Genomic DNA, 41,230 nt, shown 5'->3' with positions numbered 1-41,230 from the left:
GCCGCGGGCCGCGCGGGGCCGGGCGACGGTCGCCCGCGCGGCACAGCGTCGGCGTCGGGGCGGTCAGTCCTTGACCGCCTGCTCGGCGCCCGCGCCGGTGAGGGAGCGGACTTCGATCTCGGCGTACTTCTGGGCGTTGTACTCCTTGCTGAGGATCGTCCCGAGCCAGCCGCACAGGAAGCCGATCGGGATGGAGACGATGCCCGGGTTCTCCAGCGGGAACCAGTGGAAGTCCACGTCGGTGAACAGGGCCTTCGGAGAACCGGAGACGACCGGGGAGAAGGTGACGAAGAAGATCGCGGAGCCGAGGCCGCCGTAGATGGCGGAGACGGCGCCCGCTGTGTTGAACCTCTTCCAGAACAGGCTGTAGAGGATCGCGGGCAGGTTCCCGGACGCGGCCACCGCGAACGCCAGCGCCACGAGGAACGCGACGTTGAGGCGCTGCGCGTAGATCCCGAGGACGATCGCGACCGCGCCGATGACGAACGCGGAGATCCGGGCGACGCGGACCTCGTCCCGCTCGGTGGCCTTGCCCTTGCGGAACACGTGGGCGTACAGGTCGTGCGAGAAGGACGACGACGAGGCGAGGGTGAGGCCCGCCACGACCGCGAGGATCGTCGCGAACGCGACCGCGGCGATGATCGCGAGGAGGATGGTGCCGCCCGCCTCGCCGAACACGATGTCGCCGATGCGTTCGGCGAGCTGCGGCGCCGCGGTGTTGCCCGCCGGGTTCGCTTTGGCGATCTCCTTGCTGCCGACGAGGGCCGCGGCGCCGAAGCCGAGGACGAGGGTCAGCAGGTAGAAGGCGCCGATGATGCCGATGCCCCACAGCACCGACTTGCGGGCGTCGCGGGAGGTCGGGACGGTGTAGAAGCGGATCAGGATGTGCGGCAGCCCGGCGGTGCCGAGGACGAGCGCCAGCCCGAGGCTGATCAGGTCGAGCTTGCCCTCCAGGCCCTGCGCCTCGGTGCCGTAGCGGAGGCCCGGCTCCAGGAAGCTCTTGCCCTTGCCGCTCTCGTTGGCCGCGTCGTTCAGCAGCGACGACAGGTTGAAGCCGAACTCGCTCAGCACGAGGACCGTGATGAGGGTCGCGCCGGTCATCAGCAGGACGGCCTTGACGATCTGCACCCAGGTGGTGCCCTTCATGCCGCCGAACACGACGTACACGATCATCAGGATGCCGACCAGCGCGATCGTCGCGCCCTTCGCGAACTCGCTGGTGAAGCCGAAGAGCAGGGAGACCAGCGCGCCCGCGCCGACCATCTGCGCCAGCAGGTAGAAGATCGACACGACGATGGTGGAGACGCCGGCGGCGGTGCGGACGGGACGGGGGCTCATCCGGAACGACAGCACGTCCGCCATCGTGAACCGGCCCGAGTTCCGCAGCAGCTCCGCGACCAGCAGGAGGGCGACGAGCCACGCGACGAGGAACCCGATCGAGTACAGGAAGCCGTCGTAGCCGTAGAGGGCGATGAGCCCGGCGATCCCGAGGAAGGACGCGGCGGACATGTAGTCGCCGCCGATCGCGAGGCCGTTCTGGACACCGGAGAAGGAACGTCCGCCGGCGTAGAAGTCGGTGGCGTTCTTGGTGTTCCGGCTCGCCCAGACGGTGATCGCCAGCGTTCCGGCGACGAACGTCAGGAACAGGATGATCGACAGGGTCTCGTGGCTCATCAGGCGTCTCCCGACTTCCCGGCCGCCTCGGCCTCGATGTCACCGCGGATCTTGTCGGCGATCGGGTCGAGGCTGCGGTCGGCGTGCCGCGCGTACAGCCACGCGATGAGGAACGTCGACACGAACTGGAGGAGGCCGAACACCAGCGCGACGTTGATGGAGCCGACCAGTTCGGTGCCCATGAAGCCGCGCGCCCATCCGGACAGGACGACGTAGAGCAGGTACCAGCTGAGGAAAGCCGCGGTCATCGGGAAGGCGAATCTGCGGAATCTGCGCCGGAGTTCCTGGAACTCCGTGCTGCTCTGGAACCGTTCGTAGACGGTGCCGGAGGCACTCTTATCGACGGACACGACCGTCCCTCCTCTGTAGTGACGCCGGTCACGCGCCACCGTAAGGAGAGTGTCAGCGCAGGCGAAGGGGACCGGCGGGAGGGTGCGTTCAGCTGCCGCTCATCGTCGCTGGTCTGCGTGCCGTGTCGGTGAACGGTCCGTTTGGCGCGACGAACGGTCGGGCCGGTTGCGGTCGCCGGGCCGCCTTGGCGGTCACCCTCGTTTCGGTCGTCGGGCGCGGGGATGGTCACACGCGTTTCGGTCGCCAGGTGCCCCGGTCGACGTCGAGCGACTCGGGGGTGTGCAGGCGGACCATCATGCGGGCGACGCCGGGCGGGACGCGTCCCGGCGTGCACCACGACACGGCGATCATGACGGCGAACGCGATGGGGACCGTCCAGGCGGCGGGCTCGGCGAGCATCGCGCCGACGAAGCCGTCCGGCGGGCCGGCCGCGATCGTCACGATGACGGCGGTGCCCGCGAGCAGGCCGCCCGCGACGAGGCCGGCGAGCGCGCCCGGGACGGTCAGCCGCCGCCACCACACCCCGAGGACGAGCAGCGGGCAGAACGTGGACGCGGCGACCGCGAACGCGAGCCCGACGACGTCGGCGACGGCGAGGGAACGCGCCGCGATCGCCAGGCCCAGCGGGACGACGAGCGCGAGCAGCGTCGCGGCGCGGAACGAGCGGACCCCGCCGCGCAGGATGTCCTGCGCCAGGACCCCGGCGACCGACACGGTGATCCCGGACGACGTCGACAGGAACGCCGCGACCGCGCCGCCCGTGACCAGCGCGCCGAGGAGGTCGCCGCCGACGCCGCCGATGAGCCGCCCGGGGAGGGTGAGGACGACGGCGTCCGCGCGTCCGGTCATGAGGAGTTCCGGGGTGTAGAGGCGTCCGAGGACCCCGTACAGGGCGGGGAACAGGTAGAACGCGCCGAGCAGCGACAGGACCATGACGGTCGTACGGCGCGCGGCCCGCCCGTCGGGGTTGGTGTAGAAGCGGACGAGCACGTGCGGCAGGCCCATCGTCCCGAGGAACGTGGCGAGGATCAGCGAGTACGTGGCGTAGAGGGAGTGTTCGCGGCCGTGCAGGGGCAGGGCCCATTCGCGGTCGGTGGTGACGGGTTCGCCGGTGACGTGCGGGACGGCGGCGCCCGCAGGGAAGGTGACGGACGCGTCCTTGTCGATGCGGTGCCTTCCGGGGTTCAGGGTCAGCGGGACGTCCTCGTAGGCGCGGCCGTCGAGCCGTCCGTCGACGACGACCTGGACGGGCGCGGTGACGTCCACGGTGACGGCCGTCCCGACCGACACGGTGGTGCGGTCGTCGAAGCGCGGCGGCGCCTCCGACGACAGTCCGGGCGCGCCGTCGTACCGCCACGCCAGCAGCAGGAAGATGAGCGGGACGCTGAGCGCCGTGAGCTTCATCCAGTACTGGAACGCCTGGACGAGCGTGACGCTGCGCATGCCGCCGACCCACACGTTCACGGCGACGACGACCGCGACGAGGACGCCGCCCGTCCAGACGGGGGCGCCGGTGACCGTCCGCAGCACGAGCCCGGCGCTCTGGAACTGCGGCAGCAGATAGAGCCAGCTGATCAGCACGACGAGGACGCTCGCGACGCGCCGCACCGCCATGGACTCCAGCCGCGCCTCCGCGAAGTCCGGCAGCGTGTACGCGCCGGAGCGGCGCAGCGGCGCCGACACCAGGACGAGGAGCACCAGGTAGCCGCCCGTCCAGCCGACGGGGAGCCACAGCATGTCGGCGCCGTAGGCGAGGATCAGGCCCGCGATGCCGAGGAACGACGCGGCCGACAGGTACTCGCCGCCGATCGCGGACGCGTTCCGCAGGGGCGTGACCGTCCGGGACGCGACGTAGAAGTCCGACGTCGTGCGGGAGATGCGGACCCCGAGCACGCCGATGAGGACGGTGGCGACGACGACCAGCAGCACGCCCGCCATCCCGTACGCGGCGCTCACGGTCCTTCCGCCCGCTCTCCGTCGGCGAGGGAGCGGTCGACGAGTTCGGCGAAGTCGTCCTCGTTGCGTTCCGCCTGCCGGACGTACCACCAGCCGCAGGCGACGAACCACGGGTAGATCAGGCCGCCGAGGACCACCCACGGCAGCGGCGCGCCCAGCACCTCCTGCTCGCGGACCTCGGGGAACACCGCGAACAGCAGCGGCAGCCCGGCCACGACGGCGGCGAGGACGAGGCACAGCCGCATCGCGAGCCTGAGCTGGGTGCGGACCAGCGAGCGCATGTACGCCTCGCCGAGCCCGGTCTGCTCGTCGATCTCGCGCGTGACCGGGTAGCGGGGACGGCGGACGGCGCGCGTCCGCGGGCCCGTCACCAGCACCCGTCCCTTCGCCGGAGGCGCGGCCTCGGGCGGGCGGTCGCCGGGGCTCAGGGGGACCGCCTCGCCCTGCGCACCAGCAGGTCGCGCAGCTCCCGGACGTGCCGGCGGCTCACCGGGAGCTCCGCGCCGCCGACCATGACGGTGCAGCGGCCCGAGTCCAGCCGCAGCTCCTTGATCGCCGACAGCGCGACCAGGTGGCTGCGGTGCACCCGGACGAATCCTGCACCGCTCCATCGCTCGCTCAGCGCCGCCAGCGGGATGCGGACCAGGTGGCTCCCGCCGGACGTGTGCAGCCGCGCGTAGTCGCCCTGCGCCTCCACGTACAGCACCTCGGCGGGCGTGACGAACCGGGTGACGCCGCCGAGCTCGACGGGCATCGGCTCCGGCTCGGACGGTGCCGGCGAGCCCGTCCCGTCGTCCTCCACCATCCAGTCCTCGGTCGACTCGGTCACCCGCCTGATCGCCTCGTTGAGCCGTTCGGGGCGCACCGGCTTGAGGATGTAGTCCGTCGCCTTGATCTCGAACGCGTCGACGGCGTGCCCCTCGTACGCGGTGACATAGACGATCTGCGGCGCGCGGGCGAACTGCGCGAGGACGCGGCCGAGGACGGTGCCGTCCAGGCCGGGCATGCGGATGTCGAGGAACACGGCGGCGATGGGGCGTCCGTCCGCGAGGGCGCGGTCGAGCTTGCGGAGCGCGGCGGCGCCGTCCCGCGCGGTGTGGATCTCGCCGATGCGCGGATCGGCGCGCAGGAGGTGGACGAGATCGTCCAATGCGGGTGCCTCGTCATCCACCGCAAGGACACGAAGGCCCACGACAAACCCCGCCCTTCCTGTGCCGCCCGCCACATTCCAGTAAAAGGACGTCCGCGAGTCAAGGGGGCAGGACGCGCCTCACCTGGCCGATTCACCAGGAAGCGGTCACAGCGGACCCGAGGACGCGGTCACGCCGGGGCGGTACTTCGGGACGCGGACGGTCACCTTCGTCCCGGCGCCTGGGCCTGTTTCGACGGCGAGACCGTACTCGTCGCCGTACACCTGGCGCAGCCGCCCGTCGACGTTCGCGAGGCCGATTCCGGCCGCCTCGCCGTCGTCGCCGAGCGGGCGCGCCTCCCCGGACAGCAGCCGCCGGACGTCGTCGGGCTCCATGCCGATCCCATCGTCGTCCACGCTGATCACACAGTCGGAGCCGGCGTCCTCCGCGACGATCGTGATCAGGCCGGGCTCCGACCTGTCCTGCAGCCCGTGCCGGACGGCGTTCTCCACGAGCGGCTGCAGGCACAGGAACGGCACCGCGACCGGCAGCACCTCGGGCGCGATCCGCAGCGTCACCCGCAGCTGCTCCCCGAACCGGGCGCGCTGCAGCAGCAGGTACCGGTCGATGGACCGCAGCTCCTCGGCGAGCGTGGTGAAGTCGCCGTGCCGCCGGAACGAGTAGCGGGTGAACCCGGCGAACTCCAGCAGCAGCTCCCGCGCCCGCTCCGGGTCGGACCGGACGAACGACGCGATCGTGGTCAGCGAGTTGTAGATGAAATGCGGTGAGATCTGGGCCCGCAGCGCCCGCATCTCCGCCTCCATCAGCAGCGTCCGGGAATGGTCGAGTTCGGCGAGTTCGAGCTGCGCGTCCACCCACTGGGCGACCTCTTCGGCGGCGCGGATCAGCCCCGCGGGGACCTCCTCGCCGTAGGCGGCGAGCGTCCCGACGACGCGGTCGTCGGTGGCGAGCGGCACCACGACGACACGGCGGATCGGGCAGTCGAGCTGGTCGCAGACCACGTCGTGGACCTGGGTGCGTCCGCTCGCCAGCGTGTCCCCGGCGTGCTTGGGGCCCTCCTCGATGTGGTGGTCGTGCTCGCCGTCCCAGGCGAGGAGGCGCTCCCCGTCCGTGATCGCCAGCGCGGCGCAGCCGAGCAGCGTCCGCAGGTGCCGGGCGGCCTTCTGCGCGCCCTGCTCGGTCAGCCCGGCCCGGAACGCGGGCGCGGCCCGCGAGGCGGTGTGCAGCGTCTCGAACGTCGCGCGCCGCGCGGGCCCGCCGAGATCGCCGCCGCGCCCGCGGCGCCGCAGCCACACCAGCGCCGGAACCCACGTCACCAGCAGCGTCGCGACGACCGCTATGCCCACGTTCATACGGCGAAGTTAGCGGTGGCGGGCCTCTCCCGGGAGGGGTCCGCGGCGTCTTCCGGGAGGGGTCCCGCGGCGGCCCTGTCACCGTGACGGCGGACCAGGCACCCGGCGGGCCGATCGGACGGCCGCCGCGGGCCCGATGGGGAGGACTCACGGACATGGGGCGTGTCTTTGCACGGGCCGGGGGCGCGCTCCGGCAGTGGCGGCACCCGCCGGAATTCAGGATCAGCGCGTCCGCGTGGCCCGCGGACGCGCTCGACGAGCTCGCCCGCGCCATCGCCGACCACCCGGCGGACGGCGTCCAGGCGGGGGTCCCGGAGCTGCCGGATCGGCTGCTCGCCGAGCTGGCGACGAACCTGTGGCGGCTGCGCACCCGGATCGAGCGGATGGACGACCCGCCGCGCCCGGTCGTCCGCCATCTGGAGGCGGCCTGGGACGTCCTCGCCGGCACCGGAATCACGATCAAGGACCACGTGGGCGAGCCGTTCGACCCCGGGCTGGCGATGTCCGTGGTGGCGTACGAGCCCATGCCGGGCCTGGCGCGCGAGCAGATCACCGAGGCCCTGCGCCCCGGTGTGTACCTGGAGGGACGGGCCGTCCAGATGGCCGAGGTGATCGTCGGCACCCCGGGCTCCGCCGGGACGCCGCCGACCGGAGCGACGAAGGAAGCACGCGAGCGATGAACAGGACCACGATCGACTTCGGCATCGACCTCGGCACCACCAACAGCGCCATCGCGCGGCTGGACGGCGTCGAGACCGAGATCATCAAGAACAACGACGGCGCCGAGACCACGCCCTCCGCGGTGCTGGTCGACCGGCGCGGACGGCTCACCGTCGGCCGGGCCGCCAAGGACCGCAGCGAGCACGACCCCGAGAACACCTGCGTGGAGTTCAAGCTGCGGATGGGGACGACCGGCCAGCCCAAGCACTTCGCGGCCGCCGACCGGTCGATGGAGCCCGAGGAGCTGTCGGCGGAGGTGCTGCGGTCGCTGCGCCGCGACGTCGGACAGCGGACCGGCGAGGAGATCAAGGCGGCGGTCATCACCGTCCCGGCGGCGTTCGAACTCAGCGCCTGCGACGCGACCCGCCGCGCGGCCGAGATGGCGGGCATCGTCCACGCGCCGCTGCTGCAGGAGCCGACCGCGGCGGCGCTCGCGCACGGCTTCCAGGAGGACGCCGACAACGCGTTCTGGCTGGTGTACGACTTCGGCGGCGGCACCTTCGACGCCGCCGTGATCCAGATGCGGGACGGCGAGTTCACCGTCGTCAACCACCGGGGCGACAACTTCCTCGGCGGCAAGCTGCTGGACTGGGCGATCGTCGAGGAGCTGCTGATCCCGGCGGTCGTCCGCGACCACGGGCTGGCGGACCTGCGCCGCGGCAACCCGCGCTGGCGCAAGAACATCAACAAGCTGAAGGTCGCCGCCGAGGCCGCGAAGATCCAGGCGTCCCGCGCGGAGTCCGCCGAGCTGTTCCTCGACCTGGAGGACGAGTCCGGCCGGTCGGTGGAGTTCGAGTACGAGCTGGCCAGGGCGGACGTGGAGCGGCTCACCGAGCCGTTCATCGTCCGGTCGGTCAACCTGTGCCGCAAGGCGCTGGAGGAGAGCGGCCTCGGCCCCGGCGACGTCGAGCGGGCGCTGCTCGTCGGCGGGCCGACGCTCTCGCCGTACCTGCGGGAGCGGCTCGGCGACCCCCGCGAGGGCCTCGGCATCCCCCTGGACTACTCCCAGGACCCGATCACCACCGTCGCCCGCGGCGCCGCCGTCTTCGCGGGCGGGCAGCGGCTCGATCCGTCCCTTGCGGGCCCGCCGCCGCCCAGCGGCGAGTACGCGGTCGAGCTGGAGTACCGTCCGCTCGGTCCCGACATCGAGCCGTTCGTCGGCGGACGGGTGACCGGCGCCGACACGGCCGGATGCTCGATCGAGTTCGTCAACCCGCACACCCTGCCGGTCTGGCGCAGCGGGCTGATCCCGCTGCCCGCCGACGGGACGTTCACCACGACGCTGTGGGCGGAGAAGGGCCGCGCCAACACGTTCCAGATCGAGCTGACCGACGCGACCGGCGCGGGCCGTCCCATCACCCCGGACACGCTGACGTACACGGTCGGCGCCGTCGACACCCAGCCGCCGCTCACCCACTCCATCGGGGTCGGGCTGGAGGGCAACGAGGTCGAGTGGCTGTTCAAGCGCGGCACCCCGCTCCCGGCCAGGCGGCGGATCCTGCTGAGCACGACGGTGGGCGTCCTCCGCGGCGCCGGCGAGGGCATGATCCGGATCCCGGTGCTGGAGGGCGAGCACCACCGCGCCGACCGCAACCGCAGGATCGGCCGGCTGGAGATCAACCCCGAGCAGGTCAGGCGGGACGTGCCGGAGGGCAGCGAGGTCGATTTCACCATCCTGATCGACGAGTCCCGGATGGTGGTCGCCCGCGCCTACGTCCCGATCCTGGACGAGGAGTTCCAGAGCGCCGTCAACCTGCAGACCGAGACCGTCCCCGACCACGCTCAGCTGGCGAAGGACGCCGCCGCGGAGAAGCGGAGGCTGGAGTCCGCGCGGCGGCAGGCCGGGGAGCTGGGCGACTCGCGCGCCGCCGAGGTGCTGGCCCGGATCGACGCGGAGGGCATCGTCGCGAACCTGGACGCCGAGGTGAACGCCGCCGAGGTCGACCCGGACGCCGCCGTCGCGGGCGGCAAGCGGCTGCTGGACCTGCGCGCCGCCGCCGACGAGGTCGAGGACGAGCTCGAATGGCCCGGCCTGGTCAGCGAGGCGCGGGAGGTCCTGCCGCTGGTCCGCGAGGTCGTCGAGGACCGCGGCCGGGCGGCCGACGTCCCGGCGCTGGAGGCCGCCGAGGCGGCGGTGCAGGAGGCCATCGCCGCGCACGACGCCGACCTGCTGCGGCAGCGCGTCACCGAGCTGCGGCGGCTCGCGACCCGGGTGCTGGACGCGTCCGGCGACCTGCCGTTCATCGCCTTCCGGGAGCTGTGCTCGCTGCAGCCGGAGATGCGCGACCAGCGGGAGGCGTCCGCGCTGATCGCCACCGGCCGCCGCGCCGCCGACGCGGGCGACGCGAACACGCTCCGCGACGTCAACTCGGCGCTCGCGGACCTGCTGCCCTCCGCGCCGCCCCCGCCCGACCCGTTCAGCACGGTGAGGGTCGGCCGATGACCGCCCCGGCACAGGCCGTCCGGGAGGTGACGGTCGCGCAGGCCCGCGCGCTGGCCCGCGCCGGCCGCTACGCGGAGGCAGAAGAACTGCTGGAGGGCGAGCACGGCGCGGTCGTGCTCGACCTGAAGGCGCGCATGTACGCGCAGCAGGGCCGGCTGGACGAGGCCGACCGCTGCTGGGCCGAGGTCGCCGCCATCTCCCCCGGCGACCCCGGCGCCGCGGAGGGACGCCGCCGCATCGCCCAGATCCGGGCGGCGGCGGCGTCTCCCCGGCGCTTCGTCCTCGCACGCTCCGCTTTCCGCCTGGGGACGGCGGCCGTGGTGCTGCTCGCGTTCGTCATGCTGGCGGACGTCTGGCTGGACCGGGACGAGCCCGGCGCCCCCGCACCCGTCCCGTCGACCCCTGTCACCTCGCCGAGCCCCGCGCCAGACCCGATCGCCGCACTGAGGCTCAAGGGCTCGGGCCTGCATGTCGAACGCCGGGCCGGCGAGATCGAGGTGACGTTCGAGCGCGGCCTCTTCCGCCGCGACGCGGCGCTGACCCCACGCGGCCGGGCCGTCCTGGCGAACCTCGGCAGGCAACTCCGCCCCTACGCCGACCAGGTCTCCGTCACCGTGATCGGCCACACCGACCGCAGGGCCGTCCACCCGGGCGGCGGGTACGCGAGCAACGCCGAGCTGGGCATGCTGCGGGCCACGGTCGTCCGGGAGGTGCTGCGCTCGTCCGCGCGGATCCCGACCGCCCAGTTCTCGATCTCGACGCTGGCCGGTCTCCTGCCCCCGTATCCGGGCGATGGGGCGTCCGGCGACCCCCGCAACCGGACGGTCAGCGTCCGCATCTCCGCGGCAGGTGGACGATGAACACCACGAAGACGTCCTTCCTCGACCAGACCGGCCCGGACCTCTACCGGGAGAACCCCTTCCGGGTCACCGGCCTCGCGGTGGACGCCACCGCCCGCGACATCCGCCGCCGCTCGGAGGAACTCCAGGTCCAGGCCAAACTCGGCAAAGCACCCGGCACCGACTCACTCCTGCCGCTCGAGCCGCCGCCCGATGCCGACGCCGCCCAGCGGGCGATCCAGCGGCTGCGCGACCCGGTCCGCCGCCTGGAGGACGAGCTGTTCTGGTTCTGGCCCTCCCACAACAACGACGAGGCCCTCAAGGCCCTGCGCGACGGCCGCGTCGAGGACGCCGAGCGGCTCTGGACGAACCCCGGCCCCGGACGCCCGTCCGCCGTCGCCGCGCACAACCTCGCCGTCCTGGCCCACGCCCGAGCCCTGGACGACAACGACCCCGAGCTCTGGAAACAAGCACTGCGCCACTGGCGGACCACCCTGAACACCGACGCGTTCTGGGACCTCGTCGCCGGGCGCGCCCGCACCGCCGACGACCCCCGGATCGGCCCCGGCGCCGCCGCCGAGCTGCGCGAACGCCTCCCCGCCGCGCTCCTGTCGATCAGCGCGCGGCTCGCCGTCCAGGAATCCCGGGCCGGGGAGCACGAGAAGGCGTCCGCCCACATCGACCTGATGCGCGGCTCCGGCTTCCGCGCCGACCTGGTCGACACCGCGCTCCGCGACGCCGTCGCCCCCGACGCGTCCCGGCTCAGATCGCAGAGCCGGACCGCCCTCGAACGCGCCGACGCCGCCCCCGATACCGGCCACGCCGAGGCGATCCGCCTGCTCGAACGGGCCGAACCCGTCCTCGCAGGTCTCGGCGCGGTCCTGCCCGGCGACCACTCCATCCTGGAGGGGCTGCGGGACGAGATCGCCGACTCCGCCATGCGCTGCGTCATCCTGTACGGCAACGAGACCGACGACTGGCGCCCGGCGGAGGGCGTCCTGGAGCGCACCGAGGCCACCGCCGTCTCGGCGAACATCAGGACGCGCATCGCGGAGAACCTGGAGACCGTCCGCGAGAACCAGGTCTACGCCACCTGCTGGTTCTGCAAGGAGCACCCGAGCCACGACGGCTCCGGTTTCAAGGTGAAGATGCACGGCGAGGTCAACGAGGAGATCACCGAGTACTACGCCCGGCGGATCACCTGGCGGAAGCTGACGATCTCGGTGCCCCGCTGCACCGGCTGCGCGTCCGCCCACCGGTCGCGCCGCGCCAAAGTCTGGGCCTACGGCCTCGGCTCCAACGTCGCGCTGTTCATGCTCGGCCTCGTCCTGACCTCGACCAGCGCGTTCGGCGCGGGCGTCGTCCTGATGATCCTGACCTTCGCCGGCTTCGCCTTCGCCGCCGGTTTCGCCGCCACCACTCCCCTCTCCCGCGACGCACAGGACGTCCTGCACGCCTTCCCCGCCATCCAGGAAAAGTTCAAATCCGGCTGGTCCTTCGGCCACAAACCCCCGGGCGTCCAGTGAGGTCGGTTCCCGCAGGGCATGACGACGCGACGCCCAGCCGGAGAATTCACCGGCCGTGGCGTCGCGTCGCGGGTTCCTAGGGGAGGTTGAGGTTGGTGGCCAGGGATTCGTAGTGGGCGTCGCCGTCGCCGAAGGCCAGGGACGCTGACATGGCGTGTTGGGAGAACCAGTGCAGGTCGTGTTCTTGGGTGAAGCCGATCGCGCCGTGTACCTGGTGGCCTAGGGCGCAGACTCGTTCGTACGCTTCGCTGACCCATGCTTTGGCCATTGACACTTCTTGCTTTGCGTCACGGTTCGCTGAGAGGCGCCAGATGGCTTCGTAGGCGATGAAACGGGAGCCCAGGACGTCGATGGCCATGTCGGCGCAATGGTGCTGGACGGCCTGGAACGACCCGATGGGACGGCCGAACTGCTCCCGTTCCGTCGCGTACTGCACCGTCATGTCCAGGACGCGCTGCGCCGCACCCACCATCTCGGCGCAGGTCGCCGCCGCGCCGAACAGGGAGATCGCGGTGGCGGCGTCCGGGCCTAGGGCGTCGGGGGCGGGCACGTGGACGTCCGACAGCTCGACGTGGCAGGGACGGTCCAGGCCGACGGTTTCCAACGGACGGAGCGCTACGCCTGGGGACGACGCGTCCACCCAGAACGCGCGTGGTTCGTCGCCGACGCGGGCCGCGATGAGGAGGCTCTCGGCGGATGCGGCGAACGGGACGAATGTGACCGTTCCGGTGAGGACGAAGTCCGTGCCGTTAGGGGAAGCCACTGGGCCTTCGTCCGGACGGTCCCAAGGGAGAGGTGCGGCGGTCGCTATCTGGCCCTCTGAGATGGCCGTGAGCCATCGTTGCTGCTGGTCGGGCGTGCCGTGGCGGGTTATGGGCATGCCGCAGGACGCCACTGAGGTGAGTAGCGGGCTCGGGACTTGGGCGTAGCCGAGTTGCTCGAACAGCAGGCACACGTCCAGGAAGTCGCCGCCTACGCCGCCGTGCTCCTCTGGGAAGGCCAAGCCCGTCCAGCCGAGTTCGACCATCTCCTTCCACAGGGCGGCGGAATGGCCGGACGGGTCGCCGTCCATCGCCCGGGCTCCGGCCGTCGCGGCGCGGGACTCCAGGAGTTCGCGGGCGGTGGAGGCGATCAGCTCCTGGTCCTCGGTGAGGCTCAGGTCCATGGCGGCGGGACCTTGTCGGAGCGGACCCACACGCCGGGGCGCTCTTCCCAGAACAGCTGGACCAGGACGCCGCCGGTGTGCTTGGGGTGAATGAACGTGTGCTTCCAGGCGGCGCCGTCGGTGACGCCCTCCTCGTCGTCGAAGGTCGGCGTGTCGTGGTGTTCGCAGGCGGCCAGCGCCTTGTCCCAGTCGTCCACCTCGAACGTGACGTGGTGGGCGGCGGCGCCGTTGCGGTCCCAGAACCGTTCGATGAACGAGTCCTCGCCGCGCGGCATGATCACTTCCCAGCAGATGGTGGAGCCGGGGATGTTCAGGACGAGGTCGGCCATATCGGGATGCTCGTCGTCCGGGGTGCGCCACACCTGCGTGAACCCGGCGAGGCCGTGGTACCAGCCCGCGAGGAGGTCGCGGTCGGGGAACGCCTGGCAGATGTGGTCCAGCGCCACGATGCCGAGGGACGGCCCGGACGCGGGCGACGACTCCTCGACGGAGTCCGACGAGTCGCCGCACATGTCGAGGTTGCCGGGGCCGCGCAGCCGGAACAGGACGCCGGGGCCGTGCTCGGGCGGGCTCAGCGACGCCTCCAGCCAGCGTCCTCGTGCGCCGTCCGTCGGCTTGATGCCGCGTACTTCGAGTTCCGCGCGGACGGCCTCAAGGTCGGGTACCTCAGCGCCTACGTGGTGCAGGCCGGGGCGTCCGCCGTGGTCGTCCAGGAAGGTCTGGAGCGCGGAGCCTTTCCCGGCGGGCGCGACCACCTCCCACGCCTGGCCGTGGCTGCCGGGGATCTCCAGCCGGGTGCCGCGGGCCCCCTCGGCCGGGTTGTCCCAGCTCCGGACGCGCCGGAACCCGAACAGCCCCTCCAGCAGCGCGACCTGCGCGTCGAGGTCGCCGGTCACCTGGGCGACGTGATCGATGCGATAGATCTGCACGGGTCCTCCTAGCTCGGGTGCGGCTCGATCCAGTCGTAGCCGTAGCTGACCAGTTCCTTGACGAGGCGCAGGTTATAGCGGTTCATCGCCGCGATCCGCTCGGCCAGCTCGCCGACCCGCTTGTCGAACTCGTCCGCCGGATACACGTCGTTGACCAGCCCCAGCTTGAACGCGCGGTCGGCGTCGATGCGGGCGCCGGTGAACAGGAGCTCCTTCGCGCGGGCCTTGCCGATGCGCTCCGGCAGCCGCTTCACGCCGCCCCAGCCGGGCGCGGAGCCGCCGAACTCGGGCTGGTCGGGGTCGCCGTCCTCGGTCATCTTCGGCCGGTACGGCGGGCGGGCCGAGAGTGTGATCTCCACCAGGCCGACCTTCGCGTTGTCGGACGCGACGATGAAGTCGGCCGCGAGCGCCAGTTCCAGGCCGCCGCCGACCGCGTAGCCGTGCACGGCCGCGATCACCGGGACCGACAGGCGCTCCATCATCGCGAACGTCTTCTCGCCGAGCCGTCCCTGCTCGATCCGTTCGCGCGGCGTGAGCTTCTCCGACCAGCCGAGGTCCATCCCGGCGCAGAACGCGCGTTCGCCGGCGCCGCGCAGCACCACCACGCAGACGTCCTCGTCATCGTCGACGCGGGTGAAGATGTCGCGCAGCTCGGTCATCGTCGTCGGCGTCAGCGCGTTGAGCTTCTCCGGCCGGTTCAGCGTCAGCCAGGCCACTCGTTCTTCGATCCGCAGATCGACGGTTTCGTAGGCGTTCTCGTCGGGCATGCGTGCTCGCTCCTCCTGGTGATCAGCTGCGGGGCAGGTTCAGGCCCCGGGTGGCGATGACATTCCGCTGGATCTCGGTGGTGCCGCCTAGGAAGGTGGACGCCACCGAGTCTCGGCGCATGTGGGTGAACGCGGCGTTCATGGGTGCGCCTTCGCGTTCCCAGAGCGCGGCGGACCTTCCGAACGCGCGTGCGCCAGTCCGGGCCAGGCGCTGGTGCAGTTCGGCGCCGAAAAGCTGGTTGATGGACGCCTCGAAGTCTGGCTCGTCGCCCGCGGCCTGGCGCGACACGGTGTAGCGGGCCAGGTTGTAGAGCACGCGGATCTCCGTCTGGCGGCGGGCTATCTCCTGGCGGAGGGCGGGGCTTCGGCGGGCGAAGCGTTGCCCGTCCGGGGAGCGCAGGTAGGCGACCAGCTCGGCGAGGGCCTGCTCGTACTTGATCGTCGCGCCGATCCCGGCCCGCTCGAAGCCGAGCGCCGACATCGCCACGTACCAGCCGCGGTTCTCCTCCCCGACCCGGTTCGCCACCGGCACCCGGACGCCCTCGAAGAAGATCTCGCAGAACGGCACCGCGCCGCGGATGTCGGTGATGGGACGGATCGTCACGCCGGGCGCATTCGCCTCGATGAGGAGGAATGTGATGCCGCGATGCGGGCGGTCTGCGTCGGGGTCGGTGCGGACGAGCACGAACAGCCAGTCGGCGTATTGGCCTAGGGACGTCCATACCTTCTGGCCGTCGACTATGTAGTCGTCGCCGTCGCGGACGGCTCGGGTGCGCAGGGACGCCAGGTCGGAGCCGGAGCCCGGTTCGGAGAACCCTTGCGCCCAGGTCGCCTCGCCCTTTGCGATGGGCGGGAGATGCGCGGCCTTCTGCTCGTCCGTGCCATGCACCAGGAGGGTGGGGCCCAGGAGGAACGCGCCGATGCCGTTCACGGTCGGCACCCGCGCCCGCATCATCTCCTCGTGCAGGACGAACTCCTCCAGCGCCGACAGGCCCGCGCCGCCGTACTCCTTCGGCCAATGCGGTGCGATCCATCCGCGTTCGGCTAGGGCTTCGGCCCAGACGCGGGCGCCCTCGCGGCGGCCCTCGTCGTCGGCGACGCGGTCGACGGGCCAGTTGTAGCCCGCGACGTCCTCCGGCTCCAGGCTCTGCTCCTCGTCCCCGGCCGGACGGTACGACTCGGGAAACCGCTCCTGGACGAAGGCTCGCACCTCCTCGCGGAACGCGGCCTCCTCTGGCGTGTCGTCCCAGTTCACCGTCCGTCCGCCTCCCGGTCCCAGGTCGTGTCGGTGATGCCGCGCTCGCCCTCGGCCCGCAGCTTGTACTTGGCGACCTTGTCGGTCGGGGTGCGCGGCAGCGCCTCCACGAACTCGACGTAGCGGGGCACCATCGAGCGCGGCAGCCGCTCCTCGCAGTAGGCGATCAGCTCGGCCGGGTCCATGCCGGTATCGGGTTGCACCACGATCGACACCTTGATGTCCTCGTCCTCCAGTTCCGAGGGCACGCCGATCGCGGCGCACTCCAGGACCGCCGGATGCTGGTTGATCTCCGTCTCCAGGTCGAAGGCGGAGATGTTCTCACCCCGCCGGCGGATGGCGTCCTTCATCCGATCGAGGAAGAAGAAATACCCGTCGTCATCGCGCCATACCCGATCTCCAGTGTGGAACCACATGTTCCGGAAGCAGTGCGTGGTCGCTTCCCAGTTCCCGTAGTAGCCGGTCGTGAGGACGAACGGCTGCTTCGGCCGCAGCACCAGCTCGCCCGGCTCCCCCGGGCCGAGCTCGCGGTCGTGCTCGTCCACCACGGCGACCTGGAAGCGCTCCTCGTGGGCCTGCCCGCACGACCCGACCCGCCACTCCCCGTACGGGCTGCCCGTCGCGATCCCGGCCTCGGTGCTGGTGTAGGTCTCCACCGACCGGACGCCGAACCGCTCCCGCATCGGCTCGTCCAGGTTCGACTTGCCCATGTAGAACGTCTCCAGCCGGTGGTCCTTGTCGCGGGACGTCGGCGGCCGGTTCAGCAGGATCGGGATCATGGAGAACACGCTCATGCAGACCTGGGCGTCGAAGCGGCGCACGTCGTCCCAGAACTTCGACGCGCTGAACCGCTCCACGATCGCGATCGAGCCGCCGCCGAGCAGCGCGGACAGCATGCCGTCCCACAGCGCCGCCGCGTGGAACAGCGGCAGCGGGCAGTAGATCGTCTTGCCCCAGCGGTCGAGGAAGTCGAGCGAGTCGTAGGCGCAGGTCAGCGCCAGGGCGTGGGGCACCATCGCGCCCTTGGATGGGCCCGTCGTCCCGGACGTGTACATGATCGCCTGCATGTCCGCGAACCCGACCGGGACCTCGACGCGCCCGTCGCCGCGGCCGTCGTCCGGCAGGCTCGCCAGGTCCCGCGCGGGCTTGCCCAGGTGTTCGAGCAGCACCCCGCTCGCGGCGGCGTCCCGCACGATCACGCCGCCCAGCTTCGGCAGCCGCTCCGCCACCTCGGTGATCCGCTCCGCGTACGGCCCGTCGATGATCAGCCACTGGGAGTCGGAGCTGTCCAGCACGTGCCGCAGCAGCTCGCCCCGGTACGCGATGTTGATCGGCACGGCCACCGCGCCGAGCCGCGCCAGGGCGAAGATCAGCTGGACGAAGTCGGCGCAGTTGGGCAGCATCAGCCCGACGTGGTCGCCGCGCCCGATCCCGGCACCGGCGAGCGCGCGAGCCATCCGGTCGGCGGCGGCGTCCACCTCGCCGTAGGTGATCTCGCCGTCCCGGAACTTGAGAAACGTCTGTCGTCGGTGGATCTGCGCCTGTGACCGGAGAACGTCCCCGAGGACGAAACTCTCCAGCGTCTCCTTCCGCATCTGACCTCCGCTGTCGCCGCGTGCTCTCGTCGTGGGCGGTGTGTGCGTCGTGGGCGGTGTGCGTCGTGGTGGTGTGCGTCGTGGGTGGCAGGGGGCTGGCTGGTGGCTGGCCGCAACCGGACATCGCCCTCAATAGATGAACACGAAACGTCATACCCGGCAACAGCGGCGAAAGTTAACAAGGGCGTTCTGCAGGGAATCTACTGGGACAGCAGTCGATCACTGTGACAAGAACCACACCCCGCCGGGGCCCTTATTTCGGACGGCTGACCCTCGTCCGCCACCCCGGCCGTTAATGGGTGGCAGCACCGTCATCATCGCGGTCATCGTTGGGGTCATGCAGGTCGATTCGTTCATCGAGGACGGCTTCGTCCACCTCAAGGAAGCGTTCCCCCGGAGGCTCGCGGACGGCTGCCGCGCGATCATCTGGCGCGACCTGAGCGCCGACCTCGGCGCCGAGCCCGACGACCCGTCCACCTGGCCGCGCCCGGTCGCCGCCCGCCCCGACTACGCGGACGCGCCCTTCGCGGCCGCCGCCAACACCCCGCGCCTGCACGCCGCGTTCGACGCTCTCGTCGGGAAGGGCCGCTGGACGCCGCGCCGCAGCCTCGGCGGTTTCGTGATCCGCTTCCCCGCCGACGAGCCGTCGGTCGTCGACGGATGGCACGTCGACGTCAGCTTTCCCGGCCCCGGCTCGTCCCCGGACGACTACCTGACCTGGCGCGCGAACGTCGCGTCCAGAGACCGCGCCCTGCTGATGTTCTTCCTGCTCTCCGACGTCGGCCCTGATGACGCCCCGACCCGGCTCCGCGTCGGCTCCCATCGGCACGTGGCCCGCGTCCTCGAACCCGAGGGCGAGGACGGCCTGGACGCACGAGAACTGGCCCGGCGCGCGGACGCCGCCACCGGGCATCTCCCGACCGCTCTCGCCACCGGCCGCGCAGGCGACGTCTACCTATGCCACCCATTCCTGGTGCACGCCGGCCAGCCCAACCGCGGGACGACTCCGCGCTTTCTCGCCCAACCGAAACTCAGCCCGTCCGAGCCATTCCGCGTTAACCTCCCGGCCGAGGCGTCAACCCCGGTGGAAACCGCGATCATCCAAGCGCTCGAACACCGCCGAGATGGCCTCTGACCAGGGCTCGGATCCGGCACGCCGTGGCTAAACGACGTTTCGCTCCAGGCCGTCGAGGAGGGCTTGGAGGCCGAATTCAAAGGTTTCTGCGGGGGCGGCGGCGTAGTCGGCCGCCGCTGCGGTGTCCAAGCGCGCGCGCAGGCGTGGGTAATTCATGGCGATCTCCTGCGCTTTTGTCATGGCGTCGTTGAGTTGCTCTTCGGCTTTGGCGCCGTCGCGGGCGAGTCTCCGGGCGTGTGAAGCGGACGCGGCGGCCCCGGCCGCGTTGCCCAGCACGTAGGTGAACACGGCGGCGGCGGCCTGGTCGGCCCGGGCCCCGGTGAAGCCCGCGGCCTCGTAGACGGCCAGATGGTGATCGTCGTGCCGGGCCTTGCCCTCCCCGTAGACGACGTGCGCCGCGAACGCCTGGACCAGCCAGGGGTGCCGGGTGAACATCCCGTACAGGTCGGCGGCCATGGCGGTGGCGGCGGCGCGCCAGCCGACCGCCGCCGGATCCGGAAGGGCCAGCTCGCCCCACACCCGGTCGGTGGCCAGCAGGACGGCTCGACCGAGCACTTGAACTATGTACAAGTCAGGAGAGACCATGAACGCCCTCGCCGCCGCCATGCAGCTGCTCGTCGCCGTCGCCTTCGTCAGCATCCCGGTCGTCCGGCACCGCTTCGGGCCCGCCGCGAAGGCCGCCGCCGTGGCCGAGCTCCGGCGCCAGAACGTCCGTCCGGAGGTCCTGGACGAGAACGGGCTCCGCTTCGACGCGGGCGGCCACGAGACCGCCGCGCCCGCGGCCGTCGCCGCGATCATGACCGCCGTCGCCGCCCTCAACCTCGCCGGCGCCGACCTGGCCCGGCCGCTGACCTGGATCTTCTCGTCCATGGTCATCCTCATGAACCTCGGGATCGTCTACAGCAACCTGACCGCCGTGAAGTCGGTGGAGGCCGCCTTCCGCCGCAAGGACGACCCGGAGCTGGCCCGCGTCGAGGTCGCACCCTTCCTCAAGGCCGCCGAGAACGCCTTCCCCGGCTGGGTGCGCGCGCAGACGTACGTCCGCAACACGACGGTCTTCGCCGGATCCGCCGTCGCCCTCCTCGCCGTGACCCTCGGTTGAGAAATCCCATGTGACCTATTGCACGCTCAGAGAGCCACATGTATACATACTGAGCTATGAGCACACGAAATGAAGCGGATGTGGACTGGTTCGCGCTCGCCTCGTACCGTTCCGGGGCGGACAGCACGGTCCGTCCCGCGCTGGTCCTCGACCACGGGCGGATCTACGACCTGGCCGCAACGCGGGACGCCCTCGGCCACGGCCGCGACTCCCTCGCCGGCTCCGTGGCCGACCTGCTGGCCGACTGGCCGCGGACCCTCGACGCGCTCCGCTCCCTGGCCGCCGCCGCCCACGCCCGTCCGGACGCGCTGACCGAGGTCCCCGGCGGCGCGGACGTGCTGGCCGAGCCCTACCGTCCGGCCCGGATCTTCGCCGCGACCTCCAACTACGTCGACCATGCCGACGAGATGGGCACGGTGCTGGCGGCGAAGGCCAACAGCCAGCCGTACGTGTTCATGAAGGCCGACTCCAGCGTCATCGGCCCCGGCGAGACCGTGGTGATGCCGGAAGCGTCCGAGCAGGTCGACTGGGAGGTCGAGCTCGCCGCCGTGATCGGCGGGGGCGGCCGGAACATCCCGGTGGACGAGGCCCTCGACCACGTCGTCGCGTACACGATCATCAACGACGTCTCGGCCCGCGACCTCAACATGCGGGACGACTTCCCCTTCAAGTTCGACTGGTTCCGCGGCAAGTGCTTCGACACCTTCGCGCCCCTCGGCCCCTGGCTGGTGCCCGCCGGCTGCATGCCGGACCCGCAGTCGCTGGCCCTGCGGCTGGCCGTCAACGGCGAGGTCATGCAGGACGCCAAGGCCAGCGAAATGATCTTCACCATCGCGGAGCAGATCGCGTACCTGTCCGGGATCCTCACGCTGCGGCCGGGCGACCTCATCGCCACCGGCACCCCCGACGGCGTGGGCATGGGACGGGGCGTCTACCTCAAGAGCGGCGACGTGATGCGCGCCGAGATCGAGGCCATCGGGGCCCTGGAGAACCCGGTCCGCTGACCGGTCATCGGGGGGTGGTGCTTTCTTCCTTCGTCCATTCCTGTGGGAGTCCCCATGAAAAAAGCAGACCGGCGTCCGGCCGGCTCGCGCCGCATCGCGATCGCGGTACCGCTCATCGCGGCGCTGATCGCGACGCTGGCCGGGTGCGGCTCGAACGGCGAGGCGGGGTCCGGCAAGCCGCTCCGCAAGATCACCTTCAATCTGGCGTACTTCCCGCAGGGCAGCACCGGCGGCGTGTTCGCCGCTATCGACCAGGGCTTCTACGAGGCCGAGGGGCTCAAGGTCGAGCCCGTCCGCGGGTACGGGGGCACCCGCACGGTCAACGAGATCGACCAGGGCAAGTGGGACTTCGGCTACGGCGACCCGGTCAGCGTCATCCTCAACCGGGCGGCCGGCGGGAAGGCCACCATGGTCGGCGCGCTCAACACCGTGTGGCCGGGCGGGCTGTGCTACGACGCCGGCAAGCACCAGATCAACACCCTGCAGGACCTCAAGGGCCTCGTGCTCGGCGGCGGCGCGACGTCCCCGATCCAGAGCCTTCTGCCGGTGTGGCTGGAGGCGAACGGCCTCCCCCGCGACCACATCAAGCTGCTCAAGATGGACCCGGCCGTCGTGGACACCTCGTTCATCCAGGGCAAGACCGACCTGGACGACTGCTGGGCCGCCAGCAACCGCGCCAACGTCCTGAAGCTGGCCGAGCAGGCCGGCAAGAACATCAAGTGGATCGAGTACCGCGACCACAAGCTCGACATGTACGGCAACGGGATCGTCACGTCCGCCCAGCGGATCCAGCAGGACCCGGCGCTGGTGAAGGCGTTCCTGCGCGCCACGTACAAGGGCTACGCGTACATGCGCGAGAACCCCGACAAGGTCGCCGAGTACATCGCGTCGAAGAACCCGCAGCTCGACCCGAAGGTCCTGACGCAGCAGGCCACCGACATGAACAAGCTGATCAACGACCCGCGCACCGCGTCCCAGGGCCCCGGCTGGTTCGACGCGGCCCGGATGAAGTCGACCGTCGAGACCATCCGGCGCGCCTTCGGGGTGGAGCGGGAGATCGCGCCCTCCGACGTCTACACCAACGACCACCTCAAGTGAGCCCGTCAGACCCTGCCCATCAGACCCTGCCCCGTCAGACCCCGCGAGGAAGGTGACCGCGATGCCGGCCGCACGTCCAAGAAAGCTCGGCCACCTGGTGCTCCAGGTGCGCGACATCCACAAGTCCGTCGAGTTCTACACCGAGATCGTCGGGCTCACCGTGTCCGACTGGATCGCCGACCAGATGGTGTTCCTGCGCTGCGGGCCCGACCACCACGACCTGGGCCTCGCCCAGCTTCCCCCGGAAGAGGCCGCGCTGGCGCCGCGGCAGGTCGGTGAGCGCGCCGGGCTGGAGCACTTCTCCTACGAGGTCGGCGGGCTGGAGGAGCTGGAGGCCGCCGCCGACTTCCTCGCCGAGCGGGACGTGGAGATCGTCCGCGGCATCGGCAAGCACGGGCCCGGCGAGAACCTGTTCCTCGTCTTCCTCGACCCGGACGGCAACTACGTCGAGTTCTACGCCGACATGGTGAAGGTCGACGCCGACCACCCGCACACGGCGCAGGTGTGGGACGACACGGTCGAGGCGTACGACCAGTGGCGCTTCGAGCGCTTCCGCGTCCCGGCCCCGGCCCTCTATGAGGAGAAGGCGGAGGGCCGCCCATGATCCGCCGCGCGCTCAGGGTGGCGGAGCCGCTGCTGCTGGTGGCCGTCATCCTGGCCGCATGGGAGTTCCTCCCTGGCGCGCTGAACATCAAGGCCTACCTGCTGCCCGCATTCAGCGACGTGCTGTCGGCCGGGTGGACGGCCCGGTCCAGCCTGACCGACTACCTGTGGATCACGTCCAGGGAGGTGCTGCTCGGCTTCCTGCTCGCGGCGGCCGGCGGGCTGCTCCTGGCGGTGCTGATCTACGGGTCGGGCTTCCTGCGCCGCACGCTCTACCCGCTCCTGGTCGCCCTCCAGGGGCTGCCCAAGGTGGCGCTGGCGCCGCTGTTCGTCATCTGGTTCGGGTACGGGCTCGGCTCGAAGGTGCTGATGGCCTTCCTGTTCGCGCTGTTCCCGGTGGCCATCTCCACGCTCGGCGGGCTGGCGGGAACCCCGGCCCACCTGGAGGAGCACTTCCGGGCGCTGCGCGCGTCCCGGTGGGCGACGTTCGCGCAGCTGCGCGTCCCGTACGCGCTGCCCGCGGTGATCGACGGCTGCAAGGTCGCGATGCCGCTCGCGGTGATCGGGGCGATCGTCGGCGAGTTCGTCGGCGCGGACGAGGGGCTCGGGATGCTGATCCAGTCGGCCGCGTCCAGCAACCGCACCGACCTGGTGTTCGCCTCCCTGCTGCTGGTCACCGTCCTTTCCTTCGTCCTGTACGGCGTCATCGAGCTGCTCGGCCGCCTGGTGTGGTGGCGGGGCCGAGCGGCCGCCTGAAATCTGATTGGAGCTGATCCCCGTGGCCAAGCTGCGGCACATCGCGATCGCGGTCAACGACCTGGAGTCCGCGTCGAAGTTCTACCAAGAGACGTTCGAGATGGAAGTCGCCGGCGAGACCGAGTCGCCGATCGCGTCCGGCGTCTACCTGACCGACGGCACGGTCTGCCTGGCGCTGCTGAACTACAAGACCGACGAGGCCGCCGGGCTGGAGCGCGGCAAGGAGTACGTCGGCGTCCACCACTTCGGCTTCTGGTGCGACGACCTCGACGAGCAGGGGAAGCTGATCGAGGCCAACGGCGGACGGTTCTTCATGGACCTCCCGCTGGCCAAGGACTCCCTCTACTACGAGGCCAAGTACCGCGACCCGGACGGCGTGATCTTCGACATCTCCGAGAACGGCTGGGTGGGAGCGGCCAAATGACCCGGTCCACCCGGCGGGTCATGGAGCCCCCAGGCGCGGAGGCGGCGGACGGCGCGTCGGCCGCCGTCCGGCTGGCGGGGGCGTCCAAGACCTTCCGGGGCCGCGAGGACGTGCGCGCCCTCGACCCGATCGACCTGACCGTCCCGGCCGGGGAGTTCGTCGCGATCGTCGGGCCGAGCGGCTGCGGCAAGAGCACGCTGCTGCGCATCGTGGCCGGGCTGGTCGACGCCGACGCGGGCGGACGGGTCGAGGTGCAGGGCCGTCCGGTCGACGGCACGACCCCGCCCGACCTCGGCGTCGTCTTCCAGACGCACAACCTCCTCCCGTGGCGGACGGTCGAGGCGAACGTCGGGCTGGGTGCCCGGCTCGCCGGGATCCCCAAGGCGGAGATCGCCCGCCGGGTGCCGCCCATGCTGGAGATGCTCGGCCTGTCCGGGTTCGCCGGCAAGCACCCGCACGAGCTGTCGGGCGGCATGCGCCAGCGTGCCGCGCTGGGCCAGGCGCTGGTCTGCCGCCCGGACATCCTGCTGCTGGACGAGCCGTTCGGCGCCCTCGACGCGCTGACCCGCGACCGGCTCAACGTCGAGCTGCTGAAGATCTGGCAGGAGCTGCGGCAGACCGTGCTGCTGGTCACGCACAGCATCGCCGAGGCGGTGTTCCTGGCCGACCGGATCATCGTCATGTCCCAGCGTCCCGGGACCGTGGTCGAGGACCTGCGGGTGAACATCCCGCGGCCCCGCGACCCGGCGACCACCCGGGCGCTCCCCGAATTCACCGAGACCGCTCAACGGCTGAGCCGCCTGATGGGCGTCACGTAGCCGTGCAGGAGGAACGACCTTTGAAGCAACAGGCGCGCGAGAAGTTCCACGGCGTGGTCACCGCCACGCCGACCACCTTCGACAAGGGCGGCGACCTCGACGAGGGCCGATTCCGCGAGCTCGTGGAGGGCTATGTCGCGGCGGGCGTGCACGGCATCTCCGTGGCCGGAAGCCAGGGCGAGTTCTACGTCCTGGACACGGCCGAGCGGCTGCGGCTGATGGAGATCACCGTCGAGACGGTCGCCGGACGGGTCCCGGTGTACGCGGGCACCGGGACGGTCTCCACGCGGGAGTCGATCGCGCTGACCCGGGCGGCCGAGTCCATCGGCGTGGACGTGGCGATGGTGATCACCCCGTACTTCCTGTCGCCGTCCGGCCGGGAGCTGTCGGAGCACTTCCGGACGGTCGCCGCCGCCACCGCGCTGCCCGTGCTGCTCTACAACAATCCGCCGCGCACCGGCGTCAACGTGACCCCCGACGTCTACGCGGACTGCGCCCGCTCCGGCAACATCATCGGGGTCAAGGACAGCAGCGGCGACCTCAGCCAGGCCGTGGAGTACCTGCTCGCCGATTCGGGCTGCCGGCTCTTCTCCGGCCGCGACACCATCACCATGGCGCTGCTCGCGCACGGCGGAGCGGGCGCGATCTCACCTGCGGCGAACGTGTTCCCGCAGCTCGTGTGCCGGATGTACGACGCCGTCCGCGCGGACGACCTGGCCACCGCGCGCCGGATCAACGACGCGCTGGCCCCGCTGCGCCGGGCCTGGGGACTGGGCTCGTTCCCGGTGGTCATCAAGGAGGCAATGGCGGCGGTGGGCCTGGACCCTGGTCCGGCACGCGCCCCGATCTCACCACTGCCGCCCGAGCGGCGGGCACAGCTCAACGCCGTGGTGGAGGAGATCAGGGAATTCGAGCGCGGCGCCGTCCCGGCGATAAGCGGGGCGTGAATGGCGGAGGTGATGAACGCGTCCTCGCCGAGCGCTCTCGCGGATCATGTGCTGGAGCGCCTGTTCACCGGGGCCAGGACGGCGAACCGGTTCGTGGCGCGTCCCGTCCCCGACCGCCTGCTGCGCGAACTGTACGACCTGGTGAAATTCGGCCCGACCGCAAGCAATCTATGTCCGGCCCGATTCACCTTTGTGCGGGGACCCGAGGCCAAGGAACGGTTGCTTCGCGCGCTCGATCCGGGGAACGTGGAGCGCACGAAGGAGGCGCCGGTCACCGTGATCGTCGGCTGGGCCGAGGACTTTCATCTCCGGGGTCCCGAACTCTTCCCCGGACGGCCCGATCTCGTCGCCGTCCACGCCGGGGACGAGCGGAAGGAGGCCCGGCGGGAGGTCGCATTCCGGAACTCCAGCCTGCAGGGAGCGTATATGATCATTGCCGCCCGGGCGCTGGGCCTTGATTGCGGGCCGATGTCGGGTTTCGACCCAGAAGTAATCGAAAGGGATTTCTTTCCCGACCGGAAGACGCGGGTCAACTTCCTGTGCAACCTCGGCTATGCCGATCGCGCCGCGCAGTTCCCGAGGCTTCCCCGGCTGCCGTTCGACGAAGCCTGCGCGCTTCTGTAGCCCGGGAATTCGACATCGATATGGAGGATGGTCCACATCGCTGGGACTAGGTCGGAGGAAATCCGGCAGCGGATCGCGGAGGACATCGTCTCCGGCCGGCTCAGACCGGGGCAGCGGCTGGAGGAACTGCAGCTCGCCGATCAGTTCAACGTGTCCCGCACGCCGGTGCGCGACGCGCTGCGCGAGCTCAGCGGCACTGGGCTGGTCGAGATCCGCCCCAACCGGGGCACCTGGGTCGCCGAGATCGACTCCGACCAGCTGGAGGAGCTCTTCGAGGCGTTCGCCGAGATCGAGGCGCTGTGCGCGCGGCTGTGCGCGGTACGGCTCACGGTGATCGACCGGCGGCGGCTGGAGCTGCTCCACGAGGAGTCGGAGTCGTACGTCACCGCGGGCGACCACGAAGGCTACGCGCGGCTGAACGAGCAGATCCACAACGCGATCTACCAGGGCAGCCGCAACCACGCCCTGTACGAGATCGTGCGCGGGCTGCGGCACCGCACGGCGCCGTTCCGGGTGCCGCAGTTCTACATCACGAACGACCGGATGAAGAACTCCTACGCCGAGCACGGGGCGCTGCTGGCGGCCATCGTCCAGGAGGACGCGCAGGCCGCCTACGCCGCCATGTACTCGCACATCGCCAACTCGTCGGTCAACGTCATCGGCTTCCTGCGCGAAAGCCTCCACAAGTGAGCGACGAGCCGTTCACGTACGTCCGGACGGGGCCTCCCGGTGCCCCTGCCGTGGTGTGCCTGCACGGCATCGGCTCCAACGCGGACGCGTTCCGCGACGTCCTCGACCTGCTGGCCCCCACCCACCAGGGGATCGCCCCGAACCTGCCCGGCTACGGCGGCTCGGCCCCACTAACCACCGCCCACCCGACAGTCACCGACTACGCCACCGCCCTGGTCGCCTTCCTAGACCGCCTAGCCCTCCCGAGCTGGCACTTGGTGGGCAGTTCCCTGGGCGCTCTGATAGTCGCCGCAATGGCCGCCGCCCACCCCGCCCGGGTCGAGTCCCTACTCCTGGCCGCCCCGGCTACCGGCGCGGGCCGAACACCACAAACCCGCCAAGCGGAACTGACCGCCCGCGCCGACCTGATAGCCCTGGGCCCCGAACGCATGGCGGAGACCCGAGCCCCCCACCTGATCGCAGGCAACGCGCCGGGCCCCCTCAATGCGGCCAAGGAGGCAACCCGAGCCCTGGACCCGGCCGCCTACATGCAAGCCGCCCACGCCCTGGCTAGCGGCGACATCCTCACCTACACCCCCCACATCCAAGCCCGCACCCTGGTCGTCTGCGGCACAGCCGACAAGGTGGCCCCAGCCGAACACCACGCCCGCCCAATCTCCGAATCCCTACCCCGTTCGGAACTAGTCCTGCTCCCAGACCTGGGCCACGTGATCGAGCTGGAGTCCCCCAAGGCCCTGGCCAACCTGATAACCCGCCACACCGGGCCGTCTTAGTCGTCTCGTTCAGGCAGGTCGCCGTCAGTATTGCTCTGCTCAGCGACCTTTTCGTTGTGGGCTACGTCGGCCGGCTCCTCAGTCTCGCCGTCGCCGTCGGCGTCTTCATCGTCATCGAGCAGGCTGCGAAGACCCCGTAGGAGGCGGGCGGCGAGGAGGACGGCAATGGCCGGCACCCATCCGAGAAGAGCCGCGTACGCGGCGGCGCCGGGCAGCTCCGCGACGAATTCTCTCGCCAGGATATTGATCCCTCGTTCCCCACCGGGGGCCACGGGCGTCACGATGCTGATCAGTGTGTTCATCTCCGCGGTGGCCACTGCGGCGAGGATCGCCGCCCAGATGGCCGCGTGCCAGCCCTTGGCGAAAGCGATCAACCCGGGCGAGGCGGCAACCGTATCGGGACTTGTCAGCGGCAGCGCCGGAGGATACTGAGCTGACGACGGCCGCTTTTTGTCACCGTATTCTCCGAGTCTCGTCATCAGCAGCCCGAAAACCATCACCAGGTACATCGTCAACGCGACGGTGGGCACCGTCGCTTGAAGCCCGGTAGAGCCGTCGTCCTGATTATGGGTCGGCCAGTGCAGATGAGAGACGAGCACCGCGAGGCGCCCATGCGCGGTCGGATAGTGTGATTCCTTGGAGTCACCTGCCTCGTCGATCGCGGCCGATCCTGCCACGAAGGCGACTGCGGCGGCAGCGAACATCGCGAAGGCCGGAACGAGGAGAACGGGCAGGCACCCGGTAAGGCGGGGCACCGGACGGTCACCGTTCGCGGCACCCGGGCTCACGACCTCCCCGCGGCGGTAAGCGAACCACGAAAAGATCGTCAGGACGATCCAGCATATGGCGCCGGAGAAAAGCCCCCAGTACGCTCCGCGTTCGACGGAGTAGACGGCGGCGAGTCGTAACAGCCCCCGTTCCTCGTCGGTGACGGACCCGTCGAATGCATCCGGTATGACCACGGCGAGTCCGGCGAGGGCTCCGACGGCCGGTCCGAATACCCACACCGCGGAGCGTTCGAATACCCAGCTGGGGCGGGAACCGAAAGCGGCCCTCCTTGCGAACCAGCGCACGACCCACAGGTGAAGAATCAAGAAGGCGAGGAGGCGGAGCAGTATCCCGATGCGCCAGTGCTCTGACGGCTGAGCCAGCTCCCAGTTCTCCTCCGCCCCCCAGGCCGAGAAAAGGAACACCTGGGCGGCCTGTTCGGCGAGCGACCCTCCGCCCTCGAAGTGCCACGTCAGCGCCCATTTCGCCGTCCACGGGTTGCCGAACGTCACGGCGAGGAGCAGGTCCGTAACCGCCACCACGACCAGTGGACGCGTGTATCGGCTCGTCGACATCGCTAGTTCTTCCCCGCGGCCGGCTTTTTCGCGGCGCCGATGGTCCGAAAGGGCTTGCCGTGATCGTCTATCACTTTGACGAGTTCCTTGTCGCCGTCGACGTACACCAGCTCAAGCGTCCAGCGACAGTCGTAGCCGTCCGTCGAGGCCACCACCCGGATGACCTCCGGATCGGCGTTCGTCACCTTGTACGGAAACGGCGCGGCCGGGGCCCCATGGAGATCCCCGCCGTCTGGGACGGGCCGAGCGACGGGCCGGGCGGCATCGAGATCCACCTCGTAAAGGCGCGGCGGCAGTGGATCGCCCCCGCATCCGTTATTGATCGCCATGGCCGGTACGGGTGCCCGCCGCTCCACGATTCTGACTCGTATCTCTTTGAGCACGAGCGCGGTGCCCGACCTGCCCCGGAGGGTCAATTCGACCGTGGTCTCGCCCGCGTCCACGGCTTTGTTGCGGCGGAGCCAGGTCTCCATCGTCTCTTGCGACCGCAGCGCCGAGGAAGGCATCTTCGATGGCTCCGGAGTGGGTTTCCGATCCGGGATCACCCAACTGCTACCACAGGGAGTGATGTACGGTTTCGAATGAACCGACAATGACTTTCCACCGGTCAGGCGCTCCGTCACGGATCGAAGTCCCGTCGAGAAGACGCCGGTGAGAGAGTTGGTGGTGACGGCCAACAGCACCGCCACGACCACTCCCCAGGCCGCCCTGCGAAAACGTTTGGGCATACCCGGACGGTCATGGGCACGAGCACTGGAACCCATTGTCTGACGGGCACTGCGCCCGACACGAGATCTTGGTCTCATCATATTCGCGCCAAACCCGCTGCTTGGTCAGGACCGGGCCACCACTCGACGCGCACCACGAGCCGGCGCGAGCGGGTGACATGCGTGGGCGAGCATCCCATATCCGCCACGACACCGAACCCGAAAAAGCGGGATTCGACTACGGACAGGCCATGACCCCAATCAAGGTCGACTGAAAAGACAGATCCGAAAAGCCGGCCGAGCAGATCATTTAGCACCGGACAATGGACGCGTTCTACACATTTCGCCGGAGCGTCGCGCCGGCCATGTCGGCGACGGTTGAAGGCGCGGCAGCCTGGACGATCCGGGCCAGCACCCTGCGCAGGAGGTTCGTCGTACGGGTCGAGCCCACCTCGTCCATCATGCTCGCGACCTCCGTCAGGACCGGCTCGGCCTCGCGCCAGTCGCCTACATGCGCGAGCGCGTTGAGAAGGTGCACGAGGTCGTTGTAGCGGCCCCGTCGACCCGACCGCAGCTCGGCCGAACGGCGCAGCAGGGGCACCGCCGCCGTCCAGTCGCCGAGCTCGGCGCGGGCCATGCCGGTGTGCCAGAGCACCTCGGCGTCATCGATCCACCACGTCCAGGACGGGTCCCGCGCGGTGACACCGTCCGACAGCGACGACCGCGCCTTCGCCAGCGCGGCGAGCGCGCTGTTCGCCTGGCCGAGTTGGGCGAGCGCGCGACCCTCGCGGATGGTGAGCAGAGCCGCGACCCTGGGCGGCATTTCGGCGTCCAAAAGACCTTGGGTGATCCGCAGCGCCTCGACGGGCCGGTGCAGATGGACCGACTGCATCGCCTGATGCGACAACTCGAACAGCTCCATGTCGCGGTCACCAGCTTGCCGGGACATCATCAGGGCCGCGTGGATGACCTGCCGCGAGACGTCCTGCCGGTCGGCGTCGTAAGCCAGCCACGCGGCGACCTCACCCGCCTCCCCCGTCGCCGCGATCAGGTCGCGCTCGACGGCAGGCAGGTAGGCACCGCTGCCGAGCCTGCGACCGGCGGCGCGGAAGGCGCGCAGCGCCATCGGAAGGATGTCCCTTCCGCCATGCTCGATGTCGAGCCTGACGAGCGCCTGACTGGTCTCGCGGACCGATGCGACGAAGGCGGCGTCGGCAGGCCGGCCATCGACGTCCGGCAGATGGGCACCGATCACTGATGTCACCCGTTTCGCCCCGGGTCGACCCGCAGACTGCCCGCTCCGAGGGTCAGCGGGCAGTGCCTCAAACGCTACTGCGGCGGCCTGATTACGGGCGGACGAGGATGACGTTGCCGAGGGAGCGTTGGCCCGTCGCGTCGGACGGGCGGTTCACGATGCCGCCGCTCCGGGTGACCAGGACGCTGGAGCCGCCGCCGTCGAGGTTCATCGCCTCGCGGGCGCCGAGCAGCTTCATGAGCTCGGCGGTCTGGGCGATACCGAGCCCTTCGCTGTAGCCGTCCTGGCGGCCGTCCACCACGACCAGCATGAGCCGTCCGCGCCCGTCCATGCCGATCATCGAGCGCGGGTTGCCGCGCAGGGCCCAGTTGTAGGTGAACGTCTGGTCGCTGCCCTCGCGGATCAGCCCGTCGGCCTTGGCGTTCACCGACACGCTCCCGTTCCTGACCAGGGTGGGGCCGACCTGAAGGATGGTGGTGTCGCGCGTCAGCGCCACGGGGCGGCCCCGGCTGTCCTCGACGCGCTCGCTGACCCGCAGCCGGTCGCCCGGCTTGACGTGGTCGAGCAGCCAGGCGGCGCTCTGGCCGGTGGCCTGGACGGTGGAACCCCCGGCAGGGACGGCCGCGCCGCGCGAGGCGTTCACCGCCGTCACCCTGTCGCGGGCGTCCAGGACGATCTCGGCGCCCGCGCCGGTGGGCGGGACACCCCATTCGGGGGTGAACAGCACCAGTTCGCTGTCGTCAGTGCATTTCAGGTCGTGCTGCGCGTTCTCTGTCGGCTGGTCGCCGCCCACGCCGCCGCAGTTCCAGATCTCGCCCGGGACCCGGTTGACGCCGTCGATCTCGACGGTGCTCCGGCCCGCGCGCAACGTCACGTGGGCGGTGTAGGCGTCCACGTCCACGGAGCGTCCGCCCCTGGTGATCTTGATGGCGCCGCGGCCCTGGGTGGCGCCGCCGATCAGCTTGCCGTCCTTGACGTAGAGGCCGCCGGGCGCGCTGTTGTAGAACCACTGCGCGTTGATCCCCGCGATCGCGCCCGTCGCGGCGGCGAGGTCGGTCAGCTTCTCGGTGCCGTTCAGGGCCGGGCCGAAGTCAGTGCCGACCGTGCCGCGGAACTCGCCGAAGTCCACGCGGACCATGTGCACCTTCTGAGGTGCCCGCCGGTCGGTGCCGTCCTGGGCGGTGTAGCGCGTCCCGCCCGCGAACCCCGCGGTCCGGATCGCGGAGAGCTCGGCCGACGCCTCGGCGCCGGTCGCGTACCGGCCGACGCGGACCGTCCAGCCGAGGGTCCCGGCGGGACGATCGGCGAACGCGGGCGCGGAGACCCGCTCCAGCCTCGGCTCGAACCCCTTGTCCCGCACCGCGCCGGCCACCCGGCGGGCGATCTCTTCCGAGCCCAGCGCCGTGTTGGCCTTGTTCAGCGGCCCGTCGATCGTGGCCGGAAGGTACACGTGGACGGTCCAGTAGTCGTCGGCGTCCTTGGCCCCGAGCGACATCGAGGTCAGCGTCACCCCGGGCGCCACCGTGGTCGTCACCGGCCGGGCACTCAGCGGGAGCCCGCCGCCGAAGAAGGACTCCGGAGCGGTCTGAGCGGTCGCCGCGACGGGGATGTTCACGGCCAGTGCGGTCACGACCGCCGCCAGGGCCGGGACGGGCTTGGGACGCATGGAGGTCCTCTCTGAGCAGGCAAAAAGCGAACAGCGTGATCATCAAAGGGTTCGCACCTTGCCCGGAAACGACCTCAAAGCGGCTTATGCGTAACAGCAAGGGGGACACCTGACCCGCCGACCGGGCGAAACCGGAGGTCCGCGCGGTGGTCAGCGTCGGGGGGCGCCGGAGAAGGTGCGGCGGTAGGCGGTCGGGGGGACGCCGACGACGCGGGTGAAGTGGTGGCGGAGGTTGGCCGGGCTGCCCAGGCCGGAGCGTTGGGCGATCTGGTCGACGGGAAGGGACGTCGTCTCCAGGAGCTCGCGGGCGTGGTCGATCCGGATGCCGCGGAGCCAGGCCATCGGGGTCGTGCCGGTCGTGGCGTGGAAGCGGCGGATCAGGGTGCGGGGGGTGACGTTGGCGCGGCGGGCGAGGGCGGGGACGGTCAGGGGCTCATGGAGGCGTCGCCGGGCCCAGTCGAGGAGAGGGCCCAGGTCGGCCGCGTCGTCGACGGATACGCGCGCGTCGATGTACTGGGCCTGGCCGCCGGGGCGGTGCGCGGGCATGACGAGTCGTTTGGCGAGGGCGCTGGCGACGGCGGCGCCGTGGTCGGCGCGGACGACGTGCAGGCACAGGTCGAGCCCGGCGGCGGTGCCCGCGCTGGTCAGGATGTCGCCGTCGTCGATGTAGAGGACGGACGCGTCCACCCGCACCTTCGGGTAGCGGCGACGGAGCTGGTCGGCGTGCAACCAGTGGGTGGTGGCGGGACGTCCGTCCAGGAGGCCGGCGGCGGCGAGGACGAAGGCGCCCGTGCACAGCGACACGATGCGGGCCCCGTTGCCGTGCGCGGCCCGGATCGCCTCGACCAGGTCGGACGGCTGGTCGTCCAGGACGTTCGCGCACGCGGGGATCACGACCGTGTCCGCCTCGGCCAGCGCGTCGAGCCCGTGCTCGGCGTCGGCGGCGAATCCGGCGGCCGTGCGGGTCCCGGCGGGGGCGCAGAGGCGGAAGTCGTACCACCCGTCGGCGAGGCCCGGCCGCTCGTACCCGAACACCTCGCACGGGATGGCCAGCTCGAAGATCGGCACGCCTTCGGTCACGGCGACGGCGAGTTTGTGCATGTCACTAATTTAGCGATGATGGTCGTTCGTGCCACTTGGGGTGCTGCTCGGGTGGGGTGAAAGTGAGGGTATGGACGATTTCCCTGTGGGGCGGGGGTCCTTCGACCCGGCCCCGGCCGCTGCCGAACGGGTGTGGCGGCATGTCGTTGAGCTGCTGGAACGCGAGCGCGAGGAGATCGCCGGACGGGACGTGAGCGCGCCGGTCGACGTCCGGCGGTTGCGGGACGCGGTCGGCGCGTACGACTTCGGACGCCCGGCGTCGCCCGAAGACGTGATCGACGACGTCGCGGAGTTGCTGCGCGCGACGACCGTCCACACGACGCATCCGCGCTATTTCGGCCTGTTCAACCCGACTCCGACGCTGATGGGCGTCGTCGGGGACACGCTGGCCGCCGCGTTCAACCCGCAGCTCGCGGCGTGGTCGCACGCTCCGGCGGCCGCCGAGATCGAGGCCCATCTGCTGCGCTTCCTGGGCGGACGGCTGGGATACCCGTCCGGGAAGGTGGCCGGGTCGTTCACCAGCGGCGGCGCGGAGGCGAACCTGACCGGCGTGCTGCTGGCGCTGACCAGGACGTGGCCCCGGTACGGCGAGGACGGTCTGCGGGGGCTGCCCGGCCGTCCGGTGATGTACGCGTCCGCGGAGAGCCACCTGGCCTGGCTCAAGATCGCGCACGGCACGGGGCTGGGGCGGGACGCCGTCCACCTCGTCCCGACCGGGCCTGACTTGCGGCTGGACGTCCGGCGTCTGGCCGAGCGGGTGGCCGCCGACCGGGCGGACGGCGACCTGCCGTTCCTCGTCGTCGCGACCGCCGGGACCACGGGCGCCGGAGCGATCGACCCGCTGCCCGAGCTGGCCGACCTCTGCGCAGACCTCGGGCTCCGCCTCCACGTCGACGCCGCGTACGGTGGCGCGGCCGCGCTCTCCGACACGCTGCGCCCGGCCCTGTCCGGCATCGAGCGCGCCGACTCGATCACCGTGGACGCGCACAAATGGCTGAGCGTCCCGATGGGAGCGGGCGCGCTGCTGACCACCGACCCCGAGGGGCTGGCGGAGACGTTCCGGGTGACGACGTCCTATATGCCGGACGACGTCCCCGACACCGTCGACCCGTACACGTCCAGCCACCAGTGGTCGCGGAGGTTCATGGGCCTGAAGCTGTTCCTCAGCCTCGCCGTCGCGGGCCGCGCCGGATACGCCGAGCAGCTCGACCGCGACGCCGCCCTGGCGGACGACCTCCGCGAGCGCCTCAAGAGCACGGGCTGGACGATCGTCAACGACACCCCGCTCCCCGTGATCTGCTTCGCCGACCCCGCCGACGGGACGTGGGAGCACCACGACGCGCTCGCCCGCCGGGTCGTCGGCAGCGGGCGGGCCTGGATCAGCCCCGTCCGCCTGGCCGGACGCGCCGCCCTCCGGGCCTGCGTCATCAGCCACCGGACGACGCCGTCCGACATCGACGAACTCGTCCAGGCGGTGAACGACGCGAGGAAGTGAGTCAGGGGACGCGGGCGACGGCGCAGAGCATGGAGACGTCCTCGACAGAGGGACGCTCCTCCTCCGGCACCTCCGGACGCCATTCGACCACCGAGGTGACACCCGGTGGAAGCAACTCAAGCCCGTCGAAGAACCGGGTGAACTCGTCGCGGCTGCGGAGCCGGAACGGGACGCCGCTGCGCTCGTTCGCCTCCACGCTGTAGGCGTACTCCTCGGCCGTCAGATGGTCCTTGGTCGCGTGCGTCATCACGAGGTGGCTGCCCGAAGGAAGCGCGGCGAGCAGCCGGGCGACGATGTCGTACGGATCGTGGTCGTCGGTGATGAAATGCATGGTCGCGACCAGCATCAGCGCCACGGGACGCGACATGTCCAGGGTGCGTGCCAGTTCCGCGTCCGCGAGGATCTTGTCCGGGTCGCGCAGGTCGGCCTGGATGTAGGCGGTCCGGCCCGCGGGCTCGCTGGTGAGCAGGGCGCGGGCGTGCACGAGGACCACCGGGTCGTTGTCGACATAGACGATCCGGGACGTCGGCTCGATCGACTGCGCGACCTCGTGGACGTTGCCCGCCGACGGCAGCCCGGTGCCGATGTCGAGGAATTGGCGAATGCCCGCCTCACCGGCCAGGTAGGTCACCACGCGCTTGAGGAACGCGCGGTTCTCGCGGGCGGACAGCGCGACGGTCGGGAACGCGGACGCGACGACCCCCGCCGACTCCCGGTCGACGGCGAAATTGTCCTTCCCGCCGAGCCAGTAGTTGTAGCGGCGTGATGGGTGCGCCTTGGTCGGGTCGATCCCCGGCGGAACCTCCACGATGCCCTCGATTCGTCGCCGCCGCGGCCCCCCGCGGCGGAATTGAAGATCGCAACTCCCTATTGTGCAGGGGGGACGCTGGAGTTCACACTACCGGGGTCCGCACCTTGCGCCAGGCCGCCGAGGACGCGCGGGGACCGCAAAGGATCGCTCACACGGAAGGCGGGGCAGTGGGCCTCTTCTATAGTCCATTCGACTTTGCGATTCAGGACGACCCTTACCCGGTGTATTCGCAACTGCGCGAGAAGTCACCGGTCTACCGGAACGACAATGACGACTTCTGGGCGCTGTCACGGCATGCCGACGTCGTCGCGGCGCTCAAGGATTCGGACCGTTTCTCCAGCAGGAACGGCCTCCGGCTGGAGCCCGCCTTCTGGGGCCCGGACGCCGAGAAGTTCTTCTCGTTCGTCGCGATGGACCCACCGAAGCACACCCGGATGCGGAGCCTCGTCTCGCGTGCCTTCACGCAGAAGCGCGTCCAGGAACTCGAACCGCGACTCCGCCAGATCGCTCGGGACTGCCTCCGCCCGCACCTGGAGACCGGCTCGTTCGACCTGATGACCGACTTCGCCGCCCGCTTCCCCACCGACGTGATCTCCGAGCTGGTCGGCGTCCCCGAGGCCGACCGCGACAAGGTCCGCGACCTCGGCATGGCCATCATGTACCGGGACGAAGCAGGCGACGCCCCTCCCGGCGACCTTCCCCCGGAGGCGCTCCAGGCGATCGGCGCCCTCGTCGGCTACTACACCGAACTGACCATCGAGCGCGCGAGGGAGCGCAGGGACGACCTCCTCTCCGGCCTGATCGACGCCGCCGAGGGCGACGACCGGCTCACCCCGGAAGAGATCGTCGGCGTCCTTATCCTCCTCGTCGGCGCCGGGATTGAAACGACGATGCTCCTCCTGGGCAACGCCTGGCACGCCGCCTGGCAGCACCCGGACGAGCGCGCCAAGGCGTTCGCCGGACGCATCGAGGACTGGATCGAGGAGACCCTGCGCTGGGACCCGCCGTCCCAGGCCCTGGCCCGCACCACCACCGAGGACGTCCACCTGCACGACGTGACGATCCCCGCGGACGCACGCGTCCTACTGCTCGTCGGCTCCGCCAACCACGACCCGGCCGTGTTCGACGCCCCGTCCCGCTTCGACCTCGACCGCGACACCAGCGCCTCCCTGGCGTTCGGCAACGGCCGCCACCACTGCCTGGGCGCGAACCTCGGCCGCCTGGAGGCCCGCATAGCCCTCACCGAACTCACCACCGCGATTGCCGACTACGAGATCGACATCACCCGGGCCCGCCGCGTCCGATCCTCCAACGACCGAGGCTTCGCCTCCCTCCCCACCCACATCACTCCCCGCCGCTAACGAATTACTTGTTCGTGAAACTGATCGGCGAGTGATCGGGGAATGAGTGAGGGTCATGGAGACCCTCAAGAGCGGATCCGGCGGGCGGGACGACGAACCCGGCGGTATGCCCGGGTCCCTCCGGAAGGAGGGGCCCGCGCGCACCGACTGGATCGTGTACGGCCTGACCGCGGGCGTGGCCGCGGCGTTCGTGGTCTGGGGCGCGGTGTGGACGGACAACCTCAGCTCGACGGCGCAGTCCGCCCTGGACTGGCTGCTCGCGAACCTGGGCTGGCTGTTCGTCCTCGCCGCGACCGGGTTCGTGATCTTCTCGTTGTGGCTGGCGCTGAGCAAGTACGGCAAGATCCCGCTCGGCCAGGAGGACGAGGAGCCGGAGTTCCGGACGGTCTCGTGGGTCGCGATGATGTTCAGCGCCGGCATGGGCATCGGGCTGATGTTCTTCGGCGTCGCGGAGCCGCTCACGCACTATGTGGAGCCGCCGCCGGGGACCGATCCGTCGCAGAGCGAGCCGGCGATCGAGACGGCGATGGCGACGACGATGTTCCACTGGACGCTGCATCCGTGGTCGATCTACGCCGTGCTCGGGCTGGCGATCGGGTACGGGCACTACCGGCGCGGCCGCAGCCAGCTGATCAGCTCGGCGTTCGTACCGCTGATCGGACGGCACGGGACGGGCCCGGTCAGCAAGCTCATCGACATCCTGGCCCTGTTCGCCACGCTGTTCGGGTCGGCGGCGTCGCTCGGCATCGGCGCCCTGCAGATCCGCACCGGGATGCAGGAGGCCGGGTGGATCGAGACGCTCGGCACGACGATCCTCGTGCTGATCATCGTGGTGCTGACGATCTGCTTCATCCTGTCGGCGGTGTCCGGCGTCGCCCGCGGCATCCAGTGGCTGTCCAACATCAACATGGTGCTGGCGGCCGTCCTCGCGTTCTTCGTGTTCGTGGTCGGGCCGACGGTGTTCGTCCTGGAGCTGCTGCCCACCTCGATCGGGGTGTACATCCGCGACTTCGGCGAGATGGCGTCGCGGTCGGGCGCGACCGGCGGCAAGCCGATGCAGGACTACCTCGCCGACTGGACGATCTTCTACTGGGCGTGGTGGATCTCCTGGTCCCCGTTCGTCGGCATGTTCCTCGCCCGGATCAGCCGCGGCCGCACCATCCGCCAGTTCGTCGCCGGGGTGATCCTCGTGCCGAGCGTGGTCAGCCTGGTCTGGTTCGCGATCTTCGGCGGGACGGCGATCAGCCAGCAGCGCGACGGCCTCGACCCGTACGGGGACGGCTCGGAGGAGCAGATCACCTTCAACGTCCTCGGCAACCTGCCGTGGGAGATGCTCACCGCGATCGTGGTGATGGTCCTGGTGGCGATCTTCTTCGTGTCGGGCGCGGACGCGGCGTCGATCGTCATGGGGACGCTGTCGCAGCGCGGCTCGACCTCGCCCGCCCGCTGGATCGTGATCTTCTGGGGCGCGATGACCGGCGGCGTCGCCGCGATCATGCTGGTGATCGGCGGGGACAAGGCGCTGAACGGCATCCAGAACATCACGTTCATCGGCGCGCTGCCGTTCGCGATCGTGCTGATCCTGCTGTGCTTCTCGCTGGCCAAGGACGTCCGCGACGACCCGATGATGCGCCGCCAGATCAAGGGCGCCGAGGTGCTGGAGGACGCGGTCGTCTCCGGCACCGAGCGCCACGAGGGCGACTTCGAACTGGTCACCCGGCAGTCCCCCGACAACGAGACCCCGGCCGATCGCTGATCCGGACCGGCAAGGGCGCCCGGGACGGACGCCCTCGCGGCCGGATCAGGCGTAGGGGTTCTCGCCTGATTTGAGGCGGTTTGCGAACTCCTTCAGGGCGTCCAGGGCCCGGAGGTACGGCATCGGGCCGTAGGAGACGCGCGCGACGCCGGCGGCGGCCAGGTCGGCGAGGGACGAGCCGGGCATCTGGTTCGCGTTGACAGGGCCGGGCAGCTCCTTGACCAGGGTCGGGACGGCGTCCAGCGGCGCCGTGATCGGGTACACGCAGTCGGCGCCGGCCTCGAAGTACAGGCGGCCGCGGGTGATCGCGGCGTCGAGCGGGTCCGGCGCCTTGGCGACGAACGTGTCGGCCCGCGCGTTGATCACCAGCGCGTCGCCCGCGGCGGCCCGGACGGCGGCGATGTACTCGGCCTGCGTCTCCGGCTCGGCCAGTTCCCCGGCATAGGTGTCCTCCAGGTTGCAGCCCGCGGCGCCGATGGCGAGCAGGCGCGCGACGAGCTCGCCCGGCTGCAGCCCGTACCCCGCCTCGGCGTCCACGGTCACGGGGACGGACGCGGCGCGGATCACGCGCCGGGCGGCGGCGAACATCTCCTCGGCGGGCGCGCCCTCGTGGTCGGGATAGCCGAGCATCGCGGCGATGGCGGCGCTGGCCGTCGCGAGCGCGGGGAACCCCAGCTCCTCGACTGTCTTGGCGCTCGCCGCGTCCCAGACGTTGGGCAGCAGCAGCGGATCACCGGGACGGTGCAGGTCACGGAGTAGTGCGGCGTGTTCGGTCATTCGGTCTCCTTTCCCATCATCAAGTGGGACTAGGCAGACCGCTGAAGTGTGACACCCGCCCCGGACATTTTCCCCGCCCGGCGGGCTGGGTTAGCGTCGAGATGATCAGACATCCGCGATGAGGGAGTGCGCATGCTGCCGTGGTCCGCCGAGCTCGCCGGCCGCCTGGAAGAGCACGTCGTCAGCAGCGAGCTGCTGCGCGGCAACCCGCTGGACGACCCGCACGAGCGGCCCGTCCTGGTGTACGTCCCGCCCGGCTACGACGACGATCCGGAGCGCCGCTACCCCAGCGTGTACGCGATCCAGGGGTTCACCGGGCACATCGAGATGTGGCGCAACCGGATGCCGTACCGGCAGCCGTTCCCGGAGACCGCGGACGCGGTGTTCGCGTCCGGCGAGGCCCCGCCCGCGATCGTGGTGTTCGTGGACGCCTGGACGGCGCACGGCGGCAGCCAGTTCGTCGACTCGCCGGGCACGGGCCGCTACCACTCCTACATCTGCGACGAGGTCGTCCCGTGGGTGGACGCCCGCTACCGGACGCTCGACGCCCCGGAGCACCGCGCGATCAGCGGCAAGTCCAGCGGCGGCTACGGCGCGATGATCACGCCGATGCTGCGTCCGGACCTGTTCGGCGCCTTCGCGACGCACGCGGGCGACGCGCTGTTCGAGTACTCCTACATGCCCGAGTTCCCCAAGTGCGTCCGGCATCTGCGGAAGTACGACGGCGACATCTGGCGCTGGTGGGACGACTTCAACGGCCGCGCCTCGTTCACCAGGCCCGAGGACATGGACCTGCTCAACGTCCTCGCCATGGCGCTGTGCTACTCCGCGCGCGAGGACGGCACGCCCGAGCTGCCGTTCGACCCGGTGACCGGCGCGATCCGGCAGGACGTCTGGGACCGCTGGCTGGCCTGGGACCCGGTCCGGATGGTGCCGGGGCACGCCGAGGCGATGCGCTCGCAGCGGGCGATCTGGATCGACGGCGGGACGCGCGACGAGTGGTTCCTGGACGTCGGCGCGCAGGCGTTCCGGCAGGCGCTCCTGGACGCCGGCGTCCAGGAGGACGTGATCCACTTCGAGCTGTTCGAGGCGGGGCACGGCGGGATCGACTACCGCTACCCGCTCGCCCTCGCCTGGCTCTGCCGCGCCATCGCCCCCCGGCGCCGCGTCATCTCCCCCTGACGCTCCGCCAACCCTGACCCTCCGTGCCGCTAACCCTCCACCACCCCTAACCCAGCGCCTGTCTCTTATACACCTCTGA

Annotated in this window: 39 protein-coding genes; 20 read left to right on the top strand and 19 right to left on the bottom strand. The window is 70.7% G+C overall.

What is annotated here, in order from left to right; genetic code table 11:
• Nucleotides 1-63 precede the first annotated feature (63 nt).
• The 6 genes from E1287_RS23725 to E1287_RS23700 all read right to left on the bottom strand — a co-directional run bounded on the left by E1287_RS23725 (nt 64) and on the right by E1287_RS23700 (nt 6,484).
• The gene (locus E1287_RS23725; RefSeq protein ID WP_131967253.1) at nt 64-1,674 is read right to left on the bottom strand and encodes a cation acetate symporter; all 1,611 of its coding nucleotides are present in this window, start codon (nt 1,672-1,674) and stop codon (nt 64-66) included.
• Nucleotides 1,674-2,024, bottom strand: coding sequence for a DUF485 domain-containing protein (locus tag E1287_RS23720; RefSeq protein WP_131967252.1), 351 nt, complete (start codon nt 2,022-2,024; stop codon nt 1,674-1,676). The genes E1287_RS23725 and E1287_RS23720 overlap by 1 nt, the downstream gene beginning before the upstream one ends.
• A 226-nt stretch (nt 2,025-2,250) precedes the next feature.
• Nucleotides 2,251-3,981 carry a cation acetate symporter gene (locus E1287_RS23715; protein WP_243719374.1) on the bottom strand — a complete coding sequence of 577 codons (1,731 nt, stop codon included), beginning with the start codon at nt 3,979-3,981 and terminating at the stop codon, nt 2,251-2,253.
• Nucleotides 3,978-4,352, bottom strand: a complete 375-nt coding sequence (locus tag E1287_RS23710; RefSeq protein WP_243719372.1) for a DUF485 domain-containing protein — start codon at nt 4,350-4,352, stop codon at nt 3,978-3,980. The genes E1287_RS23715 and E1287_RS23710 overlap by 4 nt, the downstream gene beginning before the upstream one ends.
• A gap of 53 nt (nt 4,353-4,405) precedes the next feature.
• The gene (locus E1287_RS23705) at nt 4,406-5,152 is read right to left on the bottom strand and encodes a LytTR family DNA-binding domain-containing protein (protein ID WP_243719371.1); all 747 of its coding nucleotides are present in this window, start codon (nt 5,150-5,152) and stop codon (nt 4,406-4,408) included.
• A gap of 126 nt (nt 5,153-5,278) precedes the next feature.
• The gene (locus E1287_RS23700) at nt 5,279-6,484 is read right to left on the bottom strand and encodes a histidine kinase (RefSeq protein WP_131967250.1); all 1,206 of its coding nucleotides are present in this window, start codon (nt 6,482-6,484) and stop codon (nt 5,279-5,281) included.
• A 155-nt stretch (nt 6,485-6,639) separates the two neighbouring features.
• Here E1287_RS23700 and E1287_RS23695 point away from each other — a divergent pair, with 155 nt between their 5' ends.
• Genes E1287_RS23695 through E1287_RS23680 form a run of 4 tightly spaced genes read left to right on the top strand, consistent with a single transcriptional unit; the run spans nt 6,640 to nt 12,012 of the window.
• Nucleotides 6,640-7,164 (top strand): hypothetical protein, encoded by a 525-nt coding sequence (locus E1287_RS23695; RefSeq protein WP_131967249.1) that lies wholly within the window; start codon nt 6,640-6,642, stop codon nt 7,162-7,164.
• The gene (locus E1287_RS23690; protein ID WP_131967248.1) at nt 7,161-9,647 is read left to right on the top strand and encodes an Hsp70 family protein; all 2,487 of its coding nucleotides are present in this window, start codon (nt 7,161-7,163) and stop codon (nt 9,645-9,647) included. Before E1287_RS23695 ends, E1287_RS23690 begins: the two co-directional genes overlap by 4 nt.
• Nucleotides 9,644-10,507, top strand: a complete 864-nt coding sequence (locus tag E1287_RS23685) for an OmpA family protein (protein ID WP_131967247.1) — start codon at nt 9,644-9,646, stop codon at nt 10,505-10,507. Before E1287_RS23690 ends, E1287_RS23685 begins: the two co-directional genes overlap by 4 nt.
• Nucleotides 10,504-12,012, top strand: coding sequence for a hypothetical protein (locus E1287_RS23680; RefSeq protein ID WP_131967246.1), 1,509 nt, complete (start codon nt 10,504-10,506; stop codon nt 12,010-12,012). Before E1287_RS23685 ends, E1287_RS23680 begins: the two co-directional genes overlap by 4 nt.
• 76 nt (nt 12,013-12,088) lie before the next feature.
• Here the strand turns inward: E1287_RS23680 and E1287_RS23675 are convergent, their stop codons facing one another.
• Genes E1287_RS23675 through E1287_RS23655 form a run of 5 tightly spaced genes read right to left on the bottom strand, consistent with a single transcriptional unit; the run spans nt 12,089 to nt 17,723 of the window.
• Nucleotides 12,089-13,177: an acyl-CoA dehydrogenase family protein gene (locus E1287_RS23675; RefSeq protein WP_131967245.1), complete on the bottom strand. Its 1,089-nt coding sequence runs from the start codon at nt 13,175-13,177 to the stop codon at nt 12,089-12,091.
• The gene (locus tag E1287_RS23670; protein ID WP_131967244.1) at nt 13,168-14,106 is read right to left on the bottom strand and encodes a VOC family protein; all 939 of its coding nucleotides are present in this window, start codon (nt 14,104-14,106) and stop codon (nt 13,168-13,170) included. The genes E1287_RS23675 and E1287_RS23670 overlap by 10 nt, the downstream gene beginning before the upstream one ends.
• 8 nt (nt 14,107-14,114) lie before the next feature.
• Nucleotides 14,115-14,873, bottom strand: a complete 759-nt coding sequence (locus tag E1287_RS23665; RefSeq protein WP_131967243.1) for an enoyl-CoA hydratase/isomerase family protein — start codon at nt 14,871-14,873, stop codon at nt 14,115-14,117.
• A 22-nt stretch (nt 14,874-14,895) separates the two neighbouring features.
• A complete protein-coding gene (locus tag E1287_RS23660; RefSeq protein ID WP_131967242.1) occupies nt 14,896-16,128 on the bottom strand; it encodes an acyl-CoA dehydrogenase family protein in 1,233 nt (410 codons plus the stop codon).
• The gene (locus E1287_RS23655; protein WP_131967241.1) at nt 16,125-17,723 is read right to left on the bottom strand and encodes an AMP-binding protein; all 1,599 of its coding nucleotides are present in this window, start codon (nt 17,721-17,723) and stop codon (nt 16,125-16,127) included. Before E1287_RS23655 ends, E1287_RS23660 begins: the two co-directional genes overlap by 4 nt.
• A 337-nt stretch (nt 17,724-18,060) precedes the next feature.
• Between E1287_RS23655 and E1287_RS23650 the strand changes: the two genes are divergently transcribed.
• On the top strand, nt 18,061-18,858 hold the full coding sequence (locus tag E1287_RS23650; RefSeq protein WP_131967240.1) for a phytanoyl-CoA dioxygenase family protein: 798 nt from the start codon (nt 18,061-18,063) through the stop codon (nt 18,856-18,858).
• A gap of 27 nt (nt 18,859-18,885) precedes the next feature.
• On the opposite strand, the gene E1287_RS23645 is transcribed toward E1287_RS23650, so the two are convergent.
• A complete protein-coding gene (locus tag E1287_RS23645) occupies nt 18,886-19,413 on the bottom strand; it encodes a TetR/AcrR family transcriptional regulator C-terminal domain-containing protein (protein WP_243719369.1) in 528 nt (175 codons plus the stop codon).
• 28 nt (nt 19,414-19,441) lie between these two features.
• On the opposite strand from E1287_RS23645, the gene E1287_RS23640 reads away from it, so the two are divergent.
• The 11 genes from E1287_RS23640 to E1287_RS23590 all read left to right on the top strand — a co-directional run bounded on the left by E1287_RS23640 (nt 19,442) and on the right by E1287_RS23590 (nt 27,697).
• Nucleotides 19,442-19,960 (top strand): hypothetical protein, encoded by a 519-nt coding sequence (locus tag E1287_RS23640; RefSeq protein WP_131967238.1) that lies wholly within the window; start codon nt 19,442-19,444, stop codon nt 19,958-19,960.
• Between the two features lie 56 nt (nt 19,961-20,016).
• A complete protein-coding gene (locus tag E1287_RS23635) occupies nt 20,017-20,964 on the top strand; it encodes a fumarylacetoacetate hydrolase family protein (protein ID WP_131967237.1) in 948 nt (315 codons plus the stop codon).
• Nucleotides 20,965-21,018: 54 nt separating this feature from the next.
• Nucleotides 21,019-22,062 carry an ABC transporter substrate-binding protein gene (locus E1287_RS23630; protein ID WP_131967236.1) on the top strand — a complete coding sequence of 348 codons (1,044 nt, stop codon included), beginning with the start codon at nt 21,019-21,021 and terminating at the stop codon, nt 22,060-22,062.
• 61 nt (nt 22,063-22,123) lie between these two features.
• The gene (locus tag E1287_RS23625) at nt 22,124-22,666 is read left to right on the top strand and encodes a VOC family protein (protein WP_131967235.1); all 543 of its coding nucleotides are present in this window, start codon (nt 22,124-22,126) and stop codon (nt 22,664-22,666) included.
• On the top strand, nt 22,663-23,421 hold the full coding sequence (locus E1287_RS23620; protein WP_131967234.1) for an ABC transporter permease: 759 nt from the start codon (nt 22,663-22,665) through the stop codon (nt 23,419-23,421). Before E1287_RS23625 ends, E1287_RS23620 begins: the two co-directional genes overlap by 4 nt.
• A gap of 22 nt (nt 23,422-23,443) precedes the next feature.
• On the top strand, nt 23,444-23,845 hold the full coding sequence (locus tag E1287_RS23615) for a VOC family protein (RefSeq protein WP_165969153.1): 402 nt from the start codon (nt 23,444-23,446) through the stop codon (nt 23,843-23,845).
• Nucleotides 23,842-24,663, top strand: a complete 822-nt coding sequence (locus E1287_RS23610) for an ABC transporter ATP-binding protein (RefSeq protein WP_131967232.1) — start codon at nt 23,842-23,844, stop codon at nt 24,661-24,663. The genes E1287_RS23615 and E1287_RS23610 overlap by 4 nt, the downstream gene beginning before the upstream one ends.
• Nucleotides 24,664-24,683: 20 nt before the next feature.
• Entirely contained in the window at nt 24,684-25,610 is a 927-nt protein-coding gene (dapA, locus tag E1287_RS23605) for a 4-hydroxy-tetrahydrodipicolinate synthase (protein ID WP_165969152.1), read from the top strand.
• The gene (locus tag E1287_RS23600; RefSeq protein ID WP_131967231.1) at nt 25,611-26,234 is read left to right on the top strand and encodes a malonic semialdehyde reductase; all 624 of its coding nucleotides are present in this window, start codon (nt 25,611-25,613) and stop codon (nt 26,232-26,234) included.
• Nucleotides 26,235-26,261: 27 nt separating this feature from the next.
• Nucleotides 26,262-26,924: a GntR family transcriptional regulator gene (locus tag E1287_RS23595; protein ID WP_131967230.1), complete on the top strand. Its 663-nt coding sequence runs from the start codon at nt 26,262-26,264 to the stop codon at nt 26,922-26,924.
• Nucleotides 26,921-27,697, top strand: coding sequence for an alpha/beta hydrolase (locus tag E1287_RS23590; protein WP_131967229.1), 777 nt, complete (start codon nt 26,921-26,923; stop codon nt 27,695-27,697). Before E1287_RS23595 ends, E1287_RS23590 begins: the two co-directional genes overlap by 4 nt.
• On the opposite strand, the gene E1287_RS23585 is transcribed toward E1287_RS23590, so the two are convergent.
• The 5 genes from E1287_RS23585 to E1287_RS23565 form a co-directional block, all read right to left on the bottom strand.
• The gene (locus tag E1287_RS23585; RefSeq protein ID WP_131967228.1) at nt 27,694-29,040 is read right to left on the bottom strand and encodes a hypothetical protein; all 1,347 of its coding nucleotides are present in this window, start codon (nt 29,038-29,040) and stop codon (nt 27,694-27,696) included. The genes E1287_RS23590 and E1287_RS23585 overlap by 4 nt on opposite strands.
• 2 nt (nt 29,041-29,042) lie before the next feature.
• Nucleotides 29,043-29,729 carry a hypothetical protein gene (locus E1287_RS23580; RefSeq protein WP_131967227.1) on the bottom strand — a complete coding sequence of 229 codons (687 nt, stop codon included), beginning with the start codon at nt 29,727-29,729 and terminating at the stop codon, nt 29,043-29,045.
• A gap of 352 nt (nt 29,730-30,081) precedes the next feature.
• Nucleotides 30,082-31,002, bottom strand: coding sequence for a hypothetical protein (locus E1287_RS23575; RefSeq protein WP_131967226.1), 921 nt, complete (start codon nt 31,000-31,002; stop codon nt 30,082-30,084).
• A gap of 91 nt (nt 31,003-31,093) precedes the next feature.
• Nucleotides 31,094-32,668 carry a phosphodiester glycosidase family protein gene (locus E1287_RS23570; RefSeq protein ID WP_131967225.1) on the bottom strand — a complete coding sequence of 525 codons (1,575 nt, stop codon included), beginning with the start codon at nt 32,666-32,668 and terminating at the stop codon, nt 31,094-31,096.
• A gap of 150 nt (nt 32,669-32,818) precedes the next feature.
• Nucleotides 32,819-33,769, bottom strand: coding sequence for a helix-turn-helix domain-containing protein (locus E1287_RS23565; protein ID WP_131967224.1), 951 nt, complete (start codon nt 33,767-33,769; stop codon nt 32,819-32,821).
• A 70-nt stretch (nt 33,770-33,839) separates the two neighbouring features.
• On the opposite strand from E1287_RS23565, the gene E1287_RS23560 reads away from it, so the two are divergent.
• Nucleotides 33,840-35,264, top strand: a complete 1,425-nt coding sequence (locus E1287_RS23560) for a pyridoxal-dependent decarboxylase (RefSeq protein ID WP_131967223.1) — start codon at nt 33,840-33,842, stop codon at nt 35,262-35,264.
• 1 nt (nt 35,265) lies between these two features.
• Here E1287_RS23560 and E1287_RS23555 read toward each other — a convergent pair whose 3' ends face one another.
• Complete coding sequence (locus E1287_RS23555) at nt 35,266-36,072, bottom strand: SAM-dependent methyltransferase (protein WP_243719367.1); 807 nt, start codon at nt 36,070-36,072, stop codon at nt 35,266-35,268.
• A gap of 224 nt (nt 36,073-36,296) precedes the next feature.
• Between E1287_RS23555 and E1287_RS23550 the strand changes: the two genes are divergently transcribed.
• Both E1287_RS23550 and E1287_RS23545 read left to right on the top strand, forming a co-directional pair.
• Entirely contained in the window at nt 36,297-37,436 is a 1,140-nt protein-coding gene (locus E1287_RS23550) for a cytochrome P450 (protein WP_243719365.1), read from the top strand.
• 55 nt (nt 37,437-37,491) lie between these two features.
• Nucleotides 37,492-39,192 (top strand): BCCT family transporter, encoded by a 1,701-nt coding sequence (locus E1287_RS23545; protein WP_131967221.1) that lies wholly within the window; start codon nt 37,492-37,494, stop codon nt 39,190-39,192.
• Nucleotides 39,193-39,237: 45 nt separating this feature from the next.
• On the opposite strand, the gene E1287_RS23540 is transcribed toward E1287_RS23545, so the two are convergent.
• On the bottom strand, nt 39,238-39,969 hold the full coding sequence (locus E1287_RS23540; RefSeq protein ID WP_131967220.1) for an isocitrate lyase/phosphoenolpyruvate mutase family protein: 732 nt from the start codon (nt 39,967-39,969) through the stop codon (nt 39,238-39,240).
• Nucleotides 39,970-40,101: 132 nt separating this feature from the next.
• Between E1287_RS23540 and E1287_RS23535 the strand changes: the two genes are divergently transcribed.
• Complete coding sequence (locus E1287_RS23535) at nt 40,102-41,151, top strand: alpha/beta hydrolase-fold protein (RefSeq protein WP_131967219.1); 1,050 nt, start codon at nt 40,102-40,104, stop codon at nt 41,149-41,151.
• Nucleotides 41,152-41,230 lie beyond the last annotated feature (79 nt).

The sequence above is a fragment of the Actinomadura sp. KC06 genome, assembly GCF_004348735.1.
In the GTDB taxonomy this organism is placed as follows: domain Bacteria; phylum Actinomycetota; class Actinomycetes; order Streptosporangiales; family Streptosporangiaceae; genus Spirillospora.
Note: the sequence above shows the minus strand (reverse complement) of the source record. Positions and strands in the feature narration are given on the sequence as shown.

Bases quoted from the DNA above. Each gene is read 5' to 3' on its own strand.
- E1287_RS23725 (WP_131967253.1), bottom strand. From the start codon at position 1,674: ATGAGCCACGAGACCCTGTCGATCATCCTGTTCCTGACGTTCGTCGCC.
- E1287_RS23700 (WP_131967250.1), bottom strand. From the start codon at position 6,484: ATGAACGTGGGCATAGCGGTCGTCGCGACGCTGCTGGTGACGTGGGTT.
- E1287_RS23695 (WP_131967249.1), top strand. From the start codon at position 6,640: ATGGGGCGTGTCTTTGCACGGGCCGGGGGCGCGCTCCGGCAGTGGCGG.
- E1287_RS23690 (WP_131967248.1), top strand. From the start codon at position 7,161: ATGAACAGGACCACGATCGACTTCGGCATCGACCTCGGCACCACCAAC.
- E1287_RS23685 (WP_131967247.1), top strand. From the start codon at position 9,644: ATGACCGCCCCGGCACAGGCCGTCCGGGAGGTGACGGTCGCGCAGGCC.
- E1287_RS23680 (WP_131967246.1), top strand. From the start codon at position 10,504: ATGAACACCACGAAGACGTCCTTCCTCGACCAGACCGGCCCGGACCTC.
- E1287_RS23675 (WP_131967245.1), bottom strand. From the start codon at position 13,177: ATGGACCTGAGCCTCACCGAGGACCAGGAGCTGATCGCCTCCACCGCC.
- E1287_RS23665 (WP_131967243.1), bottom strand. From the start codon at position 14,873: ATGCCCGACGAGAACGCCTACGAAACCGTCGATCTGCGGATCGAAGAA.
- E1287_RS23655 (WP_131967241.1), bottom strand. From the start codon at position 17,723: ATGCGGAAGGAGACGCTGGAGAGTTTCGTCCTCGGGGACGTTCTCCGG.
- E1287_RS23650 (WP_131967240.1), top strand. From the start codon at position 18,061: ATGCAGGTCGATTCGTTCATCGAGGACGGCTTCGTCCACCTCAAGGAA.
- E1287_RS23640 (WP_131967238.1), top strand. From the start codon at position 19,442: ATGAACGCCCTCGCCGCCGCCATGCAGCTGCTCGTCGCCGTCGCCTTC.
- E1287_RS23635 (WP_131967237.1), top strand. From the start codon at position 20,017: ATGAGCACACGAAATGAAGCGGATGTGGACTGGTTCGCGCTCGCCTCG.
- E1287_RS23630 (WP_131967236.1), top strand. From the start codon at position 21,019: ATGAAAAAAGCAGACCGGCGTCCGGCCGGCTCGCGCCGCATCGCGATC.
- E1287_RS23625 (WP_131967235.1), top strand. From the start codon at position 22,124: ATGCCGGCCGCACGTCCAAGAAAGCTCGGCCACCTGGTGCTCCAGGTG.
- E1287_RS23620 (WP_131967234.1), top strand. From the start codon at position 22,663: ATGATCCGCCGCGCGCTCAGGGTGGCGGAGCCGCTGCTGCTGGTGGCC.
- E1287_RS23610 (WP_131967232.1), top strand. From the start codon at position 23,842: ATGACCCGGTCCACCCGGCGGGTCATGGAGCCCCCAGGCGCGGAGGCG.
- E1287_RS23600 (WP_131967231.1), top strand. From the start codon at position 25,611: ATGGCGGAGGTGATGAACGCGTCCTCGCCGAGCGCTCTCGCGGATCAT.
- E1287_RS23595 (WP_131967230.1), top strand. From the start codon at position 26,262: ATGGTCCACATCGCTGGGACTAGGTCGGAGGAAATCCGGCAGCGGATC.
- E1287_RS23585 (WP_131967228.1), bottom strand. From the start codon at position 29,040: ATGTCGACGAGCCGATACACGCGTCCACTGGTCGTGGTGGCGGTTACG.
- E1287_RS23570 (WP_131967225.1), bottom strand. From the start codon at position 32,668: ATGCGTCCCAAGCCCGTCCCGGCCCTGGCGGCGGTCGTGACCGCACTG.
- E1287_RS23565 (WP_131967224.1), bottom strand. From the start codon at position 33,769: ATGCACAAACTCGCCGTCGCCGTGACCGAAGGCGTGCCGATCTTCGAG.
- E1287_RS23560 (WP_131967223.1), top strand. From the start codon at position 33,840: ATGGACGATTTCCCTGTGGGGCGGGGGTCCTTCGACCCGGCCCCGGCC.
- E1287_RS23545 (WP_131967221.1), top strand. From the start codon at position 37,492: ATGGAGACCCTCAAGAGCGGATCCGGCGGGCGGGACGACGAACCCGGC.
- E1287_RS23540 (WP_131967220.1), bottom strand. From the start codon at position 39,969: ATGACCGAACACGCCGCACTACTCCGTGACCTGCACCGTCCCGGTGAT.
- E1287_RS23535 (WP_131967219.1), top strand. From the start codon at position 40,102: ATGCTGCCGTGGTCCGCCGAGCTCGCCGGCCGCCTGGAAGAGCACGTC.